The organism is Streptomyces sp. NPDC021749 (genome assembly GCF_040640655.1).
Taxonomy (GTDB): domain Bacteria; phylum Actinomycetota; class Actinomycetes; order Streptomycetales; family Streptomycetaceae; genus Streptomyces.
This window is the reverse complement of the sequence record NZ_JBFACE010000003.1, coordinates 57,672-112,070: the sequence shown is the minus strand read 5'-3', so window position 1 is coordinate 112,070 and position 54,399 is coordinate 57,672. Positions and strand designations below refer to the sequence as shown.

General features: G+C 71.7%; 54 protein-coding genes and 2 pseudogenes (2 of these 56 running past the window's edge). 28 read left to right on the top strand and 28 right to left on the bottom strand.

Going from position 1 to position 54,399, the window contains the following annotated elements; all coding sequences use genetic code 11:
* Positions 1–1,180, bottom strand: the 5' portion of a protein-coding gene (locus AB0G35_RS04170; protein WP_360943345.1) for a sensor histidine kinase. 38 nt of this gene lie to the left of the window's left edge; only the first 1,180 of its 1,218 coding nucleotides appear in the window; it begins with the start codon at positions 1,178–1,180; the stop codon falls past the left edge of the window.
* A gap of 152 nt (positions 1,181–1,332) precedes the next feature.
* Here AB0G35_RS04170 and AB0G35_RS04165 point away from each other — a divergent pair, with 152 nt between their 5' ends.
* A complete protein-coding gene (locus tag AB0G35_RS04165) occupies positions 1,333–1,812 on the top strand; it encodes a hypothetical protein (protein ID WP_360943343.1) in 480 nt (159 codons plus the stop codon).
* 579 nt (positions 1,813–2,391) lie between these two features.
* On the opposite strand, the gene AB0G35_RS04160 is transcribed toward AB0G35_RS04165, so the two are convergent.
* Positions 2,392–3,774 (bottom strand): glycine--tRNA ligase, encoded by a 1,383-nt coding sequence (locus AB0G35_RS04160; RefSeq protein WP_030413697.1) that lies wholly within the window; start codon positions 3,772–3,774, stop codon positions 2,392–2,394.
* Between the two features lie 211 nt (positions 3,775–3,985).
* On the opposite strand from AB0G35_RS04160, the gene AB0G35_RS04155 reads away from it, so the two are divergent.
* From AB0G35_RS04155 to AB0G35_RS04130, 6 genes are all read left to right on the top strand, one after another.
* Entirely contained in the window at positions 3,986–4,948 is a 963-nt protein-coding gene (locus tag AB0G35_RS04155; RefSeq protein ID WP_360943341.1) for a metal ABC transporter substrate-binding protein, read from the top strand.
* A gap of 41 nt (positions 4,949–4,989) precedes the next feature.
* Positions 4,990–5,769, top strand: a complete 780-nt coding sequence (locus AB0G35_RS04150) for a metal ABC transporter ATP-binding protein (protein WP_360943813.1) — start codon at positions 4,990–4,992, stop codon at positions 5,767–5,769.
* Positions 5,769–6,668 (top strand): metal ABC transporter permease, encoded by a 900-nt coding sequence (locus AB0G35_RS04145; protein ID WP_360943339.1) that lies wholly within the window; start codon positions 5,769–5,771, stop codon positions 6,666–6,668. The genes AB0G35_RS04150 and AB0G35_RS04145 overlap by 1 nt, the downstream gene beginning before the upstream one ends.
* A 100-nt stretch (positions 6,669–6,768) precedes the next feature.
* Positions 6,769–7,197, top strand: coding sequence for a transcriptional repressor (locus AB0G35_RS04140; protein ID WP_360943337.1), 429 nt, complete (start codon positions 6,769–6,771; stop codon positions 7,195–7,197).
* Positions 7,198–7,382: 185 nt separating this feature from the next.
* The gene (locus AB0G35_RS04135) at positions 7,383–7,736 is read left to right on the top strand and encodes a WXG100 family type VII secretion target (protein ID WP_360943334.1); all 354 of its coding nucleotides are present in this window, start codon (positions 7,383–7,385) and stop codon (positions 7,734–7,736) included.
* A 56-nt stretch (positions 7,737–7,792) separates the two neighbouring features.
* Positions 7,793–8,791 carry a hypothetical protein gene (locus tag AB0G35_RS04130; protein WP_360943331.1) on the top strand — a complete coding sequence of 333 codons (999 nt, stop codon included), beginning with the start codon at positions 7,793–7,795 and terminating at the stop codon, positions 8,789–8,791.
* Between the two features lie 163 nt (positions 8,792–8,954).
* Here the strand turns inward: AB0G35_RS04130 and AB0G35_RS04125 are convergent, their stop codons facing one another.
* The 3 genes from AB0G35_RS04125 to AB0G35_RS04115 form a co-directional block, all read right to left on the bottom strand.
* Positions 8,955–9,773, bottom strand: a complete 819-nt coding sequence (locus AB0G35_RS04125) for an isoprenyl transferase (protein ID WP_360943328.1) — start codon at positions 9,771–9,773, stop codon at positions 8,955–8,957.
* Between the two features lie 136 nt (positions 9,774–9,909).
* Entirely contained in the window at positions 9,910–10,656 is a 747-nt protein-coding gene (gene recO / locus AB0G35_RS04120) for a DNA repair protein RecO (RefSeq protein ID WP_261951561.1), read from the bottom strand.
* Between the two features lie 96 nt (positions 10,657–10,752).
* Positions 10,753–10,965, bottom strand: a complete 213-nt coding sequence (locus AB0G35_RS04115; RefSeq protein ID WP_360943810.1) for a hypothetical protein — start codon at positions 10,963–10,965, stop codon at positions 10,753–10,755.
* A 130-nt stretch (positions 10,966–11,095) separates the two neighbouring features.
* Here AB0G35_RS04115 and AB0G35_RS04110 point away from each other — a divergent pair, with 130 nt between their 5' ends.
* The 9 genes from AB0G35_RS04110 (at position 11,096) to AB0G35_RS04070 (ending at position 18,522) form a co-directional block, all read left to right on the top strand.
* On the top strand, positions 11,096–11,929 hold the full coding sequence (locus tag AB0G35_RS04110; RefSeq protein WP_360943324.1) for a helix-turn-helix transcriptional regulator: 834 nt from the start codon (positions 11,096–11,098) through the stop codon (positions 11,927–11,929).
* Positions 11,911–12,201 (top strand): DUF397 domain-containing protein, encoded by a 291-nt coding sequence (locus tag AB0G35_RS04105; protein WP_360943321.1) that lies wholly within the window; start codon positions 11,911–11,913, stop codon positions 12,199–12,201. Before AB0G35_RS04110 ends, AB0G35_RS04105 begins: the two co-directional genes overlap by 19 nt.
* A 244-nt stretch (positions 12,202–12,445) precedes the next feature.
* A complete protein-coding gene (locus AB0G35_RS04100; RefSeq protein WP_360943318.1) occupies positions 12,446–13,924 on the top strand; it encodes an ATP-binding protein in 1,479 nt (492 codons plus the stop codon).
* Positions 13,921–14,349 carry a roadblock/LC7 domain-containing protein gene (locus tag AB0G35_RS04095; protein ID WP_360943315.1) on the top strand — a complete coding sequence of 143 codons (429 nt, stop codon included), beginning with the start codon at positions 13,921–13,923 and terminating at the stop codon, positions 14,347–14,349. The genes AB0G35_RS04100 and AB0G35_RS04095 overlap by 4 nt, the downstream gene beginning before the upstream one ends.
* On the top strand, positions 14,346–14,708 hold the full coding sequence (locus tag AB0G35_RS04090) for a DUF742 domain-containing protein (protein WP_030413708.1): 363 nt from the start codon (positions 14,346–14,348) through the stop codon (positions 14,706–14,708). The genes AB0G35_RS04095 and AB0G35_RS04090 overlap by 4 nt, the downstream gene beginning before the upstream one ends.
* A 34-nt stretch (positions 14,709–14,742) precedes the next feature.
* Entirely contained in the window at positions 14,743–15,321 is a 579-nt protein-coding gene (locus AB0G35_RS04085; protein WP_360943807.1) for an ATP/GTP-binding protein, read from the top strand.
* Between the two features lie 98 nt (positions 15,322–15,419).
* Positions 15,420–16,736, top strand: coding sequence for a cytochrome P450 (locus tag AB0G35_RS04080; RefSeq protein WP_360943804.1), 1,317 nt, complete (start codon positions 15,420–15,422; stop codon positions 16,734–16,736).
* Entirely contained in the window at positions 16,652–17,896 is a 1,245-nt protein-coding gene (locus AB0G35_RS04075; RefSeq protein ID WP_360943312.1) for a cytochrome P450, read from the top strand. Before AB0G35_RS04080 ends, AB0G35_RS04075 begins: the two co-directional genes overlap by 85 nt.
* Positions 17,897–18,021: 125 nt before the next feature.
* A complete protein-coding gene (locus AB0G35_RS04070; RefSeq protein ID WP_360943309.1) occupies positions 18,022–18,522 on the top strand; it encodes a hypothetical protein in 501 nt (166 codons plus the stop codon).
* 22 nt (positions 18,523–18,544) lie between these two features.
* Here AB0G35_RS04070 and AB0G35_RS04065 read toward each other — a convergent pair whose 3' ends face one another.
* Both AB0G35_RS04065 and leuA read right to left on the bottom strand, forming a co-directional pair.
* Positions 18,545–19,255: a TerB family tellurite resistance protein gene (locus tag AB0G35_RS04065; RefSeq protein ID WP_360943306.1), complete on the bottom strand. Its 711-nt coding sequence runs from the start codon at positions 19,253–19,255 to the stop codon at positions 18,545–18,547.
* Positions 19,256–19,501: 246 nt separating this feature from the next.
* Positions 19,502–21,265, bottom strand: a complete 1,764-nt coding sequence (gene leuA / locus AB0G35_RS04060) for a 2-isopropylmalate synthase (protein ID WP_360943303.1) — start codon at positions 21,263–21,265, stop codon at positions 19,502–19,504.
* Positions 21,266–21,552: 287 nt separating this feature from the next.
* Here leuA and AB0G35_RS04055 point away from each other — a divergent pair, with 287 nt between their 5' ends.
* From AB0G35_RS04055 to AB0G35_RS04040, 4 genes are all read left to right on the top strand, one after another.
* Positions 21,553–22,662, top strand: coding sequence for a M4 family metallopeptidase (locus AB0G35_RS04055; protein WP_360943299.1), 1,110 nt, complete (start codon positions 21,553–21,555; stop codon positions 22,660–22,662).
* A 238-nt stretch (positions 22,663–22,900) separates the two neighbouring features.
* Entirely contained in the window at positions 22,901–23,167 is a 267-nt protein-coding gene (locus AB0G35_RS04050) for a protealysin inhibitor emfourin (protein WP_360943296.1), read from the top strand.
* Positions 23,168–23,291: 124 nt separating this feature from the next.
* A complete protein-coding gene (locus tag AB0G35_RS04045) occupies positions 23,292–24,659 on the top strand; it encodes a GH1 family beta-glucosidase (RefSeq protein ID WP_360943294.1) in 1,368 nt (455 codons plus the stop codon).
* A 206-nt stretch (positions 24,660–24,865) separates the two neighbouring features.
* A complete protein-coding gene (locus AB0G35_RS04040) occupies positions 24,866–26,092 on the top strand; it encodes an MFS transporter (protein WP_360943801.1) in 1,227 nt (408 codons plus the stop codon).
* A 204-nt stretch (positions 26,093–26,296) separates the two neighbouring features.
* Here AB0G35_RS04040 and era read toward each other — a convergent pair whose 3' ends face one another.
* The 8 genes and pseudogenes from era to AB0G35_RS04000 form a co-directional block, all read right to left on the bottom strand.
* A complete protein-coding gene (gene era, locus AB0G35_RS04035) occupies positions 26,297–27,235 on the bottom strand; it encodes a GTPase Era (protein ID WP_360943798.1) in 939 nt (312 codons plus the stop codon).
* 53 nt (positions 27,236–27,288) lie between these two features.
* Positions 27,289–27,507 (bottom strand): annotated as a pseudogene (locus AB0G35_RS04030) (aldo/keto reductase); the annotation flags it as partial.
* A 120-nt stretch (positions 27,508–27,627) separates the two neighbouring features.
* Positions 27,628–27,757, bottom strand: a pseudogene (locus tag AB0G35_RS04025) (aldo/keto reductase); the annotation flags it as partial.
* Between the two features lie 200 nt (positions 27,758–27,957).
* Positions 27,958–28,317, bottom strand: coding sequence for a cytidine deaminase (locus AB0G35_RS04020; RefSeq protein WP_360943292.1), 360 nt, complete (start codon positions 28,315–28,317; stop codon positions 27,958–27,960).
* 346 nt (positions 28,318–28,663) lie between these two features.
* On the bottom strand, positions 28,664–29,980 hold the full coding sequence (locus AB0G35_RS04015) for a hemolysin family protein (RefSeq protein WP_360943289.1): 1,317 nt from the start codon (positions 29,978–29,980) through the stop codon (positions 28,664–28,666).
* A 12-nt stretch (positions 29,981–29,992) separates the two neighbouring features.
* On the bottom strand, positions 29,993–30,490 hold the full coding sequence (gene ybeY, locus AB0G35_RS04010; RefSeq protein ID WP_360943286.1) for an rRNA maturation RNase YbeY: 498 nt from the start codon (positions 30,488–30,490) through the stop codon (positions 29,993–29,995).
* A gap of 42 nt (positions 30,491–30,532) precedes the next feature.
* Entirely contained in the window at positions 30,533–31,537 is a 1,005-nt protein-coding gene (locus tag AB0G35_RS04005; protein WP_360943283.1) for a PhoH family protein, read from the bottom strand.
* Between the two features lie 208 nt (positions 31,538–31,745).
* Positions 31,746–32,891, bottom strand: a complete 1,146-nt coding sequence (locus tag AB0G35_RS04000; RefSeq protein ID WP_360943280.1) for a PfkB family carbohydrate kinase — start codon at positions 32,889–32,891, stop codon at positions 31,746–31,748.
* Between the two features lie 66 nt (positions 32,892–32,957).
* Here AB0G35_RS04000 and AB0G35_RS03995 point away from each other — a divergent pair, with 66 nt between their 5' ends.
* Positions 32,958–34,295, top strand: a complete 1,338-nt coding sequence (locus AB0G35_RS03995) for a 6-phospho-beta-glucosidase (RefSeq protein WP_360943277.1) — start codon at positions 32,958–32,960, stop codon at positions 34,293–34,295.
* A gap of 219 nt (positions 34,296–34,514) precedes the next feature.
* On the opposite strand, the gene AB0G35_RS03990 is transcribed toward AB0G35_RS03995, so the two are convergent.
* The 3 genes from AB0G35_RS03990 to AB0G35_RS03980 all read right to left on the bottom strand — a co-directional run bounded on the left by AB0G35_RS03990 (position 34,515) and on the right by AB0G35_RS03980 (position 37,739).
* Complete coding sequence (locus tag AB0G35_RS03990; RefSeq protein ID WP_360943274.1) at positions 34,515–35,144, bottom strand: MBL fold metallo-hydrolase; 630 nt, start codon at positions 35,142–35,144, stop codon at positions 34,515–34,517.
* A complete protein-coding gene (locus AB0G35_RS03985) occupies positions 35,144–36,229 on the bottom strand; it encodes an S-(hydroxymethyl)mycothiol dehydrogenase (protein ID WP_360943271.1) in 1,086 nt (361 codons plus the stop codon). Before AB0G35_RS03985 ends, AB0G35_RS03990 begins: the two co-directional genes overlap by 1 nt.
* 202 nt (positions 36,230–36,431) lie before the next feature.
* Positions 36,432–37,739: an enolase C-terminal domain-like protein gene (locus AB0G35_RS03980; protein ID WP_360943268.1), complete on the bottom strand. Its 1,308-nt coding sequence runs from the start codon at positions 37,737–37,739 to the stop codon at positions 36,432–36,434.
* 281 nt (positions 37,740–38,020) lie between these two features.
* Here AB0G35_RS03980 and AB0G35_RS03975 point away from each other — a divergent pair, with 281 nt between their 5' ends.
* On the top strand, positions 38,021–38,851 hold the full coding sequence (locus tag AB0G35_RS03975) for an HAD family acid phosphatase (protein WP_360943265.1): 831 nt from the start codon (positions 38,021–38,023) through the stop codon (positions 38,849–38,851).
* 51 nt (positions 38,852–38,902) lie between these two features.
* Here AB0G35_RS03975 and AB0G35_RS03970 read toward each other — a convergent pair whose 3' ends face one another.
* On the bottom strand, positions 38,903–39,808 hold the full coding sequence (locus AB0G35_RS03970) for a ribonuclease Z (RefSeq protein WP_360943262.1): 906 nt from the start codon (positions 39,806–39,808) through the stop codon (positions 38,903–38,905).
* Between the two features lie 6 nt (positions 39,809–39,814).
* Positions 39,815–40,174 (bottom strand): histidine triad nucleotide-binding protein, encoded by a 360-nt coding sequence (locus AB0G35_RS03965; RefSeq protein ID WP_261951536.1) that lies wholly within the window; start codon positions 40,172–40,174, stop codon positions 39,815–39,817.
* 150 nt (positions 40,175–40,324) lie between these two features.
* Between AB0G35_RS03965 and AB0G35_RS03960 the strand changes: the two genes are divergently transcribed.
* Positions 40,325–40,756 (top strand): OsmC family protein, encoded by a 432-nt coding sequence (locus AB0G35_RS03960; protein ID WP_360943259.1) that lies wholly within the window; start codon positions 40,325–40,327, stop codon positions 40,754–40,756.
* Positions 40,757–40,844: 88 nt separating this feature from the next.
* Here the strand turns inward: AB0G35_RS03960 and AB0G35_RS03955 are convergent, their stop codons facing one another.
* Positions 40,845–41,486 carry a TetR/AcrR family transcriptional regulator gene (locus tag AB0G35_RS03955; RefSeq protein ID WP_360943256.1) on the bottom strand — a complete coding sequence of 214 codons (642 nt, stop codon included), beginning with the start codon at positions 41,484–41,486 and terminating at the stop codon, positions 40,845–40,847.
* Between the two features lie 140 nt (positions 41,487–41,626).
* Here AB0G35_RS03955 and AB0G35_RS03950 point away from each other — a divergent pair, with 140 nt between their 5' ends.
* The 3 genes from AB0G35_RS03950 to AB0G35_RS03940 are packed head-to-tail and all read left to right on the top strand — an operon-like array spanning position 41,627 to position 43,073.
* Positions 41,627–42,211 (top strand): dihydrofolate reductase family protein, encoded by a 585-nt coding sequence (locus tag AB0G35_RS03950; RefSeq protein WP_360943253.1) that lies wholly within the window; start codon positions 41,627–41,629, stop codon positions 42,209–42,211.
* A 26-nt stretch (positions 42,212–42,237) separates the two neighbouring features.
* The gene (locus AB0G35_RS03945) at positions 42,238–42,807 is read left to right on the top strand and encodes a dihydrofolate reductase family protein (RefSeq protein ID WP_360943250.1); all 570 of its coding nucleotides are present in this window, start codon (positions 42,238–42,240) and stop codon (positions 42,805–42,807) included.
* A gap of 53 nt (positions 42,808–42,860) precedes the next feature.
* On the top strand, positions 42,861–43,073 hold the full coding sequence (locus AB0G35_RS03940; protein WP_360943247.1) for a DUF4287 domain-containing protein: 213 nt from the start codon (positions 42,861–42,863) through the stop codon (positions 43,071–43,073).
* Positions 43,074–43,100: 27 nt separating this feature from the next.
* Here AB0G35_RS03940 and AB0G35_RS03935 read toward each other — a convergent pair whose 3' ends face one another.
* The 4 genes from AB0G35_RS03935 to hrcA all read right to left on the bottom strand — a co-directional run bounded on the left by AB0G35_RS03935 (position 43,101) and on the right by hrcA (position 47,423).
* Positions 43,101–43,844 (bottom strand): 16S rRNA (uracil(1498)-N(3))-methyltransferase, encoded by a 744-nt coding sequence (locus AB0G35_RS03935; protein ID WP_360943244.1) that lies wholly within the window; start codon positions 43,842–43,844, stop codon positions 43,101–43,103.
* Positions 43,841–45,010, bottom strand: a complete 1,170-nt coding sequence (locus AB0G35_RS03930; protein WP_360943241.1) for a nitronate monooxygenase — start codon at positions 45,008–45,010, stop codon at positions 43,841–43,843. Before AB0G35_RS03930 ends, AB0G35_RS03935 begins: the two co-directional genes overlap by 4 nt.
* A gap of 259 nt (positions 45,011–45,269) precedes the next feature.
* Complete coding sequence (gene dnaJ / locus AB0G35_RS03925; RefSeq protein ID WP_360943238.1) at positions 45,270–46,406, bottom strand: molecular chaperone DnaJ; 1,137 nt, start codon at positions 46,404–46,406, stop codon at positions 45,270–45,272.
* Positions 46,407–47,423, bottom strand: coding sequence for a heat-inducible transcriptional repressor HrcA (hrcA, locus tag AB0G35_RS03920; protein ID WP_360943235.1), 1,017 nt, complete (start codon positions 47,421–47,423; stop codon positions 46,407–46,409).
* Positions 47,424–47,617: 194 nt separating this feature from the next.
* Between hrcA and AB0G35_RS03915 the strand changes: the two genes are divergently transcribed.
* A complete protein-coding gene (locus AB0G35_RS03915) occupies positions 47,618–48,355 on the top strand; it encodes an MBL fold metallo-hydrolase (protein ID WP_360943232.1) in 738 nt (245 codons plus the stop codon).
* Between the two features lie 54 nt (positions 48,356–48,409).
* Positions 48,410–49,246 carry a DUF3097 domain-containing protein gene (locus AB0G35_RS03910; RefSeq protein ID WP_360943229.1) on the top strand — a complete coding sequence of 279 codons (837 nt, stop codon included), beginning with the start codon at positions 48,410–48,412 and terminating at the stop codon, positions 49,244–49,246.
* Between the two features lie 150 nt (positions 49,247–49,396).
* Here the strand turns inward: AB0G35_RS03910 and hemW are convergent, their stop codons facing one another.
* From hemW to AB0G35_RS03895, 3 genes are all read right to left on the bottom strand, one after another.
* Positions 49,397–50,629, bottom strand: a complete 1,233-nt coding sequence (gene hemW, locus AB0G35_RS03905) for a radical SAM family heme chaperone HemW (protein ID WP_360943226.1) — start codon at positions 50,627–50,629, stop codon at positions 49,397–49,399.
* Between the two features lie 77 nt (positions 50,630–50,706).
* A complete protein-coding gene (locus AB0G35_RS03900; RefSeq protein ID WP_360943223.1) occupies positions 50,707–52,899 on the bottom strand; it encodes an ATP-binding SpoIIE family protein phosphatase in 2,193 nt (730 codons plus the stop codon).
* A 199-nt stretch (positions 52,900–53,098) separates the two neighbouring features.
* Positions 53,099–54,399, bottom strand: the 3' portion of a protein-coding gene (locus AB0G35_RS03895; RefSeq protein WP_360943220.1) for an AMP-binding protein. Its footprint extends 589 nt past the window's final position; only the last 1,301 of its 1,890 coding nucleotides appear in the window; the start codon falls outside the window, past its right edge; its stop codon occupies positions 53,099–53,101.

Below are 54,399 nucleotides of genomic sequence, written 5' to 3'. Positions count from 1 at the left end.
GGCCCCCCACGGGGCTGCTCATCCGGAATGTTCCGTCCACGGACCGCACGCGCTGGGCGAGCCCGGTGAGACCACTCCCCTTGGACGGATCGGCCCCGCCCGCACCGTCGTCGGCGATCACCACCCGCAGTATCTCGCCCAGCCGGGTGACCGTCACATCCACCCGGGTCGCCTCCGGGGCGTGCTTGGCCACGTTCGTCAGCGCCTCGGAGACCACGAAGTACGCGACCGCCTCGATGGCCGGCACGGTGCGCTGCGGCACGTCCACCCGCAGCCGTACGGGCAGCGGCGCGCGGGCGGCGAGCCCGGACAGTGCGGCGTCCAGCCCCAGTTCGTCCAGGACGGCCGGGTGCAGGCCGCGCACCAGACTGCTGAGCTCCTCGATCGCCTCCTTCGCCTCCCGGTGCGCGGTGTCGATCACCTCGCGCACCTCGGGTGGCAGGTCCGTCAGCGTTGCCTTGGCCAGGCCCAGGTTCAACGCCAGCGACACCAGGCGCTGCTGGGCGCCGTCGTGCAGGTCCCGTTCGATGCGGCGCCGTTCGGCATCCGCGGCGTCGACCGCACCGGCCCGGCTCTCGGTGAGGTCGATCACCCGCCGCGCCAGGTCCTCGTTCCGGTCGGGCCCCAGCAGACCGGGCGCGAGGCGCGTCTCCAGGCGCACCAGGACCGCGGCGAGAGAGGGAACGGCGGCGAGCGCGGCGAGACCGGCGAGGGTGACGTAGAAGGCCTGCGTGTAGTACCCGGGGTGGCCGACGCGCCACCCCAGGGGGGCCGCCCATATCCACGCGTACACCGTGGCGGCGGCCAGCCCCGCCAACAACAGGCCGAGTACCAGCACTTCGAGCCCGCCGAGCAGTACCCCCACCATGCAGTGGTAGCCGAACCGGCGCTGCCACCGCCGCCACCACCCCTGTGCGGGGATGTCGATCCCGAGGAACTGCCGGAAGCGCCAGCGCTGGGCGACGGTCAGCGCGGGCACGGACGACGCGGCGAGCACCAGCGTGAGGCCCAGGACCACCGGCACGCTGTTGTCGTTCCCCTCGACGATCTCCCATACGAGACCGAAGGCCATGAACAGCAGGAACCCGATGAGGAGGTGCAACGGGGCCCCGAGGGCGAGGAAGTACGTGTCGCGGGTCAGCCGGGTGAGCGCGCGCCGCGTCCGGGGCGGAATCTTCATGATCCAACGTTATGCGGCGACCGCTGCGACCTGCCATGAAGCCCGTTGCCGGACGAAGGGTGTAGCTGGTGCCACCCCAAGTCGGACAGCCACATTACTGACCGTGACCGCCGAAAACCGGAGTCTTGATCACGAGCCCGAAGGCCGGGTTCGTGACCTTGAAAGAGACCTCCGCCATGGCCCTGATCGCCTTCAACCCCCCTGTCGACCAAGGACGTTGCACGGCGAACGGCACCGTGCGCGGAGGTCTGCGGCTGAGCCGCGCCCGTCGCTGGCAGGGCCGCGTCCTCGCGGGGGCCGGGCTCGCGCTGCTGCCCTGGCTCGGCTACCTCGCCGGCACCCTGCCGCCCACCGAGGCCACCGCCTGGGTCACCCTCGACGCCCTGGAAGCCGCCGCACTGCTCACCGCCGGCCTCCGCATCCTGCGCGCCGACCCCCGTCACCGCGCCCCGGCCGGCGCCGCGGCCGTCCTCCTGCTCGCCGACGCCTGTATCGACCTCGCCACCGCCGCTCCCGGCCCGGAACTGGCCACCGCAATAGCCATGGCCGTAGCCGCCGAACTCCCCCTCGCCGCCCTCTGCGCATGGCTCACCACCCGCCCGGTGCGAGCCGCCGAGCGCCCGAGCAGCTGAGAAACCGGGACGCCGAGCAGCCGGGCAGTTGAGAGGCGAGGCATCCCTCCCAGGCCGGGCAGCTGAGAGACGCGGCGCCCCTCCCAGGCCGGGCAGCTGAGAGACGCGGCGCCCCTCCCAGGCCGGGCAGCTGAGAGACGCGGCGCCCCTCCCAGGCCGGGCAGTTGAGAGGCTGGGCGTTCCCCCAGGCCGGGCAGCCGGCGGGCCACCTAAGGGCCATCGAACAGATCCCGTAGGGGACGCGAGGCCCCCCTGCGGGGCCACAACGAACGGGCGGGAGGCGGGTATTCCCGGTGACGCATGCCGAACGGGGCACCACCCACCCACCAGACCCGCGCATCCCACGAAACCCATGAGGCCCGCACAGCCCACGAACCCATGAGGCCCGCACAGCCCACGAACCCGCGCAGCCCACGTAACCCACGAAACCCACGCAGCCCGGGCGACCACAAAAGGACCAGGGCCGGTCCCCCCAAGGGAACCGGCCCCGGCACCTACCCGGTGGCTGGCTCAGCAACTAGCCGCTGACCGAACCGGCAATCACCCGCCGACCGATTCAGCGACCACCCGCCGGCCGACTCAGCAGCCCAGCAGGCGTGCGGCCAGGTACGGCTGGATCTGGTCCAGGCTGACGCGCTCCTGCTTCATGGTGTCGCGCTCGCGGACGGTGACCGCGTTGTCGTCGAGGGTGTCGAAGTCGACGGTGACGCAGAACGGGGTGCCGATCTCGTCCTGGCGGCGGTAGCGGCGGCCGATGGCGCCCGCGTCGTCGAACTCGATGTTCCAGTTCTTCCGCAGGTCCGCGGCGAGGCCCTTGGCCTTCGGGGAGAGCTGCGGGTTGCGGGACAGCGGCAGCACCGCGACCTTGACCGGCGCCAGGCGCGGGTCGAGCCGCATGACCGTGCGCTTCTCCATCTTGCCCTTGGCGTTGGGCGCCTCGTCCTCGACGTAGGCGTCGAGCATGAAGGCGAGCATCGCGCGGTTCACACCGGCCGCCGGCTCGATGACGTACGGGGTCCAGCGCTCGCCGGCCTCCTGGTCGAAGTACGACAGGTCCTGGCCGGACGCCTTGGAGTGCGCGCCCAGGTCGTAGTCGGTGCGGTTGGCCACGCCCTCCAGCTCGGAGAACTCGGTGCCGCCGAAGTTGAAGCGGTACTCGATGTCAGCGGTGCGCTTGGAGTAGTGGGAGAGCTTCTCCTTCGGGTGCTCGTACCACCGGATGTTCTCCTCGCGCAGGCCCAGGTCGCGGTACCAGTTCCAGCGCTGCTCCATCCAGTACTCGTGCCACTGCTCGTCCTCGCCCGGCTTGACGAAGAACTCCATCTCCATCTGCTCGAACTCGCGGGTGCGGAAGATGAAGTTGCCCGGAGTGATCTCGTTCCGGAAGGACTTGCCCATCTGCGCGATGCCGAACGGGGGCTTCTTGCGCGAGGTCTGCTGGACCTGGGCGAAGTTGGTGAAGATGCCCTGGGCGGTCTCGGGGCGCAGGTAGGCGACCGAGGCGGTGTCCTGGGACGGGCCGAGGTGGGTGGAGAGCAGACCGGAGAACTGCTTGGGCTCGGTGAAGCCGCCCTTGTTGCCGCAGTGCGGGCAGTTGATGTCCGCGAGGCCGTTCTCGGGCAGCTTGCCGTGCTTGGCCTCGTACGCCTCCTCCAGGTGGTCGGCGCGGAAGCGCTTGTGGCAGGAGGTGCACTCGGTAAGCGGGTCGGTGAAGGTGGCGACGTGGCCGGACGCCTGCCACACCTCGGGCGCCAGGATCACCGACGAGTCGAGACCGACGACGTCCTCGCGCGAGGTGACCATGGCGCGCCACCACTGCCGCTTGATGTTCTCCTTGAGCTCGACGCCCAGCGGACCGTAGTCCCAGGCAGCCCGGGAGCCGCCGTAGATCTCACTGCAGGGGTAAACGAAGCCACGGCGCTTGCTCAGGCTGACGATGGTATCGATCTTGTCGGCGGCCACGGTGCTCTCTTCATTACGACGACGAACGATGAAATGGGGCGGCGCCCTCGCCTCTCGTCGGGGGGTGCAGGTCGGAGACGGCTGGGCGAATAGTTCAGGGTACCGGCGGGCGCCGCCCCGGGACCAAATCGGTTCCCGGCCACTGTCGGCCCGCTCACACCGGCCCGAGGTTTATTGACAATCGTTTCCAGCTTTGTTGAAAATGAGTGTCATGAACATACGCCGTCACCTCGCCACCGCCGCGGTCGCCGGAGCCGCCGGGCTCGGCCTGCTGGCCCTCACCGGCTGCGCCCCCACCGCCAGCGGCAGGACGGCCGACGGCAAGCTGAGGGTGACAGCGTCCTTCTATCCCATGGAATTCCTCGCCGAACAGATCGGCGGGAAGCACGTCGAGGTGACCGACCTCACCAAGCCGGGCGTCGAGCCGCACGACCTGGAGCTCACCGCCAGGCAGACCGCCCAGCTCGGCGAGTCCGGCGCGGTCGTCTACCTCAAGGGCCTCCAGCCCGCCGTGGACGAGGCGATCGCCCAGTCCGGCGTCAAGAACGTCGCCGACGCCGCCGCCCTGACCTCCCTCGAAAAGCACGGCACCGAGGTCGGCGGCCACCACCACACCACCGGCGACAACCACTCGCACTCCGACGCCGAGGGCGGCAACGACCCGCACATCTGGCTCGACCCGGTGAAGTACGCCGAGGTCGCCGAGGGCGTCAACAAGACCCTCGCCCAGGCCGACCCGAAGCACAAGGCCGACTACCGGAAGAACACCGACGCCCTGGTGAAGAAGCTGACCGGGCTGGACGCGGAGTTCAAGGACGGCCTGAAGAACCGGGCGTCGGACACGTTCCTCACCACCCACGCGGCCTTCGGCTACCTCGCCGAGCGCTACGGCCTCACCGAGGAGGCCATCAGCGGCCTCGACCCCGAGTCCGAGCCCAGCGCGCACCGCATCAAGGCCCTGCACACCCTCGCCGCCGAGCACCACGTCTCCACGGTCTTCTTCGAGACGATCGCCAACCCGGCCACCGCCAAGGTCCTGGCCGGCGACCTCCACCTGAGGACCGACGTCCTGGACCCGCTCGAAGGGATCACCGCAAAGTCCCGCGGCAAGGACTACTTCGGCGTGCAGCGCGCCAACCTCGCGGCGCTGCAGAAGGCGCTCGGCAGCAAGTGAACCGCACCGACCAGCCCGCCCCGCACCCCACGGAGGTCACCGTGAAGGAACCGCTCCCCGAGCCGGTCATCGACCTGCGCGGCGCCACCGCATCGCTGGGCGCCCGCCCGGTGCTGCGCGGCGTCGACCTGACGGTGCGCACCGGCGAGGTCGTCGCGCTGCTCGGCGCGAACGGCTCCGGCAAGTCCACCGCCGTCCGCTCGGTGATCGGCCAGGTCCCGCTCACCGGCGGCGCGCTGTCCCTCTTCGGCACGGAGTTCCGCCGCTTCAAGGACTGGGCCCGCATCGGTTACGTCCCGCAGCGCACCACCGCGGCCGGCGGGGTGCCCGCCACCGTCCGCGAGGTCGTCACGGCCGGCCGGCTGGCCCGTACGAAGCTGGGCGTGCTGCGCAAGGCCGACCGGGCCGCGGTGCACCACGCGCTGGAGCTGGTCGGCATGGCCGACCGCGCCAAGGACTCGGTCAACGCGCTCTCCGGCGGACAGCACCAGCGGGTGCTGATAGCCCGGGCGCTGGCCGGCGAACCGGAACTGCTGATCATGGACGAGCCGATGGCCGGCGTCGACCTCGCCAGCCAGGAGGTGCTCGCCGCCGCACTGCGCGAGCAGGTCGCCCGCGGCACCACCGTCCTGCTGGTGCTGCACGAGCTCGGCCCGCTGGAGCCGCTGATCGACCGCGCGGTGGTGCTGCGCGACGGCTGCGTGGTCCACGACGGCCCGCCGCCCGAAGCCGTGGGCCAGCACGCCCTGCCCGGCCACGACCATGTCCACCCGCACGCCGACGCGGCCGCGGAACCGATCCGGACGGGACTGCTCACCTGATGGACATCCTGAACTACGCCTTCATGCAGCGGGCCCTGATCGCCGCCCTGATCGTCGGTGTCACCGCGCCCGCCATCGGCATCTACCTCGTCCAGCGCCGCCAGGCCCTGATGGGCGACGGAATCGGCCATGTCGCGCTCACCGGCGTCGGACTGGGCTTCCTGCTCAACCAGAGCCCGGTCTGGGTCGCCACCGCCGTCGCCGTCGTCGGCTCGGTCGTCATGGAGCTGATCCGCTGGTACGGCAAGACCCGCGGCGACCTCGCGCTGGCCATGCTGTTCTACGGCGGTATGGCGGGCGGCGTGATGCTGATGAACCTCTCCGACGCCGGCTCCAACGCCAACCTCGGCACGTACCTCTTCGGCTCGATCGCGACCGTCTCGCCGGAGGACATGACGACGATCTACGTGCTCGCCGCGCTGGTCCTGGCGGTCACCGTCGGGCTGCGCCGCCAGCTGTTCGCGGTCTGCCAGGACGAGGAGTTCGCGCGGGTGACCGGGCTGCCGGTCCGGCTGCTGAACCTGCTGATCGCGGTCACCGCCGCGGTCACCGTCACCGTCGCCATGCGGGTGGTCGGGCTGCTGCTGGTCAGCGCCCTGATGGTGATCCCGGTCGCGGCCGCCCAGCAGATCAGCCGCAGCTTCGCGGTCACCTTCTCGGTGGCCGTCGCGATCGGTGTCGCGGTCACTCTTACGGGCACGACCACCTCGTACTACGTGGACCTCCCGTCCGGCGCCACGATCGTGCTGTTCGCCATCGGCCTGTTCGTCGTGCTGACCCTGCTCGCCACGCCGCTCGCGAAAAAGCGCGCCAGGGCTGCCGCACAGCCGGGTGCGGGGTGCACCCTGGAGGTACCCACCGGACGCTCCGCCCCGGACGATGTGAGCGTGGCCGGATAGCCGCACGCAGGTAAGCGTTCCCCCAGGGCGCCGGTCATCACCTGGCACAATGGCGGGACGCATGCGCAGGGGGAAGACCTGACGTCCTAGGGAGGCAACGGTGGCGACGAGCGCGGGATCTCCGGTACGCGGCCGGTCGACGCGGCAGCGGACCGCGGTGTCCGCCGCACTCGACGAGGTGGACGAGTTCCGCAGTGCCCAGGAGCTGCACGACATGCTCAAGCACCGGGGCGACTCGGTCGGGCTGACCACCGTCTACCGGACGCTGCAGTCGCTCGCCGACGCCGGTGAGGTCGACGTGTTGCGCACCAGTGACGGCGAGGCGGTCTACCGCCGGTGCAGCACCGACGACCATCACCACCACCTCGTCTGCCGGACCTGCGGCAAGGCCGTCGAGGTCGAGGGCCCCGCGGTGGAGAAGTGGGCCGACCAGATCGCCGCCGAGCACGGCTTCCGGGACGTGGCGCACACGATCGAGATCTTCGGTACCTGCGGCGAGTGCGCGGAGCGCGCCGCCGAGGAGAAGTAGCAGCGGGAAGTAGCGGCTGGCAGAGCCGGTACGCAGGGGCCGCCGCCGAGTTGATCGGAGGCGGCCCCTGCGTATGGGCGACCGAGTGACCGGCGGCCACGCACTTAGATGACAGGTACACGCCGGTGGTAGCCTCCGTTGGCTATCGGCGCGGTGCCCGCGCGCCTACACGGGGGGGGGTACGGATGGGTCTCGGGGATCTCTGGGAAGACGGCAAGCAGCTCGTCGGTGACGTGGTCGAGGTCGGCAAGGACGTCATGATGGCGCCCGCCGAGATCGCGCACTGGGTGCTGACCCAGATGTTCGGCGGCGGCGACGCGGATCTGCAGAAGATCGCGGCCGAACTGGCCAAGCTCAGCAAGGAGCTGGACGGATTGACCAAGGAGGTCAACTCCGCGCTCGGAAAGCTGACCTGGCACGGCCCGGCCTCCGACGCCTTCGTCGCCGTGGCGCACGGCCGCGTCAAGGAGATGAACAAGATCTCCGACGACCTCACCACGCTGGGCCAGGCCGTCACCCGGCTGTCCCAGGTCTACTGACGAGCCACGACACCGCGGGGGTTGTACGGATGGCAGGCGACACGTTCGGTGTAGAGATGGCCGAGCTCAGCACCATCGAGAAGGACTGGCGCTCGGCCGCGAAGAAGATGCTGGAGCTGCACCGGCGGCTGTGCGAGGTCAAGGACACCATGGCCGAGGCGGCGAGCATCGACCTCGCGACCGCGCCGCTCGCGTCCCTTCCCGGCTTCGGCATCGCCTACCAGGTGCTCGCCGACGTCAAGGAGATCGCCGAGGTGAGCGCGCGGCTGGCGGCGGAGAAATCGCAGCTGCTCGAAGGGCTCGCGGCGGACGCCGAGAAGATCAAGAAGGTCAAGGCCGAGTACGAGGCCAACGAGAAGAAGATCGAGGACGACCTCAAGAAGATCAAGGACGGCAAGCATCACGACGCGCCCAAGTCTCCGCAGACCGGCTCGCACGGTGCCGGGTCCGGCTCCGGTGGCGGTGGCGGCGGCGCTGCCGGCGGCGGCCACGGTGGCGGCGGCACCGGCGGCCCGGCGCCCGCCCAGGGCCACGGCGACGGCAAGTGGGAGACGAAGGGCGACTGGGACGCCTGGTCGCCGGGCAAGCACCACACCACCACCGGCGCCGGCGTGCAGGACGCGCCCGACACCTCCGGGCTCCCCAAGGAGCGCAAGGACATCATCGACCGGGCCCTGGAGCGGGTGAACCACCGCATCGGCTACAGCCAGTCGGCCACCACCAACGGCTACCGCGACGACTGCTCCGGCTTCGTCTCCGCCGCCTGGGGCCTTGAGCCGCCGGGCCTGAACACCTACGGCCTGATGGGCAGCGGCACCGCCCACCAGATCACCAAGGACGACCTGCAGCCGGGCGACGCGCTGATCGCCGGCGACCACACCGTCCTCTTCGGCGGCTGGGCCGACGAGGCCCACACCAAGTACATCGCCCTGGAGGACAACGGCTCCCAGGGCACCGTCTCGCACGTCATCCCGTACCCGTACTACTCGGGCGACGCGGCGCACGAGAGGTCGATCGGCCAGCCGTACGTGCCCTACCGCCGCAACGGCCTCTGAGCGCCCCCGGACGCCCCGCGGACGCTGCTGAGGCGCACCGGGGCCCCGTACACGTACGGCCCGGCTTCCTGGAGCACAGGAAGCCGGGCCGCCGCGTCCCGGGCCGTCAGGCCCGTCTCAGGCCGTCACGCCCGTCTCAAGCCGTCAGGCCCGTCTCAGGCCGTCACGTCGCGGACTCGCCCTCCGCCACCGGCGCGGCACCGAACCGCCGGTCCCGCTTGGCGTACTCCAGGCACGCGTCCCACAGGTTCCGCCGGTCGAAGTCCGGCCACAGGATGTCCTGGAAAACCATCTCGGCGTACGCGCTCTGCCAGATCAGGTAATTCGAGGTCCGCTGCTCACCGGACGGCCGCACGAAGAGATCCACGTCCGGCATGTCCGGGTAATACATGTACTTCGCGACGGTCTTCTCGTTGACCTTCGACGGGTCCAGCTTCCCGGCCCGTACGTCGCGGGCGATCGCCGCGGCGGCGTCCGCGATCTCCGCCCGCCCGCCGTAATTCACGCAGAAATACAGCGTCATCGCGTCATTGTTCTTGGTCTGCTCCTGGGCGATCTGGAGCTCCTGCACCACGGACTTCCACAGCTTCGGCATCCGCCCGACCCACCGGATACGAATACCCAGCGCGTCCATTTCGTCGCGCCGCCGCCGGATGACATCGCGGTTGAAGTTCATCAGGAACTTCACCTCGTCCGGCGACCGCTTCCAGTTCTCGGTGGAAAAGGCGTAGAGCGAGAGGTTCTTCACGCCCATTTCGATGCAGCCCTTGAGGACGTCCAGCACGACGCCCTCGCCGACCTTGTGACCCTCGGTGCGCGGCAGGCCCCGCTCCTTCGCCCACCGGCCGTTGCCGTCCATGACCACGGCCACATGGTTCGGGATGAGCTCCCCGGGGATCTTCGGCGGCCGCGCGCCGGAAGGATGCGGCTCGGGCGTGACGTACTCGCGTCGGTTACGGCCCAGAATCCCGCGTCGTGCCATGCGGCCCACGTCTCCTATGTGTCGCTGTATCGCTGGTGTCGCTGTATCGCTGGTGTCGCTGTATCGCTGGTGTGGCTTCGAGGATTTTCATTGTGCGCTGGTGACCACCGCACCACGCACCCGGTGCCCGCTGCTCCTACTGCTCTACATACCGCAGCGAGCGCAGCCCCCGCTCCAGGTGCCAGTGCAAATAGGCCGTGACCAGCCCACTGCCCTCCCGCGCATGGCGGGCCTCGCAGGCGTCCGCGGTCTCCCAGTCGCCGGTCAGCAGCGCGCTCAGGAGCCCGATGGCCTCCGAGGAGGGTACGACGCTCCCGGGCACCCGGCACTCGCCGCAGATCACCCCGCCCGACGCGACCGAGAAGAACCGGTTGGGCCCCGGCATCCCGCACCGCGCGCAGCTGTCGAAACTCGGCGCGTAACCGTTCACGGCCAGTGAGCGCAGCAGGAACGCATCGAGCACGAGGTGCGGCGCGTGCTCCCCGCGCGCGAGCGTCCGCAGCCCGCCGACCAGCAGCAGGTACTGCTGGACGGCCGGCTCGCCCTCGTGGTCGGTGAACCGCTCGGCGGTCTCCAGCATGGCCGTACCGGCCGTGTAGCGGGCGTAGTCGGTGACGATGCCGCCACCGTACGCGGCGATCGTCTCGCTCTGCGTGCACAGCGGCAGCCCGCGCCCGACGAGCTCGCTGCCCCGCGCGTAGAACTGCACGTCCACATGCGAGAACGGCTCCAGCCGGGCGCCGAACTTCGACTTCGTCCGCCGCACGCCCCGGGCCACGGCCCGCACCCGCCCGTGTCCCCGGGTGAGCAGCGTGATGATCCGGTCCGCCTCACCCAGCTTCTGGGTGCGCAGCACGATGCCGTCGTCGCGGAACAGACTCATGGCGCCCATTCTCGCGCATCGCGGCGGGGCGCCGTTCCCCCGGCCCGGACCCGCGCACGGCCCGGGCGCGGCCCGGGCGCGTGGTCCCCGGCGATGTCAGGGCCGCTCCCCCCGGGAGGACTCGGCCAGCGCGTCGGTCAGCTGCCGGGCGACCTCCATCGAGCACCGCCCCAGCTCCACGAGCGGCGGCATGTACCGGTGCGCGATCGATACGGGGTCGGGCCGGAGGGAGGGCAGTACGACGCCGGCCCGGGCGAGCGCCTCCCGCAATTCCGTCGTCACGGTCTCCACTTCCTGGAACTGCTGCATCATCGTCCGCGCCTTCCGTGAGGGGTTTCACTGATTGCATGCAGAGCGTGACGCTGCGGAACTACGCTGAGCAAGGAGATCAGCACTACCTCGGCACTACAACTGCCGGGCAGCACAAGGAAGTTAGGTCATGGCCAACGCCTCGCGACAGGCAGCCTGGGAGTACTGGGGTGCGGAACTCAAGCGCCGGAGGGAAGTCGCCGGTCTGACCCAGGAGGCACTGGGGCGGCAGGTATTCGTCTCCGGCGGCTACATCGGCCAGTTCGAGCAGGCGATCCGCAAGCCACAGCTGGATGTGGCGATCCGGATTGACGAGGTACTGCAAACCGACGGCTTTTTCGAGCGCACGTGGCGAAAGCTGATCGACGACAAGCGATACGCGGATTACTTCGCGGCAGCGGCGGAACTGGAGCGGCTGGCGACGAAGATCTGTGAGTTCGAGTCATTGCTCGTGCCTGGGTTGCTACAGACAGCGGCCTACGCGCGGGCGGTCACCCTCGCGAACAATCCGTTCGCCTCAGACGACTACATCGAAGACACGGTCCGCGCCCGACTGGATCGCGCAGCCGTCCTCAATAACGCAACACGCCCCTCGTACTGGGCAGTGCTGCACGAGGCGGCCCTGCGGGTGCCGGTCGGCGGACCGGGCGTGATGGCTGAGGAACTGGAGCACATCGCCCGACTCATCCACGAGCGCAAGATCCTGGTGCAGGTGCTGCCGTTCGCGGTGGGGGCATACGCGCAGATGGGCAAGTCACTCAAGCTCATGGAGTTCGAGGACGCTCCACCAACCGCCTATACAGAAGCGGTGTATTCGGGGAATTTGCTGGACGATCCGGCCGTGGTGAAGCGCGTACAGCAGGACTACGATCTGCTCAGGGCCGCCGCGCTGTCGCCGGAGGCGTCCCTGGCCCTGATCGAATCGATGGCGGAGGACTACAAACGATGCGCGAGCTCGACCTGAGCACCGCCCAGTGGCGCAAGAGCAGCTACAGCGACGGTAACGGCGGCAACTGCGTCGAAGTCGCCCGAGACTTCCCCGGCGCCGCCACCTGGCGCAAGAGCAGCTACAGCAACGGCGAAGGCGGTAACTGCCTCGAAGTCGCCGACGGCCACCCCGGCGTCGTCCCCGTCCGCGACAGCAAGAACGCGCTCGGCCCCGCCCTGGTGATTCAGGCGCCCGCCTGGTCCGCTTTCGTCGACGCCGTCAAGAACGCACGGTTCGTCGACGCCTGACCGAGCTTCACCAAGTGCCTACAACAGGCACACACGGCCCCGCCATCTCGCCTGGATGACGGGGCCACATCACGTTATGGTCCGGTCATCGCGGGGGGAATACGACCTTCCGCACTTCTCAGTCGCCCCTTGGGATCGGCCCTCACGGCTCGTCAACTCCCCGGTAGCATCCCGTGATGCTCGGCAACACGTTCGTAGCCGTGGTGGCCGGCCGACGAAGTCAGTACCCCACATGAGGATCTCGATGACATCCATACCGGAGGCGCTGTTGTGGTGCCTCAGCGCAGGTACGGCCGCCGCCGTGGTCCTGGCGGCGTTCTCGGTCCGGGCCAGCGGACAGCGCAAGGCCCTCAGAGCGCGCCTGGCCGCCGCTGAGGAACAGAACAGCGCCACGCTCCACAGCAATACGGAGCTGTCGGCCCGGCTGCGCGCCACCGAGGCCGAGATCCGGCACCTGGCCGGTACCCGGCTCCCCGACCTGACGATGGCGCTGGCCCACCCGCACGTGCCGGTGCGCGGTCTGCTCGACGCCCGGTTCGCCGGGTCGGAGACCGACGAGGCGCTGAACGCCGTCCTGGAGCAGGTCAGCGAGGCCATCACCAAGGAGCGCACGCGGGTCGACGCGGCCGCGCAGGCGGCGCTGCGCGGGGCGACCACGACCATCCAGGCGCTGCTTTACCGGATCCAGACGGCCCTGCACGAGATGCAGCACCGCTACGACGACCCGGACGTCGCGCAGGACCTGCTGAACGCGGACTTCCTCAACGAGCAGGCGCTGCGGCGCGTGCAGGCCACCGGTGTCGTCTGCGGCGCCTGGCCGGGCCTGACCCGCGAGGACTCGTACCTGGCCGAGCTGGTCGTGGGCGCCATGTCCCGGCTGCGCGGCTATGAGCGGGTGCAGATCAGCAACCAGCTGCGGGACCCGGTCGCGGTCGTCGCGCGGGCCGTCGAGCCGATCGCGATCACCGTCACCGAGCTGCTGGCCAACGCGCTGCACCACTCGCACCGGGAGCTGCCGGTGACGATCACCCTGCAACAGGGCAACCGCGGCGCCTCGGTGATCATCGACGACTACGGCGTCGGCATGCACGACGACGAGATCAAGGCGGCGATGGAGCTGCTGGCGGGTGAGGGCGATCTGCTGCTCACCCAGCTCGGCGACCCGCCGCGGTCCGGTTTCGCGGCGGCCGGCCAGCTGGTGCGCCAGTACGGCTTCGGGGTGCACGTCGAGCCGTCGCCGTACGGCGGGGTGCGGGCCGTGGTGTACATCCCGGGTGACCCCCTCCTCACCGTCCTCGACGAGAGCGCCCAGCCCATGTCCGTGATGGCTCCGCTGCCGCACCGTTCCGGGATGACGGAACGATCCTCCGCCTCCCCCTCCCCCTCCGCCTCCGCCCTGCCGACCGGGGCGGCGGCGCCCTCCGCGGCACCGTCCTCCTCCGGTCAGCCGGCTCCCGCCCCGGCCGCACCGGCCGCCCCCGCGGCGCCCGCCGTGCACGCCTCGTACGACGCGCCGGCCCCCGCCGAGGGCGAACTGCCGCGCCGGCGCCGCCGCAAGCCCGTGTCGGAGGCCGAAGAGGCCCCGCGCTCCGAACCGATCCCCCCGCGCTCCCCGGAGGAGACCGGATCCCGGTGGGCCGCTCTCCAGCGGGGCACCGAATCCGGCCGGGCAGCCGCCCAGTCAGAACCCCCTCGCAGTCCCGAAGGGAACGCCCAGTCATGAACAGCCCCACCCGCCGCCGCGTCGCCGAGGACAAGTCCTGGGTGCTGGCGCCCCTTTTGGAGTTGCCGCATGTGATCCACGCAGCCGTGATCTCCGGTGACGGCTTCATCGAGGGTGCCTCGCCGGGCCTCACCCGGGAGGCCGGCGAGGGTGTCGCCGCGATGATGTCCGCGCTCCAGGGTGCCGCGCGCGCCGTCACCGCCGCCTTCGCCGAGAAGGACGACACCCGGCTGCGGCAGACCGTCATCGAGTCCGACGAGGGCTTCGTCTTCGCGATACCGGCCGGCGAGAACACCTGCCTGGCCGTCTTCGCCGGCCCGGAGGTGAACATGGGAGTCGTCGCACACCACATGCAGATCCAGGTGACGACGCTGGGCAACAAGGTGATGAACAGCCCGGCCCGGGACCTCGGTAACCCGGCATGACGCCCCGCCAGAGCAGCGGCAGGCGCCTCGTCCCGGCCTACCTGGCCACCGGCGGACGCGCCCGCCCCAGCCGCAACACGTTGGACCGGCTCACCCTGCTGCACAGCGTGGGGATGCCGATCACCAGTGAGGTACGCCCGGAAGAGCACCGCATCCTGGAGCTGCTGCAGCCCGGGGCGCTGTCTCTGGCCGAGGTCGCCGCCCACCTTCACCTGCCCGTCAGCGTGGTGAAGGTGCTGGTGGCCGACCTTGTCGATGCCGGGCGACTGCACGCCCGTGTCCCCATCCCCGAAGCCGAACAATTCGACCGGCAGATTCTGGAGAGGGTTCTCGATGGACTCCGCTCTCTCAAGTCCTAGCAGCGCGACCGGTACGGGTACCGGCACCGGCACCATGTACCTCTCCGGCGAGCACCAGACCCTGGTCAAGCTGCTGGTCGCGGGTCCGTTCGGGGTCGGCAAGACGACGCTCATCCGGGCGCTGTCGGAGACCCCGCCGCTGCACACCGAAGAGGTCATGACCCAGTCCGGCGCGATCGTCGACGATCTCGCCGGCGTACGGGAGAAGACCACCACCACCGTCGCGATCGACTTCGGACGGCTGACGCTGCCCGGGGACCTGGTGCTCTACCTGTTCGGCACGCCCGGGCAGAAGCGCTTCAGGCCCCTGTGGCAGGACATCGCCCGCGGCGCGCTGGGCGCCCTGGTCCTCGCGGACACCCGCCGGCTGGCGGACTCCTTCGAGGTGATGGACATCGTCGAGGAGGCCGGGCTGCGCTACGCGGTCGCGGTCAACACCTTCCCCGACGCGCCCCAGTACTCCGTCGAGAAGCTCCGCGAGGCCCTCGACCTGCACCCCGACACACCGCTGGTGCTGTGCGACGCCCGCGACCGCGACCAGTCCGTCGACGCGCTGATCGCGCTCGTCGGCCACGTCCTGGCCCACACCCCCGAGGAGACCCCGAACCCGTGACTTCCCCGTACCAGCCGGACGGTGGACTGCCGCAGCAGCAGGGCGCCACGCCGCCGCCGGGCTGCCCGGCGCACTCCGCGGCCCCGCCGCAGCAGGCCATGGCGTACGCCCAGGCCCGGCCCGACGCGCAGGGCCCGGTGAAGCTCTACGGCCCGGAGTTCGCCGCCGACCCGGACCGCATCTACGCCCGGCTGCGGCAGTACGGCGCGCTGGCGCCGGTCGAGATCGCGCCCGATGTGACCGCGATGCTGGTCACCGACTACCGCGCGGCGCTCGACCTGCTGCACGACGACTCGACCTGGTCGAAGGACTCCCGGGAGTGGATGCAGACCATCCCGGCGGACTCCCCGATCCTGCCGATGCTGGGCTGGCGGCCGAACGTCTTCTACAGCGACGGGCCGGCGCACGTCCGCTACCGGGACGTCATCGTGGACAGCTTCAAGCTGGTGGAACCGCACGAGCTGCGGGCCCGGGTGCACCACGCCGCGGACACCCTGATCCAGCGGTTCGGCGCCCGCGGTGAGGTCGATCTGATCGCCGACTACGCGCGGCTGATCCCGCTGCTGATGTTCAACAACCTCTTCGGACTGCCCGACTCCTACAGCGAGCGGCTCATCGAGGCCCTCGCCGGGATGATCGAGGGCACCTCGCCCGAGGAGGCGGCGGCCGCCAACGAGGCGTACACCGCGTACATCATGGAGCTGGTCGGCTCGAAGAAGGCGCAGCGCGGCGCGGACCTGACCTCGTGGTTCATGGACCACCCCAACGGGCTGTCCGACGAGGAACTGATCCACAACATCATCCTGGTGATGGGCGCGGGCAACGAACCGCTCGCCAACCTCATTGGCAACGCGCTGTCCCGGATGCTCTCCGACGACCGCTACTACCACACCCTCACCGGTGGCGCCCTGACCGCGCAGGACGCCATCAACGAGGTGCTGTGGAACGACCCGCCGCTGACCAACTACTCCGCCCACTTCCCGGTGCGGGACGTCTTCTTCCACGGCACCTGGGTGCGCCGGGGACAGCTGGTGATGGTGTCGTACGCGGCCGCCAACAGCCAGTTCGACACCACCTCGCTGGACGTGCCGGGCTCGGGCGGCGGTTCGCACCTGGCCTGGGCGGCCGGGCCGCACGCCTGCCCGGTGAAGCGGCACGCGCTGCTGATCGCCACCACCGCGATCGAGCGGCTCACCGCCTGGCTCTCCGACATCGAACTCGCCGTGGACGCCCGGGAGTTGGAGTGGCGGCACGGCGCGTTCCACCGGGCCCTGGTCGCGCTGCCGGCCCGCTTCTCCCCCATCACCCCCGACCAGGCAGGAGCCACTCCATGGCACAACAGGGACAGCAGCCCTACGTCATCGACCCGGTCGGAAGCGACATCCACGGAGAGGCAGCCCGCCTCCGCGCGATAGGCCCGGCGGCGCGGATCGAACTGCCCGGCGGCATCGAGGCCTGGGCGGTCACCGGCCACACCCTGCTGAAGTCGCTGCTGACCGACGACCGGGTCTCGAAGAACCCCCGGGAGCACTGGCCGGCCTGGCAGCGCGAGGAGGTCCGCAGCAGCTGGCTGCAGTCGTGGATCGGCGTCAGCAACATGTTCACCGCGTACGGCCCGGACCACCGGCGGCTGCGCAAGCTGATCGCGCCGGCGTTCACCGCCCGCCGTACCGATGCCATGCTGCCGCGCGTCGAGCGGATCACCCAGGCCCTGCTGGACGATCTCGCCGCCCGCCCGGCCGGCGCGGTCGTGGACCTGCGCAAGGCGTTCAACCACCCGCTGCCCATGCAGGTCATCTGCGAACTCTTCGGCTTCCCGGACGGCGCACCGCGCGCCGAACTGGCCCGGCTGGTCGAGGCGATCATGGACACCACCGCCACGCCGGAACAGGCCGGTGCCACCGCCGCGTCCGTGCACACCCTGCTGACCGGCCTGGTCACCGCCAAGCGCGAGGCACCGGCGGACGACCTCACCAGCCTGATGGTCTCCGCACGGGACGACCACGGCGAGCGGATGACCGAGCAGGAACTGCTGGACACCCTGCTGCTGGTCATCGGCGCCGGTCACGAGACCACCGTCGACCTCCTCGGCAACGCGGTGACGGCCCTGCTCACCCACCCCGACCAGCTGAAGCTGGTGCTGTCGGGCCAGGTGTCGTGGAACGACGTGATCGAGGAGACGCTGCGCTGGGCCCCCAGCATCGCGAGCCTGCCGCTGCGGTTCGCCGTGGAGGACATCGAGCTGCCGGACGGGATCACCATCCGCAAGGGCGAGGCGATCCTGCCCGGGTACGCCGGCGCCGGCCGTGACCCGGAGTTCCACGGCCCCGGGGCGGACACGTTCGACATCCGGCGCGGCGTCCAGGAGCACCTGGCCTTCGGCCACGGCGCGCACCACTGCCTGGGCGCCCCGCTGGCCCGCATGGAGGCCCGGATCGCCCTGCCGGCCCTCTTCGCCCGCTTCCCGGACCTCCAACTGGCCGTCCCGGCCGAGGAGTTGCAGCCCGCGGGCGGGTTCATCTCGGGCGGTCTGCGCGGCCTGCCGGTACGCCTGACGCCGCCGGCGGGGGCGTAACGGCCCCTGGCGTCCAGGGAGTTCACGGCCCCCGTCCCCGCCCCGGCGGCGACGGGGGCCGCAACCTTCCGGCTCCCTCGCCGGTCAGTAACGGCAACCAGCCTCCGGACCGAGAGGGAATCCACGTGAAGCTCCGCCGCGCCCTGACGGCCGTCCTCGCCACGGCCCTGACGGCCCCCGCCGCCCTGCTGACCACCCCGGCCGCCGCCGCGGCCGGAAGACCGGGCGTCAGCACCGAACTCCTTTACTTCCCCCGCACCGTGGCCGTCGGCTCTGGCTGGCACGGCTTCACCCACTCCGTCCGCAACACCACGGACGGCACGCTGCCGGCCGTGACGCTCTCGCTCACCGGTACCGCGCCGGTCACCGTCCAGTTCTTCGACAACGCGGCGGGCGGCAAGTGGCACACCGTCGACCTGCGCAAGGGGCGCTTCCTCACCTACGCCGACCTGATGCCGGGCGAGCGCCTGAGCAAGCCGATGCGCCTGAAGCTCAGGGCGGGCGCCCGTCCGGGCAGCCGCGCCACGCTCACCGCCCTGGCCACCTTCTGCGACGCACACGGCGCCTGCGGCGTCTCGGCACCGAAGTCCTACGCGATCAGGATCACCGCGAAGCCCGCCCGCTAGAAGTGGCGGGAAACCCCCTGCCCTACGAGGGCGTGCCCGCCGCCGCGGCGAGCAGCCGCTCGGTGTCCGCCGGGCGGAGGGTCAGCGCACCGCCGACCGTGCTGAGCACCTCGCGCTCCGCGGGCGAGTAGGCGCCGTCCGCGAGGGCGATCCGGGCGCCCGTCAGGAGCAGCGACTCCCGGCCGGCCGGGGCGAGGTGCGGGGCGAGCGGCTCCAGGGCCTCGTGGAGCTCTATGGCCAGCGCGGTGCCGCAGGGGTCGAGGCCGGCGTGACCGCAGTGGCCGCCGGTCACCGCGTCGTAGGTGCCGGTGAGCCGCCCGGTGTCGGCGGCGAGGGCGGCGAGGAGGGTCAGCAGCTGGTCCTCGGAGCAGTCCGGGAAGCCGGCCGCGCGGACGGCGTCCACGGCGGCCTCGCGGACCGCGCGGGAGGACGTCCCGCCGGCGGCCAGCAGGGCGAGCGTGACGGTGTGCACGGCGTCCCGCAGCATCGCGGAGAAGCGGACGGTGGTGGGGTGGTCGAGGGCGTCCAGGCCGAAGCGTCCGTGGCAGGCCGAGCACTCCAGCACCGGGCCGGTGTGTCCGCGGGAGAGGAGCGGGACGCCGAGGACGGTGAGGCGGCGGTGGCCGGTGCGTCGGAGGTAGTTGCGGTCGCCGCCGCAGTCCGGACAGAAGAACTCGCCGTCGGCGACGGTACGCCAGGACGTGCGCACTCCCATCACACACACCTTGTGCATTCCGTCAGCCTCCGTAACTCCCCGTTGCCGTCAAGGCACGAGAGATACCCCCACGCCCCCATCGCCGTGTTGGACGTGATGTTAGCCACATGATTGATGCGCCGTCAGCACCTCGTATCGGACAACCGGCCGAATGCCGTCGCCCCGCGGACGACCGCGCCCCCGCAACTCGCGGTGAGCTGCGGGGGCGGTCATGATCCTGCGGCGGATCAGCGGAGGTCAGGGCCGGTCACACGAAGGTCCGGTTCAGCGGCCCGCGCGGTTGACGGCGGAGACCACGGCCTTCAGCGAGGCGCGGGTGGTGTTCGCGTCGATGCCGATGCCCCACAGGACCTTGTCGCCGATCGCGCACTCGATGTACGAGGCGGCCTGCGCGGAGGCGCCCTCGCTCATCGTGTGCTCCTGGTAGTCCAGCAGCCGTACGTCCACGCCGATGCCCTGCAGGGCGTCGAAGAACGCGGAGATCGGGCCGTTGCCGGATCCGGTCAGCACGGTGTCCTGGCCGTCGACGACCGCCTCGACGGTGAGCGCGTCGATGCCGTCGCGGTCCGTCGTGGTCTGGCCGTTCTTGACCTGGATGCGGCCCCACGGGTTCTCGGGGTTGGGCAGGTACTCGTCCTGGAAGACGGACCAGATGGCGGCCGGCGTGACCTCACCGCCCTCGGTGTCGGTCTTCTCCTGGATGATCCGGGAGAACTCGATCTGCATCCGGCGCGGCAGGTCCAGCTTGTGGTCGTTCTTCAGGACATAGGCGATACCGCCCTTGCCGGACTGCGAGTTGACGCGGATGACGGCCTCGTAGGAGCGGCCGACGTCCTTGGGGTCGATGGGCAGGTACGGCACCGCCCACTCGATGTCGTCCACGGTCTTGCCGGCGGCGGCCGCCTCGGCCTCCATGGCGTCGAAGCCCTTCTTGATGGCGTCCTGGTGGGAGCCGGAGAAGGCGGTGTAGACCAGGTCGCCCGCGTAGGGGTGGCGCGGGTGGACCTCCATCTGGTTGCAGTACTCGCTGGTGCGGCGGATCTCGTCGATCTGCGAGAAGTCGATCTGCGGGTCGACGCCCTGGCTGAAGAGGTTCATCCCCAGGGTCACCAGGTCGACGTTGCCGGTGCGCTCGCCCTGTCCGAACAGGCAGCCCTCGATGCGGTCGGCGCCGGCCATGATCGCCAGCTCTGCCGCCGCCACCGCCGTCCCCCGGTCGTTGTGCGGGTGGACGCTCAGGCACACGTACTCGCGCCGGGTCAGGTGGCGGGACATCCACTCGAACCGGTCCGCGTGCGTGGACGGCGTCGAACGCTCCACGGTGGCGGGCAGGTTGAGGATGATCTCGCGGCCCTCCTCGGGCTGCCAGACGTCGCAGACCGCCTCGCAGACCTCCAGGGCGAAGTCCAGCTCGGTGTCCGTGAAGATCTCGGGGCTGTACTGGTAGCCGAAGACCGTCTCGTCGCCGAGGATCTTCTCCGCGTACTCCATCACCAGCCGGGTGCCGTCCACGGCGATCTGCTTGATGTCGTCCTTGGAACCGCGGAAGACCACCCGGCGGAAGGTCGGGGCGGTCGCGTTGTACAGGTGGACGGTGGCGCGCTTGGCACCGCGCAGCGACTCGACGGTCCGCTCGATCAGGTCCTCGCGGGCCTGGGTCAGCACGGAGATCGTGACGTCGTCGGGGATCGCGCCCTCTTCGATGATCGACCGTACGAAGTGGAAGTCGGTCTCACCGGACGACGGGAACCCGACCTCGATCTCCTTGTAGCCCATGCGCACCAGCAGGTCGAACATCTCCCGCTTGCGGGCCGGCGACATCGGGTCGATCAGCGCCTGGTTGCCGTCCCGCAGGTCGGTGGAGAGCCAGCGCGGCGCCTTGGTGATCCGGTTGTCCGGCCAGGTGCGGTCCGGCAGGTCCACGGCCTCGTACGGGCGGTACTTGTGGATCGGCATCCCGGAGGGCCGCTGGGTGACGGTCGCGGCGGTGATGGGCGTGCGGCGACCGACGGAGATTTCGGAGGTCATTGCGCGGGGCTCCTGTCGAAGGATTTCGACGGCCGACGGTGGGCAACACCGGACTCCGCGGGGAGGGGGTCGGCCTCGACTACAGGCCCTCGCCGCGGCAGCTAAGGAGAAGCAGCCCGTAACGCATGATGCACAGCACCCTAGCCGAGGTACGCCCTGAGTGGCGGTCGCGTATCAGTATGCGGGACCGGGCCGGACGTTACGCCCTAAATGCGACGAACCACACATATTCAGGAATCTCCACCGCAGGCAGTGACACCCGCACTACAGAGTGCCACCGTTTGTGCATGGACCTCAACACGGACCTCAGCAACGACCGGACCCGCAAGGCCTCCGGTCCGACGGCCCCCGACCACCCCGTCTTCTGCACGATCATCCCGCCGCACATCCTCGACAACCTCGCCCGGTCCGACGACCCGGCCCGGCACGAGCCGGCCCGCCGCACCCTGGAACACGACCACCTGCGCCGCACCCGGCGCCGCGAGGTGGCCGCCCGCGCGGCGACCCCCGGTGAGCCCGGCGCCGACGCCGACAAGCCGAACCGCACCATCTACGACGCCGGCCACCAGGAGAACCTCCCCGGCACCAAGGTCCGCTCCGAGTCCGACGGCCCCTCCCAGGACGCCTCGGTCAACCGCGCCCACGCGGGCCTGGGGGCGACCTTCGACTTCTACCTGAAGACGTACCACCGCAAGTCCATCGACGGCGCCGGCCTGGCGCTCGACGCGACCGTCCACTACGGCGAGAAGTACGACAACGCCTTCTGGGACGGCGAGCGGATGGTCTTCGGCGACGGCGACAACGACCTCTTCAAGGACTTCACCATCCCCGTCGACGTCATCGGCCACGAGCTCACCCACGGCGTCACCCAGTACACCGCCAACCTCGACTACCAGGGCCAGCCCGGCGCCCTCAACGAGTCCGTCTCCGACGTCTTCGGCTCCCTGATCAAGCAGTACGCCCTGGGCCAGACCGCCGACCAGGCCGACTGGCTGATCGGCGCCGACCTGCTCGGCCCCAACGTCACCGGCAAGGCCCTGCGCTCCATGAAGGCGCCCGGCACCGCCTACGACGACGACGTCCTGGGCAAGGACCCGCAGCCGGCCACGATGGCGGGCTTCGTCCACACCACCGACGACAACGGCGGCGTCCACATCAACTCCGGCATCCCCAACCACGCCTTCTACCTCTTCGCCAGCAAGCTCGGCGGCAAGGCGTGGGAGCGCGCCGGCCAGGTCTGGTACGACGTCCTGACCGGCGGCGAACTGCCGAAGAACGCCACCTTCGCCGACTTCGCCAAGCTCACGATCAAGGCCGCCCAGGCCCGCTTCGGGACCGGCGACGAACACGAGGCCGCGGTCAAGGCCTGGTCGCAGGTCGGCATCTCGGCGAAGTAGCGAAGCAGCGGAAGGAACGGAAGGAACAGCAGGAGCGACGCGAGACGTCGCATCTCGGCCAGGCGGGAAACGACCGGCGTACCTCGGGGGTGTGCCGGTTACCCGAAAGAACGGGGGTGGTGGACGGGCGCCGGCGACCAGCAGGCGCCCACCCCCCGCCCCCGGCTACCGTGGCCATGTGGCCATATGACCCCCTAACGGGGACGGAGTCCGTCGCAGGACGTCGGAGGAGCCCGTTATGCGCATTCACGTTCACCGCACCGGCGGCTTCGCGGCCATCGACCGCCGGGCCGAGATCGACACCGCGGGGCGCGACGACTCCGCCGAGTGGCAGTCCCTCGCCGAACGCGCCCTCGCCACCGCCCGCACCGAACCCCCCGTCGGCGTCCCCGACGGCTTCAGCTACCAGATCACCGTCGACGGCCGCACGGTGTACCTCTCGGACCCGCGCCTCACGGACGACCAGCGGACCTTGATCACCAGGGTGATGAAGGAAGGGGCGTAGCGGCAGGGCGTCGCCGGCCGGCCCGATCCGTGGGGCGTCGGACGGCGCCGCGCACCCGCGGCCGCCAACTCCCTTGGCCGCACGGCCTCTTGACACTGTTACCGCCGGTTACAAGGATCCCGGCATGACTGCCGTGCCGGAGTTCCCCAAGCCCCTGCCGCGCTTCCCGAAGGACTTTCTGTGGGGGGTATCGACATCCGCCGCCCAGATCGAAGGCGCGGTGGAGGAAGGCGGGCGGGGCCCGTCGACATGGGACGTGTTCGCCGGGGAGAGCGGGCGCATCAAGGACGGGTCGGACGCGCGGGTGACCACCGACCACTACCACCGGTACCCGGAGGACGTGGCGCTCCTCAAGGCACTCGGAATCGGGGCGTACCGGTTTTCGGTGGCCTGGCCTCGGGTGGTCCCGGACGGGCACGGGGCGGTGAACGCGGCCGGACTGGATTTCTACGACCGGCTGGTCGACGCCTTGCTGGCGGCCGGGGTCGCGCCGGTGCCGACGCTCTTCCATTGGGACACCCCGCAGCTCGTGGAGGAGCGCGGGGGCTGGCTCGTACGGGAAACGGCGGAGCGGTTCGCCGCGTACGTGGACGCCGTGGCGGCCCGGCTCGGAGACCGGGTGGAGCGGTGGATCACGCTCAACGAGCCCGCGGAACTGACGCTGCTGGGCTACGGGCTCGGACAGCACGCACCGGGGCGGGAACTGCTCTTCGGGGCATTGCCCGCAGCACATCACCAACTGCTCGGGCACGGCCTGGCGGTGCAGGCATTACGGGCCAGGGGCGCCCGGTCCATCGGGATCGCGAACTCCCACGGGCCGACCTGGGCCGCGTCCGACGCGGCGGAGGACCGTACCGCCGCCGATCTCTACGACCTGCTGCTGAACCGGCTGTTCGCCGAGCCGGTCCTGCTGGGCCGGTATCCGGACGAGGAGGTCGCGGAGCTGCTGCCGGGAAGCGTCGACGACGACCTGAAGGTGATCTCCCAGCCGCTGGACTGGTACGGGATCAATTACTACCAGCCCTCGCTCGTGGGACGACCGGTGGGCGAGCCGACCGAAGTCGGGGGGACCCGAATCCCCGCGGGCCTGCCCTTCACCCCCCGCGACATCGAGGGATATCCGCGGACCGATTTCGGGTGGCCGGTCGTTCCGGAAGGACTGACCGAATTGCTGATCGGCTTCCGGGAGCGATACGGAAACCGGCTCCCACCGATCGTGATCACCGAGAACGGCTGCTCGTACGAGGGCATCGACGACCGGGAGCGGATCACCTATCTGGACGGGCATCTGCGGGCCCTGCACACCGCCATGGCGGCGGGGGTGGACGTCCGGGGGTATTTCGTCTGGTCGCTGCTGGACAACTTCGAATGGGCGGAGGGGCACGCGCGGCGCTTCGGCCTCGTCCACGTCGACTACGCCACGCTGACGCGGACGCCGAAGTCCTCGTACCACTGGTTCCGCGAGGTGCTCCGGGAGCAGGCGGCCGGGTGAGCCGGGCCACGGGGGCGGGCGACCGGGAAGACCGCGCGGGCCGGACGGGCCGGACGGGCCGCGCAGACCCGGCGAGGGCGGGCGACCGGGGCCGGGTGGGCCGGAGGGCCCGAACGCGCCGGACTGCCGGAGCGGACCGGACTGCCGAAGCGGGCCGGACTGCCGGAGCGGGCCGGTGGAGCGGCCGGGGCGCGGCGCCGGACCCGCTGGCGGAGCCGTCCACGCCGGTCGGGCCCGGGTGGGCCGCGTCCCTGGCGGTGGCCAACGGTGCGATCTGGGCGGGCTGGTACGGGCCGCTCCAGGTACTGCTCGCCTGGCAGGCGACCGAGGTGGCCACGCCGGTGACCGGGATGGCCAAGGAGTCCGTGCTGGCCTGGGTGACCGGCGTGGGGGCCGCCGTCTCCCTGGTGGCCAACCCCCTCTTCGGCGCGCTGTCGGACCGTACGACCTCCCGCTACGGACGGCGAACTCCCTGGATCGCGGCGGGAGTTGCGGGTGGCGCTGCCGCGCTGGCAGCGCTGGCGGCAGCCCGGACGGTGGTGGCGATGGCGCTGGCGTGGGGTGCCGTACAGCTCGCCCTCAACGCGGCGTTCGCGGCGATCACCGCGGCGGTGCCGGACCGGGTGCCGCACCGGCAGCGGGGAGCGGTGGGCGGCTGGCTGGGCGCCGCGCAGATCCTGGGGGTGGTGGCCGGTACGGGACTGGCGACCGCGGCCGGCGGGCTGGCGGCCGGATATCTGGCCTGCGCCGGGTTCGTGGTGCTGGGCACCCTCCCGTACGTCCTGGGGCACCGGGACGCGGTGCTGCCGGCCGGGCGGCGGCCGGAACTCTCCTTGCGGGCCCTGCTCAGCGGCTTCTGGCTCAGCCCACGCCGCCATCCCGACCTGGGCTGGGCCTGGCTCACCCGGTTCCTGATCAACCTCGGCAATGCGCTGGTGCTGCTGTACCTGCTCTACTACCTGCGCGATGTGCTGCGGCGGCCGGACCCGGACGGCGGGGTGCTGGTGCTCACCGCCGTGAACGGCGTGACGCTGCTGACCACGGTCGTCGTCGGCGGGATCTGGTCGGACCGGGCCGGGCGGCGGCAGCCGTTCGTGCTGGGCGCGGGGGCGATCATGGCGGTGGCCACCGCACTGCTCGCCGTCTGGCAGACCTGGCCGGGCGCCCTGTGCGCCGCGGCGCTGCTCGGCGTCGGATTCGGCGTCTTCACGTCCGTCGACCTCGCGCTGATGATGGACGTCCTGCCGGCCGCGTCCCACCGCGGCAAGGACCTCGGCCTCATCAACATCGCCAATTCACTGCCCCAGGTGGCCGCTCCGGCGCTGGCCGCCCCCCTCGTACACCTCGGCGGCTACCGGACCCTGTACGCCGCGGCCGCGGCCATCGGCCTCCTGGGGGCCCTACTGGTGCGGCGCATTCGGGGGGTGGCTTGAGGGGGCGGGGCGAGGACGCGGGGAACGAGCGGGGGCGGGGGCGGGTGCCTGGCCCCTAGGGGCGGTCGAACGGAGCCCGTAAGGGTCGCAAGCGCCCCCTCGGGGGCCACAACGGGGCGGGGCCGAGGGATATTCCCGGCGGGAAGACCGCTGGAAGCCCAGCTGCCCGCCCCGCGGAAGACCCGAAGACCCGCGGAAGCCCCGCTAGAAGCCCAGCTTCCGCAGTTGCTTCGGGTCGCGCTGCCAGTCCTTGGCGACCTTGACGTGCAGGTCGAGGAAGACCGGCGTGCCGAGCAGTGCCTCAATGTGCTTGCGGGACTTGGTGCCGACCTCCTTCAGACGCTTGCCCTTGGGGCCGATGATGATGCCCTTCTGGCTGGGCCGCTCGATGTAGACGTTGGCGTGCACGTCCAGGAGCGGCTTGTCGGCGGGGCGGTCCGCGCGCGGGAGCATCTCCTCGACGACGACGGCGATGGAGTGCGGCAGCTCGTCGCGGACGCCCTCCAGCGCGGCCTCGCGGATCAGCTCGGCGACCATGACCTGCTCGGGCTCGTCGGTGAGATCGCCCTCCGGGTAGAGCGCCGGGCCCTCCGGGAGCAGCGGGACGAGCAGATCGGCGAGCAGGGAGACCTGGGTGTCGCCCACGGCCGAGACCGGGATGATCTCGGCCCACTCGATGCCCAGTTCCTTGCCCAGCCGGTCGATGGCAATCAGCTGCGCGGCCAGCGTCTTGGAGTCGACCAGGTCGGTCTTGGTGACGATGGCGACCTTGGGCGTCTTCTTGATCTCGGCCAGCTCACCGGCGATGTAGCGATCGCCGGGGCCGATCTTCTGGTCCGCGGGCAGGCAGAAGCCGATCACGTCGACCTCGGACCAGGTGGTGCGGACCACGTCGTTGAGCCGCTCGCCGAGCAGGGTGCGCGGCTTGTGCAGACCGGGGGTGTCGACCAGCACCAGCTGGGCGTCGGGGCGGTGCACGATGCCGCGGACCGTGTGGCGGGTGGTCTGCGGGCGGTTGGAGGTGATCGCCACCTTCGTACCCACGAGAGCGTTCGTGAGGGTCGACTTGCCCGCGTTGGGGCGGCCGACGAAGCAGGCGAAGCCGGCCCGGTGGGCGGCGGAGGACTCTGTACGAACGCTCATGGCGCCCATTCTCCCCGATCCCGGACGCCACTCCGACCATCCGGGCCGCATGCTCAGTCGACGACCGCCGCCGTGCCCTCGAAGGTGGTGCCCTTCAGCGCGGCGTCGATCCGGGCGAGGTCGTCGGCGGACAGCGTGATCCGGGCGGCGGCGAGGTTCTCCGCGATATGGGCCGGGGTGCGGCTGCCGGGGATCGGCACGACGTGCTCGTCCTGGTGCAGCAGCCAGGCGAGCGCCAGTTGGCCCGAGGAGACGCCGAGGTCCTCGGCGAGGGCCCGGACCGGCGCGAAACGGTCCTGGTTGGCCGACGCCGTCGGGGAGGCGGAAGCCGAATTTCGTGGCGAGCACGACCTCGTCGCGGCGGCCGCGCAGCGCCCGGCCGATCAGCTGCTCGTTGTGGCCGTCGGGGCCGTAGCCGTCCGCGGTGTCGATGAGGGTGGCGCCCTCGTCGACGGCGGAGAGCAGGGCGGTGGTGCCGCGCTGCTCGTCGGTCTCGCCGTAGATGCCGGGTGAGAGGACCATCGCGCCGAAGCCGATGGCGGAACTGGTGAGGCCGCCCAGGGCGCGGGCGGGGAGGGCGGTTGCGGCGGTCACGGCGGGCTCCTGGGGGCGCGGGCCGGCTGGCGAGGCCGGCGACGGCTGCTGACACCCATGATCTTTGCCGGGGGGCCGTGGCGGGGAGCCCCCCCTGGGGAGCCCCGCCCGTGTTCCGTGCCCTTGCTCTACGCCTCGCCGGCCGCGACGGTGCTGCGCAGGGTGCCGTCGAGGCCCGCGAGCAACACCGGCGTCCCGGGGCCGCCGAGGTCCCGTACGGCCGCGCGGTCCGCGTCCGTGGCACGCTCGGCGTCGGTGACCACGGCTGCCGCCTCCAGGGACGTGGCGCCGCTGGCGACGGCCATGGCGACGGCCGTCTGGAGGGCGCTGAGCTGCAGCGACTCCAGGGCGACGGTGCCGGCGACATAGGTGCGCCCGGTCTCGTCGCGTACGGCGGCGCCCTCGGGCACGCCGTTGCGGGCCCGCGCCGAGCGCGCGAGCGTGATGATCTTGCGGTCTTCGGGGTCCAGCGGTGCGGCTTCGGTCATACCGGCGAGCATATGCGCCGCCCCCGCGACGTGAGGAAGAAGGTGGCTGCCCCGGTCCCCCGTGGCCGGGGCAACCTGCGCGGCAAGATTTCTCGGACGATTTCTCTCCCGCAGGGCGGCCGCCTTTCGGCGACCGCCCGAAGATCTTTCCATGGCATGCCGGGAAGAATCCAGCCCCACCGGAAATGGCTTCCAGAACATTTCCGGTGCACTGGAGATCAGTAGCACCCGGGATACGTCGCGCGGAAGACAGACAGCTTCGGAGACAGGAACGCCGAAAAAGCGAAGCGCCGAAGCACTCGATGTTTCGGATTTCCCCTGTTACGGATTTCCCCGGGCGCCCGGATTATGCGGAGAGCTCTCCGGCTTCCGTGGCCCGCACCGGCTCGCAGAGCACCGTGACGATCTTGTTGCGGCGGCCCGCCGGGGATTCGGCGGTCAGCCGCAGCGCCTTCAGCTGGGGGTCGGCTGCCGTGCCGGAGAGGTCGACGTCGGCCGTGGCGCCGGCGATCGGGACCCGGCCGAGCAGCTTGGCGAGCAGACCGCCGACCGTCTCGACGTCCTCGTCGTCCAGCTCCGCCAGGCCGTAGAGCTCGCCGAGGTCGCCGATGTCGAGGCGGGCGGTGACGCGGTAGCGGCCGTCCCCGAGGTCCTCGACCGGCGGCAATTCCCGGTCGTATTCGTCGGTGATCTCGCCGACGATCTCTTCGAGAATGTCCTCGATGGTGACGATTCCGGCGGTGCCGCCGTATTCGTCGATGACCACCGCGACATGATTGCGGTCCTGCTGCATTTCGCGCAGCAGATCACCGGCGTTCTTGGTGTCGGGCACGAAGACCGCGGGCCGCATGGCCGTGGAGACCAGCTCGGTCTCCGCATCGCGGCTGATGTGGACCTTGCGGGCGAGGTCCTTCAGATAGACCACGCCGACGATGTCGTCCTCGTTCTCGCCGGTCACCGGGATGCGGGAGAAACCGGAGCGCAGGGCGAGGGTCAGCGCCTGCCGGATGGTCTTGAACCGCTCGACGGACACCAGGTCCGTGCGCGGCACCATCACCTCGCGGACGAGGGTGTCGCCGAGCTGGAAGACGGAGTGCACCATCCGGCGCTCCTCGTCCTCGATCAGCGACTCCTTCTCGGCGAGGTCGACCAGCGAGCGCAGCTCGGCCTCGGACGCGAACGGGCCCTTGCGGAAGCCCTTGCCCGGGGTGAGGGCGTTGCCGATGAGGATCAGCAGCTGCGGGATCGGGCCCATGACGCGGGCCAGCGGCAGCAGGACGTAGGCGGCCGCGGTGGCGGTGTTCAGCGGGTGCTGGCGGCCGATCGTCCGCGGCGAGACGCCGACCGCGACATAGCTGACCAGCACCATCACGGCGATGGCGACGGTCAGCGCCTGCCAGGTCTCGTCGAACGAGCGCAGGCAGGCGTAGGTGACCAGGGCACCGGCGGCCATCTCGCAGCCGACCCGCACCAGCAGGGCGACGTTGAGGTAGCGGGTGGGGTCGGCGGCGACCTGGGCGAGCTTGGCGCTGCCGCGGCGGCCGGAGCGGACGGCCTCCTCGGCGCGGAAGCTCGTCGTGCGGGCCAGACCGGCCTCCGCGCAGGCGGCGAGCCAGGCGATCACGACGAGCAGGACCGCGACCGCGATCAGCTGGGTGGTCATCGCGGGCGCCCGTCAGGTCACGGTGGGCGCCGGGGAGGGGCCGGTCAGCCCCCGCTCGGTGCGCCACCCGTCGACGATCGCCGCCTGCAGGCCGAACATCTCGGCCTTCTCGTCGGGCTCCTCGTGGTCGTAGCCGAGGAGGTGGAGGACGCCGTGCACGGTCAGCAGCTGGAGCTCCTCGTCCATGCTGTGCGCGGTCGGCGCCTCCTCGCCCTGCTTCTTGGCGACCTCCGGGCAGAGCACGATGTCACCGAGCAGGCCCTGCGGGGGCTCCTCGTCGTCCTTGGCCGGCGGACGCAGCTCGTCCATCGGGAAGGACATGACATCGGTCGGTCCGGGCAGGTCCATCCACTGGAGATGGAGCTGCTCCATGGCCTCGGCGTCCACGACGATCACGGACAGCTCGGAGAGCGGGTGGATGCGCATCCGGCCGAGGGCGTAGCGGGCGACGTCCAGGATCGCCTGCTCGTCGACCTCCGTACCGGATTCGTTGTTGACGTCGATGGACATGGGGCGTTGCGTCTCGCTTCTCGTTCGCGCGGTGCGTCCGGCTCACTGGCCGTTGCGGCTGTCGTACTTCTCGTAGGCGTCGACGATACGGCCGACGAGCTTGTGCCGGACCACGTCCTGGCTGGTGAGCAGGGAGAAGTGCACGTCGTCGACGCCCTCCAGGATCTCCCTGACCTGGCGCAGACCGCTCTTGGTGCCGCCGGGGAGGTCGATCTGGGTGACGTCGCCGGTGACGACGATCTTCGAGTCGAACCCGAGGCGGGTGAGGAACATCTTCATCTGCTCGGGGTTCGTGTTCTGCGCCTCGTCGAGGATGATGAACGCGTCGTTCAGCGTCCGGCCGCGCATGTACGCCAGCGGCGCGACCTCGATCGTGCCCGCGGCCATCAGGCGCGGGATGGAGTCGGGGTCGAGCATGTCGTGCAGCGCGTCGTAGAGCGGGCGCAGATACGGGTCGATCTTCTCGTAGAGGGTGCCGGGCAGGAAGCCCAGCCGCTCGCCGGCCTCGACCGCGGGGCGGGTCAGGATGATGCGGTTGACCTGCTTGGCCTGGAGCGCCTGGACGGCCTTGGCCATGGCCAGGTACGTCTTGCCGGTACCGGCCGGGCCGATGCCGAAGACGACGGTGTGCCTGTCGATGGCGTCGACGTAGCGCTTCTGGTTGAGGGTCTTGGGACGGATCGTCCGGCCGCGGTTGGAGAGGATGTTCTGGGTGAGCACCTCGGCGGGCGTCTCGCTCACCACGCCCCCGCCGTCCTCCGCCGCGCGCAGCATGGCGATCGAACGTTCCACCGCGTCCTCCGTCATCGGTTGTCCGGTGCGGAGCACCAGCATCATCTCGTCGAAAAGGCGCTGGACGAGGGCCACTTCCCGGGCGTCGCCGACCGCGCTGACTTCGTTGCCCCGGACGTGGATGTCGGTCGCCGGGAAGGCTTTTTCGATCACTCGCAGCAGCGAGTCTCCGGACCCCAGGACCGTCACCATCGGGTGCTTGGCCGGGACGGTGAACTGGGCGCTCGCCTGCGGTTCCATGGGTCTCTGCGTCATAGGGCGGCCCGGTGGCCTGCTCAACCCCCATCCTTTGCTCATGAAGACGTGCCGAGGAGGTGCCTGCCGGCACGGCCTCCTTGCGATACAAGAGTACGACGGGGCACCGACAGGCCCGAGAGCTTTTCCCGGCGGCCGGCCCGACCTGGGCTTTCGACGGGGGACGGCGGTCGGCGCGGCGGCGCTTCGGGGGGGGCGGAGCGGCGGCTCAGGCCGGGCGGCGGAAGCCGATCGTGGGGACCGCGCGGGCCAGCGGCGACGGGCGGTAGGCCGGGGGCAGCACTTCGTCGAGGAAGGCGTACTGCCGGCGCAGCGCGCCCGGGGCACCCGCCTCGCACAGCCGCACCCGCTGCCACCAAGTGGCGATCTCCGCCCAGCCCGGTGCGGACAGCGACCCGCCGAATTCCTGCACGGACAGTGCGGCGCTCAGCCCCGCGAACGCCAGCCGGTCGGCCAGCGGCCAGTCGGCCAGGGTGCCGGTGACGAAGCCCGCGACGAAGACGTCGCCGGCGCCGGTCGGGTCCAGCGCCTCCACGGCGATCGCGGGCACCTCGGCGGTCTCGCCGGTCCGCCCGTCCACCGCGTACGCGCCCTCCGAGCCCAGCGTGACGACGGCCAGCGGCACCCGGTCGGCCAGCTTGCGGGCGGCCGCGCGCGGGCAGGTCGTGCGGGTGTAGCGCATCGCCTCCTCGGCGTTCGGCAGGAACGCCTCGCAGTGTTCGAGGTCGGCGAGGTCGGCCGGGTCCCAGCGGCCGCTGTCGTCCCAGCCGACGTCCGCGAAGATCCGGCTGCCGCGGCCGGCCGCGCACTCCAGCCAGGCCTCCCGCCGGCCGGGCACGAGGGAGGCGACGCAGGCCCGGGACGGCGGCGGGCAGCCCGGTGCGTGCCGGCCGTCGAAGGTGAAGTCCGGGGGCGGCGCCTGATGGCCGTGCGACACCATCGTGCGCTCGCCCTCGTACGCCATGGAGACGGTGACCGGGGAGTGCCAGCCGGGGACGGTGCGTGACAGCGACAGGTCGATGCCCTCGCCCCGTTCGAGCGCCTCCCAGCAGTACTCGCCGTACATGTCGTCGCCGAAGGCCGCCGCCAGGGAGGTGCGCAGCCCGAGCCGGGCCAGGGCGGTGGCCATGTTGGCGACGCCGCCGGGGCTGGAGCCCATACCGCGGGCCCAGGATTCGGTGCCGCGGACCGGGGCGGAGTCCAGGCCGGTGAAGATGATGTCGAGGAAGACCGTGCCGGTGAGGTAGACGTCGGTGCGCGGATCGCCGTCCGCCCGCAGGTCGGCCAGCGGGTCGAGGCCCGGTGCCACTTCGGCCGGGCCGGTGGGCGGATGGACATCACGTCGGCTGGTCACCGTGCACGCCCCTCTCGTATCGGCACGTGCCGCCAGTGTGCCTGATGCTGCGGTACGTTCCGCCCCATGAGGCTCACGATTCTCGGCGGTGGCGGCTTCCGGGTGCCGCTGGTCTACCGCGCGCTCCTGGCCGACCCGGCGGACTCGGTCTCCGAGGTGGTGCTGCACGACACCGACGCCCGGCGGGTCGCGGTCATCGCCGAGGTGTTGACGCGGCTGGCCGAGGGGCATCCGGCGCCGGTGCCGGTCCGGGTCGCGCAGAGCCTGGACGAGGCGCTGGCCGGGGCGGACTTCGTGTTCTCGGCGATCCGGGTGGGCGGCACGGCCGGCCGGATACGCGACGAACGCATCCCGCTGGCCGAGGGCGTGCTGGGCCAGGAGACGGTGGGCGCGGGCGGGGTCCTGTACGGCCTGCGGACGATCCCGGTGGCGCTGCACATCGCCGAGCGGGTCGCCCAGCTCGCCCCCGCGGCCTGGGTCATCAACTTCACCAACCCCGCGGGCATGGTGACCGAGGCGATGTCCCGGGTGCTCGGCGACCGCGTCATCGGGATCTGCGACTCCCCCGTCGGGCTGGTGCGCCGGGCCGCGCGGGCGGCGGGGCTGGACCCGGCGGCCTTCGAGAGCGGCCGGGTCGGCTACGACTACGTCGGCCTCAACCACCTCGGCTGGCTGCGGTCGTTGACGTTCGAGGGCAGCGAACTGCTGCCGCGCCTGCTGGGCGACGAGGCCGCCCTGGCGTCCTTCGAGGAGGGCCGGCTGTTCGGCGCGGAATGGCTGCAGACCCTGGGCGCGCTCCCCAACGAGTACCTGCACTACTACTACTTCCGCCGCGAGACCCTCGACTCCCTCCGGGACACCCGGGAGACCCGCGGCGAGTTCCTCGACCGGCAGCAGGGCGGCTTCTTCGAGCGGGCCGCGGCGGCCGGCGGCCCGGACGCGGTGTACGCGCTGTGGGAGCGGACCCGGCTGGAGCGCGAGGAGACGTACATGGCGCACAGCCGGGAGGCCAGCGGCGGCTGGCAGCGCGACAGCCACGACCTGGAGGGCGGCGGCTACGACCGGGTGGCGCTGGCGCTGATGCACGCCATCGTGCACGACAGCGGCACCCGGCTGATCCTGAACGTCCGCAACGGCACGACGGTGCCGCAGCTGGCGCCGGACGCGATCGTGGAGACGGTGTGCGAGGTGACCGCGCACGGCGCCCGGCCGCTGCCCTGCGCACCGCTGCGGGAGGACCAGTTGGGGCTGATGCTCCAGGTCAAGGCGGTCGAACGGGCAGCGGTGACGGCCGCCGTCCGCAAGGACCGCAGCGCGGCTCTGCGGGCCCTGGCACTGCATCCCCTGGTGGACTCCCCCGCGGTGGCCGCCCGCATCCTCGAACGGGCGGCCAAGGAGGACTGAGGGCCACCGGCCGTCTACGCGGGGCGCCTTACGGCCTCGGAGTGTCCTCCGCCCGCCGGCCCCGGAATACCCTCCGCCCCCGCCGCGTTGTGGCCCCGTAGGGGGCCCTCGCGTCCCCTACGGGATCCGTTCGACCGCCCCCTACGGGACACCTGCGCCCCGCCCACACCTCGGTGGCCCGCCGGCCCCACTGGTCGGCCGCCTCAACGGCCCGCCCCCTCAATGCCCCCGCTTGAGCCACTCCTCCAAGTGGGGCGCCTCCTCCCCGATCGTCGTGGGGTCGCCGTGGCCGGTGCGTACGACCGTCTCCGGTGGCAGGGTCAGCAGCCGGTCCCGGACCGAGGCGACGATCGTCGGGAAGTCCGAGAAGGACCGGCCGGTGGCGCCGGGGCCGCCCTGGAAGAGGGTGTCGCCGGTGAAGACGGTGCGCAGGTCGGGGGCGTACAGGCAGACCGCGCCGGGGGCGTGACCGGGGGTGTGCAGCACGGTCAGGTCCGTTCCGGCGATGGTCAGGACCTGCCCGTCGGCCAGGTCCGCGTCCGGGACCGTGCCGGGGTGGGTCATCTTCCACAGCGGCAGGTCGGCCGGGTGCAGATGGATCCGGGCGCCGGTACGGGCGGCCAGCGCCGGGGCGGCGTCGATGTGGTCGTTGTGCGCGTGGGTGCAGATGATCGCGCGCAGCGTCCGGCCGGCCAGCGCCTCGAAGATGGCGTCGGCGTCGTGCGCGGCGTCGATGACGATCGCCTCGTCGTCGTTCCCGACGATCCACACGTTGTTGTCGACGTCCCAGGTGCCGCCGTCGAGCGAGAACGTCCCCGAGGTGACGAGGTGGTCGATCCGCGCCGCCATCAGAGCGTCACCACCGAACGCAGCACGTCGCCCGCGTGCATCCGGTCGAAGGCCTGCTCGACGTCGTCGATGCCGATGGTCTCGGTGACGAACGCGGAGAGGTCGATCCGGCCCTGCTGGTGCAGGTCGATCAGCATCGGGAAGTCGCGGGACGGCAGACAGTCGCCGTACCAGGAGGACTTGAGCGCGCCGCCGCGGCCGAAGACGTCCAGCAGGGGAAGTTCCAGGGTCATGTCCGGGGTGGGCACGCCGACCAGGACGACCGTGCCGGCCAGATCGCGGGCGTAGAAGGCCTGTTTGTACGTCTCGGGGCGGCCGACCGCCTCGATGACGACGTCCGCGCCGAAGCCGCCGGTGAGGTCGCGGATCGCCTCGACGGGGTCGGTGGTACGGGAGTTGACGGTGTGGGTGGCGCCCATGGTGCGCGCGAGGTCCAGCTTGCGGTCGTCGATGTCGACGGCGATGATACGGGCCGCGCCGGCCAGCCGGGCGCCGGCCACGGCCGCGTCGCCGACCCCGCCGCAGCCGATGACCGCGACCGAGTCGCCGCGGGTGACCCCGCCGGTGTTGATCGCGGCACCGATGCCGGCCATCACCCCGCAGCCCAGCAGCCCGGCCACCGCGGGCGACACTTCCGGGTCGACCTTGGTGCACTGCCCCGCCGCGACCAGCGTCTTGTCGGCGAAGGCGCCGATGCCGAGCGCCGGGGTCAGCTCCGTGCCGTCCTTCAGCGTCATCTTCTGGCGGGCGTTGTGGGTGTCGAAACAGTACTGGGGGCGGCCGCGCAGACAGGCCCGGCACTGGCCGCACACCGCCCGCCAGTTGAGGATGACGAAGTCGCCCGGCGCGACGTCGGTGACTCCGGCGCCGACCGACTCCACGACCCCGGACGCCTCGTGGCCGAGCAGGAACGGGAACTCGTCGGTGATGCCGCCTTGTTTGTAGTGCAGATCGGTGTGGCACACCCCGCACGCCTGGATCTTCACCACGGCCTCGCCGGGACCCGGGTCCGGCACCAGGATCGTCTCCAGCCTGACCGGTTCGTTCTTCCCCGGCGCGATCACGCCGCGCACTTCCTGTGCCATCGGAACAGCCCCTTTCAAAGATCGCTACGGGACCACTGTGGCGCGCTGCCACTGAGCCGTGCCTCACCGTACGCGTGCCGGGCGACCGCGCACAGGACCACGGCCGGGTTCATGATCCTCCGGCGGGCGGGACCCCGTCCGGCACCCGTGCGTACGGCCCCCGCGCGGCCCGCGGCCACCCGCGCCCCGCCGGCCGGCACGGTCACCACCGCGGAACGGCCGGAACGACCCAGTCCGGGTCGGCGTAGCGCATCGCGGCGGCGTCGTCGCGGTCGCGCAGGCCGCCGTCGTCGGCCAGCCAGCGGCGGTGCAGCGCGGCGAGCCGGTCCCGGTCGAGGGTGATGCCGAGGCCGGGGGCGTCGCCGACGGGCACCGCGCCGTCGCGGATCGCGAGCCGCTCGGTGAGCACGTCCTCGGTCTGCCAGGGGTAGTGGGTGTCGCAGGCGTGGTGGAGGTTCGGCACGGTGGCCGCCACCTGGGTCATCGCGGCCAGGCTGATGCCGAGGTGGGTGTTGGAGTGCATGGCCAGCCCGACGCCGAAGGTGCGGCAGACGGCGGCGAGTTCGCGGGTGGCGCGCAGCCCGCCCCAGTAGTGGTGGTCGCAGAGCACCACCTGGACGGCGCGGCGGCGGAACGCTTCGGGGATCTCGTCGAAGGTCGTCACGCACATGTTGGTGGCCAGCGGGACGCGGGTGCCGGCCGCCACCTCCGCCATCCGCGCGGTCCCGCCGGCCGGGTCCTCCAGGTACTCCAGCACGTCCGCCAGCTCGTCCGCGACCTTCAGCGAAGTGGCCACGCTCCAGGCGCCGTTGGGGTCGAGCCGCAGCGGCCGCCCGGGGAACGCGGCGGCCAGCGCGCGGACCGCGGCGACCTCCTGTGCGGGCTCGAAGACGCCGCCCTTGAGCTTGAAGGAGGTGAAGCCGTAGGTGTCGGCGAAGCGGCGGGCCTGGGCCACCACCCCGGCCGGGTCGAGCGCCGCGCCCCAGTCGTCCGGCTCGCCGCGGCCGCCGGGGTGCTCGGCCCACCGGTAGAAGAGGTACGCGCCGTACTCCACGCGGTCCCGGACCTTGCCGCCGAGCAGCGCGTGGACCGGCAGACCGGCGGCCTTGCCCCAGGCGTCCAGGCAGGCGACCTCAAAGCCGGAGAGGACCGACAGCCGGAGCTTTTCGGCGGTCCGGGCGCCGCGCAGGCCGCCGGCGTCCACCGCGTCGGCGCCGGTGGCGGCCGGTGAGTCCGCGCACACCTCCGCGGCGAGCGCGGGCAGTCCGTTCAGGTCCGTGACCCGTCGGCCGATCAGCGCCGCGGCCAGCGGCCGGGCCAGGTCCCGGTAGACGGTGTCCCCGTAGGTCTCGCCGAGCCCGGTGACCCCGCTCTCGGTGATCAGCTCGATGATCAGCCGCGGGGTGTACGGCTGGTGCACGCCCTGGGTGTTGAGCAGCGGCGGGTCGGCCACCAGGAGGGGGGTGAGCCGGACCTCGGCGATGGCGAGGGGGTGCGGGGCGTCGGTCATCCGGGGCTCCTACGGGGTACGGGCCGGGCCGTGCCCGGGTCGGCGACACCACCGGCGGCGGAGCCGGTGGCGCGGTCGGCAGCGACACGGATATTCAGAGATCTAAACAGTGTTCAGACATGCAGGTGGAGGCTACGAAGGCCCCTTCGGGCCGTCAACGACCCACCCCTTGCGGGAACCTCTCGCCAACGGTTGAATCTGCGCGCGTAGACCAGGGAATGAGGGGCCGTCAGCCCCTCCGAGCCCTGGGACCCACCCCCCTTCTCCAAGAGGAGCCGCGCATGCCCCGTCCCGACCGCCTCCGCTCCGGTCGCCTCCGCCCCGCCCTGTCGCGCCGCGCCCGCCTCGGTGCCGCGACGGTGGCCGCGCTCGTCGCCGGCACCGCCGTGTTCGGCATCGGCCAGGCCACCGCCGAGCACTCCGTCCCGCGGACCGACAAGGAGATCCCCAACCTCACGCAGGTCCAGGACAAGATCAAGGCGTACTACGGCGACACGGTCACGGCCGACGGCGAGCACTACGCGTCCCCGCACAGCAACTACGCCCGCCAGGTCCACGGCATCGAGGCCAAGGCCCGCACCTACCTGGACAAGGCGCTCGCCCGCCAGGCCCAAGCCGGCAAGAAGGCCAAGCCCGCCATCGTCCTCGACATGGACGACACCACCCTGCTCACGTACAACTACGAGCTCCAGGTCGGCTTCGCCTTCACCCCGCAGAGCCAGGACAAGTACCTGGAGCACACCGACATGGACCCGGTCTTCGGCATGAACCGGCTGGTCAACTGGGCCCGCGACAAGGGCGCCGAGGTCTTCTTCATCACCGGCCGCAAGGAGGCCCAGCGCGACTGGAGCGTGCGCAACCTGAAGAACGTGGGCTACGGCGTCCCGCTGGACCGGACGCACGTCTACCTGAAGGACAAGGAGCACCCGCCCGCCTACCTGCCCTGCGGCAGCACCTGCACCACCGTCGAGTACAAGTCGGGAACCCGCAAGCACATCGAGTCCCTGGGCTACGACATCGTCGCCAACTTCGGCGACCAGTACAGCGATCTGCAGGGCGGCTACGCCAACCGGACGTTCAAGATGCCGAACCCGATGTACTACCTGCCGTAACGGCGGCCCCGGGGCCTGCCGTCACCACAGGCCGGGGCCTGGTGCCCGTGCTCAGCGTCGCTTGGGCACGGGCACGCGCATGAGGTCCTTGGCGATCGTCAACTCGCCGTCGTAGCCGGCCGCGCGGGCCTGCCGGGCGAACTCCGCGGGGTCGTCGTACCGCTGCGAGAAGTGCGTCAGCACCAGATGCCGCACCCCGGCCCGCGCGGCCACCGCGCCGGCCTGCCCGGCCGTCAAGTGCCCGTGATCGGCGGCCAGTTGGACATCGTCGTCCAGGAACGTGGACTCGATGACGAGCATGTCCACGCCCTCCGCGAGCGCCTCCACGCCCGCGCACATCCGGGTGTCCATCACGAACGCGAACCGCTGGCCGGGGCGGTGCTCGCTCACCTCGTCGAGGGTGACGCCGTTCAGCTCGCCCTCCCGCTGGAGGCGCCCGACGTCCGGCCCGGCGATGCCGCGCTCCGCCAGCCGCTCCGGCAGCATCCGACGGGAGTCCGGCTCCACGAGCCGGTAGCCGTACGACTCGACCGGATGCGACAGCCGCCGCGCCTGAAGGACGTACGCGGCGCAGCGGTCCAGCTCCCCGTCGGCGGCGACCGGCCGCTCGACCAGCCGGACGGTCTCGCGGTAGGCGGTCGCGTAGCGCAGCCGCTCGAAGAAGTGCTGGCCACTGGCCGGGAAGTGGGCGGTGACCGGGTGGGGCACCCGGTCGAGGTTGATCCGCTGGATCACCCCGGCGAGCCCGAGCGAGTGGTCGCCGTGGAAGTGGGTGATGCAGATCCGGTTGAGGTCGTGGGCCGCGACCCCGGCGCGCAGCATCTGGCGCTGCGTCCCCTCGCCGGGGTCGAAGAGCAGCCCCTGGCCGTCCCACCGCAGCAGATAGCCGTTGTGGTTGCGGTGCCGGGTGGGGACCTGGCTGGCGGTACCGAGGACGACCAGTTCACGTACGGACATGGCTGGTTACCCGGGGGGCCACTGGAGGCCGCGGCCGCCGAGGACGTGCAGATGGGCGTGGAAGACGGTCTGGCCGGCGCCGGACCCGGTGTTGAAGACCACCCGGTAGCCGGTGTCCTCGACCCCGTCCCCGGCGGCGACCTCCCGGGCCTCGCGCATTATGTCGGCGACGACCTGCGGTTCGGCGGCGGCGAGGGCCGCGGCGTCCGGGTGGTGCACCTTGGGGATGATCAGGACGTGCGTCGGGGCCTGGGGGTTGATGTCGCGGAACGCGACGGTGGTCTCGGTCTCGCGGACGATGGTCGCCGGCACCTCCCCGGCCACGATCTTGCAGAACAGGCAATCGGCCTGCGGTTCTCCCGCCACCGTTGGCTCCTCCCAGCTCATCCCTCGTACGCACGGTGCGCACGGCCTCGGATGCTACCGGGCGAGCCGTGTGGGGCGTCGCAGCGACGGGGGACCGGGATCACTAAGCTGGCCTTGATCGCTTTCGCCCACAACCGGGAGTTATGCACCATGGCAACCACGCGCACCGCCAAGACCCACTGGGAAGGCAACCTCCTGGAGGGCAAGGGCACCGTCGCCCTGGAGTCCTCCAAGGTCGGTACGTACGACGTGAACTGGCCCGCCCGCGCGGAGCAGCCGAACGGCGTGACCAGCCCCGAGGAGCTGATCGCGGCGGCGCACTCGTCCTGCTACTCCATGGCCTTCTCGCACGGCCTGGCGGGCAAGGGCTTCACCGTCGAGGCCCTGGACACCCAGGCCGACGTCACCTTCCAGCCCGGCGAGGGCATCACCGCCATCGCACTGACCGTCAAGGCCCGGGTCCCCGGCCTGTCCGAGGAGGACTTCCAGGCCGCGGCCGAGGACGCCAAGAAGAACTGCCCGGTGAGCCAGGCGCTGGCCGGCGTCAAGAACATCACGCTGGCGGCCGAGCTGCTGAGCTGACGGGGGCACCCTCCTCGTGAACCGCGGTGCGCCGACGGGCCGTTGAGGCCGGTCGGCGCACCGTTGTGCGGTGGGCTGCCGCCGGGCCTCAGATGCCCCGCTCGATCATGTCGATGACGTGCTGTCCCGCATCGTGGGCCTGGGAGGGCAGGAGGCCGCGCAGGGGCCCGTCGATGAGGAGTGCGGCGAGGCCGTGGACGGCCGACCAGGCGAGGAACTCCGCCCCGGGGCGCCGCTCCTCGGGCAGCAGGCCGTTCTCCAGGAGGTCGTCGAGGGCCGCGCCCAGGAGCTCGAAGGGGGTCTTGCCGCTGCCGCCCGCGGCGGTGTTGTCGGCGGCGTACGTCATGTCGCCGGGGACGTGGAAGGCGGTGCGGAACAGGCCCGGTTCCTCCTGGGCGAAGCGCAGATAGCCGGTGCCCACCGCCCGGAAGCGGGCCCGTGCGGCGGCCGCGGGGTCCGGGGCCGGCGGCAGTGCGGCCTGCTCGGCCTCCATGGTGCGGGCGAGCCGGGCCATGGCGGCCTGCGAGACGGCGTGCAGCAGGGCGCCGCGGTCGGCGAAGTGCCGGTAGGCGGCGTTGGGCACGACGCCCGCCTGGCGGGTCGCGGCGCGCAGCACCACCGCCTCGGGGCCGCCCTCCCGGGCCAGTTCGAGCCCGGCCTCGATCAGGGCGTTGCGGAGATCGCCGTGGCGGTAGGTGGTCCGCCTCGCCCTGCCGCTCTCCGCCGTCATCACCCCTCCAATGGGGACGCCCCCTCCCATAGGGACATCCAATGTGGACAGCATCCACTTAACTCGTCTAGGCTTCCGCTTGATCGAACGGGGGCTGCGGATCACCGCGTTCCCCATTTGTGGACATCGTACACATGGGCATGTCCGTGCCCACAACCAAGGGGGAGACCGGGATGCGCAAGGTCATCGCATCGATCTACATCACGCTCGACGGAGTCGTGGAGAACCCGGCCTGGACGGCGCCGTTCTTCGACGAGGAAGCCGCCGCCTTCGCCCGCGGCCAGCTCTTCGCCGCCGACGCCCTCCTGCTGGGCCGGGTGACCTACCAGGGATTCGCCGCCGCCTGGCCGTCGATGACCGACGAGGACGGCTTCGCCGAGCGGATGAACGCCCTGCCCAAGTACGTCGCCACCACGACGCTCGACACACCGGAGTGGAACGCCACCTTCCTCACCGGCGACATCCCCGCCGCCGTCGCCGGACTGAAGCAGCAGGACGGCCAGGACCTGCTCGTCTACGGCAGCGGCGGGCTCGTCAACACCCTCCTGGCGCACGATCTGATCGACGAACTCCGGCTGTGGACCCACCCGGTCGTCGAAGGCACCGGCACGCGCCTGTTCACCGAGAACTCACCGAAGAAGACCCTCCGGCCGCTCGGTAACACCACCTTCCGCAGCGGCGCGCAGGTCCTCACGTACGCTCCCGCCACCGCTTCGGCCCGTTGACGGCCCGTCACCACCGGGAGGACCCCATGGGCAAGATCACCCACTTCGTGCACCAGTCGCTGGACGGCTACATCGAAGGCCCCGACGGCGCCTTCGACTGGCCCCTCATGGGCCCCGAACTCTCCGCCTACTCACTCCAACTCACCACCGAGGCCGACCAGTTCCTCTACGGCCGCAAGGTCTGGGACATGATGTCCGGCTTCTGGCCCCACGCGGAGGAGTACTCCACCGACCCGCACGACCTGGCCTTCGCCCCGGTATGGCGCAGCGCACCGAAGATCGTCGTCTCCTCCACCCTGGAGAAGGCCGACTGGAACACCCGGGTGATCGGCACGAACGTCGTCGAGGAGCTCACCGCCCTCAAGCGGAGCGGTGCCCGCCTGCTGCTGTTCGGCGGCTCGGAGCTGGCCGGTTTCCTCACCCGGCACGGACTGATCGACGAGTACCGGATCTTCGTCCACCCGGTCGTACTGGGCGGCGGCCGGACCGTCTTCAGCACGCCGCAGGAACGGCTGGACCTGACCCTCGTCGAGTCCCGGACCTTCGACTCCCAGGTGGTCCTGCTGCGCCACCGGCCGGAAAACGTGCAGCCCTGAACACCCGCGACCGAGGACCTGCCCCACCTCCACACAAGGACGGAGACCGCGACATGACCGACGCCGTCAAGGGCCCCGCCAGCTACTTCCCCTCCATCGAGAAGAAGTACGGCCGCCCGATCGCCGAATGGAAGGAGCTCATCCGCACCTCGCCCCTGGCCAAGCACGGGGAACTCGTCACCTGGCTCAAGACCGAGCACGGCCTCGGCCACGGCCACGCCAACGCCCTCGTGGCCCACACCCTCGCCGAGGACGGCGGCAGGTGAGCCGCTGAGGGCGAGCGGGCGGGCGGCTCAGCTCCAGCGTCCCGTGCGGCCCAGCAGGAGCGCGGTGGCCGCGGTGCCGGCCGTGGAGGTGCGCAGGACGGTCCGGCCCAGGCGGTACGGCTTGGCGCCGGCCTCGGCGAAGAGCACCAGTTCCTCCGGGGAGACACCGCCCTCCGGCCCGACGACCAGCACGATCCGGCCGGTGGCCGGGAGTTCCGCGGTGGCGAGCGGGGCGCTGCCCTCCTCGTGGAGCACGGCCGCGAAGTCGGCGTCGGCGAGCAGGGCGGCCACCTGCTTGGTGGAGAGCGGGTCCGCGACCTCCGGGAAGGTCAGCCGGCGGGACTGCTTGCCCGCCTCACGGGCCGTGGCCCGCCATTTGCCGAGCGCCTTGGCGGCCCGCTCGCCCTTCCACTGGGTGACGCAACGCGCCGCCGGCCAGGGCACGATGGCGTCCACCCCGGTCTCGGTCATGGTCTCGACGGCCAGCTCGCCCCGGTCGCCCTTGGGGAGCGCCTGGACGACCGTGATGGTCGGGTCCGGCGTCTCCTCGGTGCGCAGTTCGGCGATCGCGACGGTCAGCCGGTCCTTGCCCTCGGCGGCGGCCACCGTGCCGTATGCGCCGGTGCCCTGACCGTCCGTCAGTACGACCTCCTCGCCGGCCCGCAGCCGGCGCACCGACACCGCGTGCCGGCCCTCCGGCCCGTCGACGGTGACCGTGCCGCCCGCCCGTACGTGCGCGAGCGACTCGACGAGGAAGACGGGCGCGGTCATACGGCGCCCCCGGCAGCTGCGGAGCCACCGGTTGCGGTGTCTCCGGTTCCGGTTTCCGTCGTCGCGTCGCCCGGGCCCGGGACACCGTTCCCGGCCCCCGTGAGGGTCGCCCCGGCCCGTGCCGCGTCGAGTTCGGCCACGAGGACCTCCACCAGCCGGGCGGCCGGCAACTCCCGGGCCAGCCGGTGCCCCTGGCCCGCCCACAGGTTCAGGCCCTGGACGTCGCCGGCCTTGGCCGCGGCCTTGCGCACCGTGGACGTCAGGTAGTGGACGGCGGGGTAGGCGGCCGGCGCGTAGGGGCCGTGCTCCCGCATGAAACGGTTCACCAGGCCGCGGGCCGGCCGCCCGGAGAACGCCCGGGTCAGCTCCGTATGAGTGAAGAGGGGGTTGGTCAGCGCCTGCTTGTGCAGCGGGTTGGCGCCCGACTCCGGGGTGGCGAGGAAGGCGGTGCCGAGCTGGGCCATGGTCGCCCCGGCGGCCAGCACCGCCGCGATCTGCGCCCCGCGCATCAGCCCGCCGGCGGCGATCACCGGGATCTGCACGGCCTCCCGGACCTGCCCGAGCAGCGCCAGCAGGCCCAGCCCCGCGCCGGTCCCGTCGGCGTGCGGATCGTCGCGGTGGGTGCTCTGGTGGCCGCCCGCCTCCACGCCCTGCACACAGACGGCGTCCGCACCCGACCACTGCGCGGCCTGGGCCTCGGCCGCCGTGGTGGCCGTGACGACGGTGTACGTGCCGACCCGGGCGAAGGAGTCGAGGACCGCACGCGAGGGGCAGCCGAAGGTGAAGGACACCACCGGCACCGGGTCCTCGCGCAGGATCGCGAGCTTGGCCTCGTAGCCGTCGTCGGTGGGCCCGTCGGTGTCGCCGAGCTCGGTCTCGTACCACGCGGCCTCACCGGCGAGCTGCTCGCGGTACGCCTCGATGGCGGAGTGGTCGGCGAGCGACGGCTGCGGCATGAAGAGGTTGACGCCGAAGGGCCGGTCGGTCAGCGACCGCAGCTGTTTGATCTCCTGGTACATGCCGTCGGCGGTCTTGTAGCCGGCGGCGAGGAAGCCGAGACCACCGGCGCCACAGACGGCGGCGGCCAGTTCGGGACCCGAACCGCCGCCCGCCATGGGGGCCTGCACGATCGGGTAGCGGCAGAGATCGGTCAGTGCGCTGGGCATGACCACATCGTGTCACGGCATGCCCCCGCGCCCCGCATCAGGGGCCGGGCGGGGGGACGGGGCGGCCGGCGGGCCTGGGGCGGGCTTGGGTGGGCCTAGTAGGGGTTGGTCGAACAGATCCCGTAGGGGTCACGAACGCCCCCTGCGGGGCCACAACGACGGGGTGCCGGGCGGATATTCCGCATTCCGCCCGGCACCCGCGATCTGGCGCGCTCCGACTCACCCGCGGCCCTGCCGACCGCTCACGCGCGGCCTGCCGCTACCGCCCGTTGAACGCGTCCTTCAGGCGCGAGAACAGTCCCTGCTGGCCCGGCTGGAACTGGCCCGTGGGGCGTTCCTCGCCGCGCAGCTTGGCGAGCCGCCGCAGCAGCTCCTCCTGCTCCGGGTCGAGCTTGGTCGGGGTCTGGACCTCGACGTGGACGATCAGGTCGCCCCGGCCGTTGCCGCGCAGATGGGTCACGCCGCGCTGGTGCAGCGGGATCGACTGGCCGGACTGCGTGCCGGGCCGGACGTCGATCTCCTCCACCCCGTCCAGCGTCTCCAGCGGGCACTTCGTCCCCAGCGCCGCCGCCGTCATCGGGATGGTGACCGTGCAGTGCAGATCGTCGCCGCGCCGCTGGAAGACCGGGTGCGGCAGCTCGTGGATCTCGACGTAGAGGTCGCCGGCCGGGCCGCCGCCGGGGCCGACCTCGCCCTCGCCGGCGAGCTGGATCCGGGTGCCGTTGTCGACACCGGCCGGGATCTTGACGGTCAGCGTACGGCGGGAGCGGATCCGGCCGTCGCCCGCGCACTCCGGGCACGGCGTCGGCACGACCGTGCCGAAGCCCTGGCACTGCGGGCAGGGGCGGGAGGTCATGACCTGGCCCAGGAAGGACCGGGTGACCTGCGAGACCTCACCGCGGCCGCGGCACATGTCACAGGTCTGCGCCGAGGTGCCGGGGGCAGCGCCCTCGCCGCTGCAGGTCGTGCACACCACGGCGGTGTCGACCTGGAGGTCCTTGGTCGTGCCGAAGGCCGCCTCGTTCAGCTCGACGTCGAGCCGGATCATGGCGTCCTGGCCACGGCGGGTGCGCGAGCGCGGACCGCGCTGCGAGGCCGTGCCGAAGAACGCGTCCATGATGTCGGAGAAGTTGCCGAAGCCGGCGCCGAAGCCGCCCGCGCCACCGCCGCCACCGGACTGCGACAGCGGGTCGCCGCCGAGGTCGTAGACCTGCTTCTTCTGCGGATCCGACAGGACCTCGTAAGCGGCGTTGATCTCCTTGAACCGCTCCTGGGTCTTCGGGTCCGGGTTCACGTCCGGGTGCAGCTCGCGCGCCAGCCGACGGAAGGCCTTCTTGATCTGGTCCTGCGAGGCGTCACGGCTGATGCCGAGGACCGAGTAGTAATCCGTGGCCACTTACGACTCCGCGAGGATTTGTCCGACGTAACGTGCCACTGCGCGTACCGCTCCCATCGTTCCGGGGTAGTCCATGCGGGTCGGTCCGACCACGCCGAGTTTGGCGACTGCCTCGTCGCCCGAACCGTAGCCGACCGTGACGACCGATGTGGACGTCAGGCCTTCATGGGCATTCTCATGCCCGATACGTACGGTCATGCCCGAGTCCTTGGCTTCGCCGAGGAGCTTGAGCAGCACCACGTGCTCCTCAAGCGCCTCCAGCACCGGACGGATGGTCAGGGGGAAGTCGTGCCCGAAGCGCGTGAGATTGGCGGTGCCGCCGATCATCAGCCGCTCTTCGGTCTCTTCCACCAGAGTTTCCAGCAACACCGACAGCACTGTCGAGACCGTGCCGCGGTCGTCCTGCTCGAAGGACTCCGGGAGATCCTGCACCAACTGGGGCACATCCGTGAAACGGCGGCCCACGACCCGGCTGTTCAGCCGCGCCCGCAGGTCCGCCAGCGAGGTCTCGGAGAACGGCGTCTGGCAGTCGATGAGCCGCTGCTCGACCCGGCCGGTGTCGGTGATCAGGACGAGCATCAGCCGGGCCGGGGCCAGCGCCAGCAGCTCGACGTGCCGCACCGTCGACCGGGTCAGGGACGGGTACTGCACGACCGCGACCTGCCGGGTCAGCTGCGCCAGCAGCCGGACCGTGCGCCCCACCACGTCGTCGAGGTCGACCGCGCCGTCGAGGAAGTTCTGGATCGCCCGCCGCTCGGGGCTGGACAGCGGCTTCACACCGGCCAGCTTGTCGACGAAGAGGCGGTACCCCTTGTCGGTCGGAATCCGCCCGGCACTGGTGTGCGGCTGGGCGATGTAGCCCTCTTCCTCCAGGGCCGCCATGTCGTTGCGGACGGTCGCCGGGGAGACCCCGAGCCGATGGCGCTCTGTGAGGGCCTTGGAGCCGACCGGCTCCTCCGTCCCGACGTAGTCCTGGACGATGGCGCGCAGTACTTCGAGCCTGCGTTCACTGAGCATCCCGCGCACCTCCAGCCGGCCGTCGCCGTCTCGTCTTTCTCCTGGCACTCACCCTGGCCGAGTGCCAGACCTTGAGCCAGTGTACGGCCGGGTAGCACGACCACGGCAAGGGTGGCCGCGCGGAGCACTCACCTGATGACCGGGTTCGGGCGTTCTGCCGGGCAACGCTACCGCGAGGGAGCTAGCGTCTCGGTATGCGCACGACTTGGGAAGAGGCCGGGTGGGAACGGCTCGGTGACGGGGTCGCCAGGCGCCGTATGCCGGGCTGGGACGCGACCGCGGGGGTGATCGCCGGGTCGTCCGGGGTCATGATCGTCGACACCGGCGCGACCCTGCGCGAGGGCGCGGACCTGCGCCGGTCGATCCGCGGGGTGCTGGGCCGGGAAGTGACGCATGTCGCGCTCACCCACCCGCATTTCGATCATGTGCTGGGCACCGCCGCCTTCGCGGGTGTGGCGGTGTTCGGCGCGGCCGGTCTGGCGGAGCTGTTCCGGCGCGACAAGGACGCGCTGCGGCACGACGCGGTCCGGCACGGCGTGGACCGGGACGCGGCCGCGGAGGCCGCCGATCTGCTGGTCGTGCCGCACCATCACGTCCACGGCCAGCTGACCGTCGAGCTCGGCGACCGGCAGGTGCTGCTCGCCAACGTCGGGCCCGGGCACACCGCCCACGACCTGGCCGTCCTGGTGCCGGGCCGGCACGGCGACCCGGAGATCGTCTTCTGCGGCGACCTGGTCGAGGAGTCCGGCGAGCCGAGCGCCGGACCCGACGCGCTGCCCCGGCAGTGGCCCGCCGCGCTGGACCGGCTGCTGGCGCTCGGCGGCGACGAGGCGCGGTACGTACCCGGCCACGGCGCCGTGGTGGACGCCGCCTTCGTCCGCGCCCAGCGCGACGCCCTGGCGGCCCGCTTCGGCGTCCCGCCGTCCGCCTGACCGGCTCGCGCCGTTCTTCCCGGACCGCACGCGTCTTCCCGGTAGAAAGGGCCCATGCAGAGCAAGCGCTACAGCCCCGACCTCACCCCGCCCTGGAAGAAGCAGCGGCCGGCGCCCGAGGTCCCGGCCGATCCCGGTCTCGTCGTCGAGGAGGTCGGCTCGGGCTTCTGCGGTGCGGTGATCCGCTGTGAGAAGACCGCCGAGGGGACGACGGTCACGCTGGAGGACCGCTTCGGCAAGCACCGGGCGTTCCCGATGCCCCCGCGCGGCTTCCTCCTGGAGGGGCGGGTCGTCACCCTCGTCCGGCCGCAGCAGCGGCCCGCGGCACCGAGCGGCCCGGCCCGTACAGCATCGGGTTCACTCGCCGTGCCCGGCGCCCGCGCCCGGGTCGCACGCGCCGGGCGCATCTACGTGGAGGGCCGGCACGACGCCGAGCTGGTCGAGCGGGTGTGGGGCGACGATCTGCGCATCGAGGGCGTCGTCGTGGAGTATCTGGAGGGCGTCGACGACCTCCCGGCGATCGTCCGCGGCTTCTCCCCCGGTCCGGACGCCCGGCTGGGCGTGCTGGTGGACCATCTGGTGCCGGGTTCGAAGGAGTCGCGGATCGCGGCCGGGGTGACGGGCGAGCACGTGCTCGTGGTCGGCCATCCGTACATCGACGTGTGGGAGGCGGTGAAGCCGGCGTCCGTGGGGATCGCGGAGTGGCCGTCCGTCCCTCATGGCCAGGACTGGAAGACGGGCGTGTGCCGGGCGCTGGGCTGGCCGGAGAACACCGGGGCGGCCTGGCAGCGGATCCTGTCGTGTGTGCGGTCCTACAAGGATCTGGAGCCGGAACTCCTCGGGCGGGTCGAGGAGTTGATCGACTTCGTCACGGTCGGTGGGGCCGCCTGACGCCCGGGAGGAACCCGAACGCGCCGGTGTCCGGCTCCGGGCCGGGCGGGGGCGGCGGAAGGGGTGCGCCGAACTCCGTGAGCTGCTGGGTCCGGTAGTCCGCTCCCCCACCCACGCCGGCCGGCTGGGTGAGCCGGACGCAGTGGGCCGTCAGTCCACCAGATCCCGCACCATCGCGTCAGCCAGCAGCCGTCCCCGGAGGGTCAGCACGGCCCGCCCGGCCGCGTACGGGGCGGGTTCCAGCAGCCCGTCGGCGAGGGCCCGCTGCGCCGCCCGGGCGCCCGCCGGGGCGAGGATGTCCAGCGGGCAGCCGTCGGCCAGGCGCAGTTCCAGCAGGATGCGTTCCACCCGGCGGTCCTCGTCGGCCAGGAGCTCGCGGCCGGCGCCCGGGGAGCGGCCCTCGGCCAGGGCCTGGGCGTAGGCGCCGGGGTGCTTCACGTTCCACCAGCGGACGCCGCCGACGTGGCTGTGCGCCCCGGGTCCGGCACCCCACCAGTCGGCGCCGGTCCAGTACAGCTCGTTGTGGCGGCAGCGGGCGGCTTCGGTGGTGGCCCAGTTGGAGACCTCGTACCAGGAGAAGCCGGCCGCGGTGAGCCGCTCCTCGGCGATGAGGTAGCGGTCGGCGTGCACGTCGTCGTCGGTCATCGGGACCTCGCCGCGACGGATCCGGCGGGCGAGCTGGGTGCCCTCCTCGACGATCAGGGCGTAGGCGGAGATGTGGTCGGGGCCGGCGCCGAGCGCGGCGTCGAGCGAGGCCCGCCAGTCGTCGTCGGACTCGCCGGGGGTGCCGTAGATCAGGTCGAGGTTGACGTGCTCGAAACCGGCGGCGCGGGCCTCGCCAACGCAGGCCTCGGGGCGGCCGGGGGTGTGCGTACGGTCGAGGATCTTCAGGACGTGCTGCCGGGCGCTCTGCATGCCGAAGGAGACCCGGTTGTAGCCGGCCGCGCGCAGCTCGGAGAGGTAGCGGGGGTCGACGGAGTCGGGGTTGGCCTCGGTGGTGATCTCGGCGCCGGGCGCGAGGCCGAACTCCTCCCGGACGGCGGCCAGCATGCGGCCCAGGTCGGCGGCCGGGAGGAGGGTCGGGGTGCCGCCGCCGACGAAGACCGTCTCGACCGGGCGCGGGTCGTCGCCGAGCACCTTGCGGGCCAGCCGGATCTCCTCGACGACGGTGTCGGCGTAGTTGTCGCGGGAGGCCAGCGTGCCGCCGGAGCCGCGCAGCTCGCTCGCGGTGTAGGTGTTGAAGTCGCAGTAGCCGCAGCGGGTGGCGCAGTACGGCACATGCAGATAGAAGCCGAGGGGCCGGCCGGCCGCCGCCGCCAGCGCATGACCGGGCAGCGCCCCGTCGTCGGGCATCGGCTCACCGTCAGGCAGTGCGGAAGGCATGGGAACCATTGTCCGTCATCACACGGACATCGCGGTTCGCGCGCGGGCGGTGGCCCTCCCGCAGGGCCCGGTGGTGGCTATGCCGGGCCGCTTGCCGCCTGGAGGACGAGCAGGGCCAAGTCGTCGTCGGGCGGCTCCGGGGCGAAGGCGTGCACGGTGCTGCGGAGGTGTTCGGCGAGGGCGGTGGCGCCCAGGCCGGCGCCGGCGGCGAGGGCGGCGGCCAGGCCGTCCTCGTCGTCGAAGAGCCGCCGGCCCGAGCGCCGCTCGGTGACCCCGTCGGTGACGCACAGCAGCGTCTCCCCCGGCCGCAGGTCGAACGTTTCGCTCACGTACGCCGCGTCCTCGACGACCCCCAGCAGCATCTGCGGTGCCGCGACCGTGCGGACCGTGCCGTCCGTGCCCAGCACCAGCGGGAGCGGGTGACCGGCGCTGGCGAGGGTGCACCGGGCGCCGCCGGCCCCGCCCGGGTACGGGACGATCTCGCCGTAGAGGAGGGAGAGGAAGCGGGCCTGTTCGCCCTCCTCGCGGATCTCCACCGGTGCCTCGGCCCCGGCGCCGGCCGCCGCCACCGCCGCGGCGACCGCCGCGACCGAGTCCGCGGCCTCCCGGGCCATGGTCTTGTTGAGCCGGTCGAGCACCTCGGCGACGCCGAAGCCGTCCCGGGCCAGCAGCCGCAGCACCGGCCGGGCCAGCCCGGTCACCGCGGCCGCCTCCGGGCCGCTGCCGCAGACGTCGCCGAGCGCGAAGCACCAGCGGCCGTCGCCGGCGTCGAAGAGGTCCCAGAAGTCGCCGCCCGCCCAGGCGCCCTCGCGCGGCTCGTAGACCACCGCGGACGCCACGCCGGGCACCTGGGCCCGGCCCCGGGGCAGCAGCCGGCGCTGCAGGACCTGGCTGATGCGCTCCTGGCGGCTGTACGCCCGGGCGGTGGCCACCGCCCGGGCGACCCGGCGGCCCAGGTCCTCGATCAGCCCGACGACCTCGTCCGGGAAGCGCGGCAGTCCGCCCCGGCCGAGCAGCAAGGTGCCCAGCCGGCGGTTGCCGGCAACCAGGGGGCAGGCGAGCGCGGCGCCGCCCGGCCCGTCGCCGTCGGAGCCGGCACCGCCCGGGAGGACGTAGTCCGGCAGGACGTGCCCCGGCGTGCCCGGCAGCACCTGCCCCGGCAGCTCCGGCAGGTCGTGGCCGCCCAGGTCCGGGTGGTCGGGGTCCTGGCCCTCGCCGTCCGGGTCGTGCGGCCAGGGCCAGGGAACGGCGGCGGGGGCGGCGCCCGGCGGGACATCGCCCCGGAAGTCCGGCGGCTGTTTCTCCAGTGCGGCGCGCAGGGTGTCGATCCGGCTCTCCGAGCTGTGCCAGACGCGGGCCAGCCGCTGCTCCTCGCCGCCGGTCGCGATGCCCCGGCCGGGGGCGCCGCCGTCGCCGTCGTGGAGCCACACCGCGCACCAGTCGGCGAGCCGCGGCACGATCAGCTGGGCGGCGAGCGCGGCGACCTGATCGGCGTCGAGCTGGCCGGAGAGCAGGTCGGAGGCCTCGGCGAGGAAGGACAGCGCGCCGTTGTCGACCCGGTCGGTGTCGCGTTCCCGGCGGTCGGCCCGGCGCGGGGCCGGGGCGAGGAGTTCGGCGGCCCGCAGTCCGCACTGGAGCACCTCGTCGGCGTATGCGGCCGCGGCGTCGTCGTACGGGACCGGGCCGGCGGCGGCGTAGGCGGTCTCCGGCAGCGGACGGGCGGCCGGCTCCGGGACGGGCAGCGGTAGCCGGAACCACACGGTCTTCAGGTCACGGCGGTAGGTGATGCCCCAGGATTCGGCGACCGCGCTGATCAGCTGGAGGCCGTGGCCGCCGCTCTCGTTCCGGGCGGTCTCGTCGCGGGCGCGGACCGGCTGGGTGGGGTGGCGGTCGGAGACCTCGATGACGACGGCGGGCGCGGGGGCGTCGCCCGGGTCCGGCTCGGGGCCTGGCTCCGGTCCGGGGGCGGGGTCCAGCCGGCAGAGCAGCTCGATGGTGGTGCCCGCGTGCACCACCGCGTTCGTCACCAACTCGCTGACCAGCAGCACCGCTTCGTCCACGAGCCGGTCGGTGAACCGTTCGGTGCCGGACAGCCGCTGCGCCGCCCACTCGGCGAAGGCGGACCGTACGAACCGCCGGGCGGCGGCCGCGGCCTGCGGGTCGCCGGGCAGACCGGCCCGCCGGGTGCGGGCGGCGGGGAGCCCGGGACCGGTCGTCGTGGTGCGCGTCGCCGTGACGTCGTCCCGTGGAGACGAAGTTGTCGTCCTCATTGAGCAACTCCCGAACAGCTCCGCTGCAGCGCCGGATGCGCCAACGACAGAGTGACAGAAAGAGCGCACCCATAAGCAGTGAGTCACGGAAGTCGGGCGTCAGAGAGGTCAATTCGGCTGACACGCCGGAGGAGTTGGCCGGGCGGGGCGGGCCCGGTGGCCCACCCCGCCCGCGAGCCGAGGCCGGTACGGTGAGCGGTTACGACTCCCGCGTCCCCGCGTACATCTCGTCCAGCAGGTCCTTGAACGCCCGCTCCACCACCGGCCGCTTGATCTTGAGGCTCGGGGTCACCTCGCCGTGCTCGATGTCCAGGTCGCGCGGCAGCAGCCGGAACTTGCGGATCTGCTGCCAGCGCTGCAGCCCCTCGTTGACCCGTTCGACGTAGCCGTCGATCAGCTCGCGGACCTGGTCGGTCGCGACGACCTCGGCGTACGTCTTGCCCGCCAGGTGGTGTTCCGCGGCCCAGCCCATGATCGTCGGCTCGTCGAGGGCGATCAGCGCGGTGCAGAAGTTCCGGTTGGCGCCGTGCACCAGCACGTTGGAGACGAACGGACAGACCGCCTTGAACTGGCCCTCCACCTCGGCCGGGGCGATGTACTTGCCGCCCGAGGTCTTGATCAGGTCCTTCTTGCGGTCGGTGATCCGCAGATAGCCGTCCGGGGACAGCTCGCCGATGTCGCCGGTGTGGAACCAGCCGTCCTCCTCCAGGACCTCGGCGGTCTTCTCGGGCAGGCCGTGGTAGCCCTGCATGATGCCGGGGCCGCGCAGCAGGATCTCGCCGTCCTCGGCGATCCGGACCTCGGTGCCGGGCAGCGGCTTGCCGACCGTGCCGGTGCGGTACGCCTCGCCGGGGTTGACGAAGCTGGCCGCGCTGGACTCCGTCAGGCCGTAGCCCTCCAGGATGTGGATGCCGGCGCCGGAGAAGAAGTAGCCGATCTCCGGGGAGAGCGCGGCCGAGCCGGAGACCGCGGCCCGCAGCCGGCCGCCGAACGCCTCGCGGAGCTTGGCGTAGACGAGGGCGTCGGCGATCTTGTGTTTGGCGCCGAGCGCGAACGGCACGGAGGCGTTGCCGGTGCGCCGGAAGTTGTCCTGCGAGGTCTTGGCGTACTCACGGGCCACCCCGGCCGCCCACTGGAAGATCTTGTACTTGGCGCCGCCGCCCTCGCGCGCCTTGGCGGCGACGCCGTTGTAGACCTTCTCGAAGATCCGCGGGACGGCGGCCATGTACGTGGGCCGGACGACCGGCAGATTCTCGATGATCTTGTCGACCCGGCCGTCCACCGCGATCACATGGCCGACCGAGATCTGCCCGGCGGTCAGCACCTTCCCGAAGACGTGCGCCAGCGGCAGCCAGAGGTACTGCACGTCCTCCTCGGCGACCATCCCGGTGGCCTGGATCGCCCGGGCCATGTACGACCAGCAGTCGTGCGGCAGCCGTACGCCCTTGGGCCGGCCGGTGGTGCCGGAGGTGTAGATCAGCGTCGCCAGCTGGTCGGCGC

What these genes read in the sequence shown, in the direction of transcription:
- AB0G35_RS03980 (WP_360943268.1), bottom strand. Translation starts at nt 37,739, where the DNA reads ATGACCGACGCCCCGCACCCCCTCGCCATCGCCGAGGTCCGGCTCACC.
- AB0G35_RS04110 (WP_360943324.1), top strand. Translation starts at nt 11,096, where the DNA reads ATGGCCAACGCCTCGCGACAGGCAGCCTGGGAGTACTGGGGTGCGGAA.
- AB0G35_RS03960 (WP_360943259.1), top strand. Translation starts at nt 40,325, where the DNA reads ATGGCAACCACGCGCACCGCCAAGACCCACTGGGAAGGCAACCTCCTG.
- leuA (WP_360943303.1), bottom strand. Translation starts at nt 21,265, where the DNA reads ATGACCTCCGAAATCTCCGTCGGTCGCCGCACGCCCATCACCGCCGCG.
- AB0G35_RS04095 (WP_360943315.1), top strand. Translation starts at nt 13,921, where the DNA reads ATGAACAGCCCCACCCGCCGCCGCGTCGCCGAGGACAAGTCCTGGGTG.
- AB0G35_RS04005 (WP_360943283.1), bottom strand. Translation starts at nt 31,537, where the DNA reads ATGACGCAGAGACCCATGGAACCGCAGGCGAGCGCCCAGTTCACCGTC.
- AB0G35_RS03990 (WP_360943274.1), bottom strand. Translation starts at nt 35,144, where the DNA reads ATGGCGGCGCGGATCGACCACCTCGTCACCTCGGGGACGTTCTCGCTC.
- AB0G35_RS04085 (WP_360943807.1), top strand. Translation starts at nt 14,743, where the DNA reads ATGTACCTCTCCGGCGAGCACCAGACCCTGGTCAAGCTGCTGGTCGCG.
- AB0G35_RS04075 (WP_360943312.1), top strand. Translation starts at nt 16,652, where the DNA reads ATGGCACAACAGGGACAGCAGCCCTACGTCATCGACCCGGTCGGAAGC.
- AB0G35_RS04015 (WP_360943289.1), bottom strand. Translation starts at nt 29,980, where the DNA reads ATGACCACCCAGCTGATCGCGGTCGCGGTCCTGCTCGTCGTGATCGCC.
- AB0G35_RS04130 (WP_360943331.1), top strand. Translation starts at nt 7,793, where the DNA reads ATGGCCGAGCTCAGCACCATCGAGAAGGACTGGCGCTCGGCCGCGAAG.
- AB0G35_RS04115 (WP_360943810.1), bottom strand. Translation starts at nt 10,965, where the DNA reads ATGCAGCAGTTCCAGGAAGTGGAGACCGTGACGACGGAATTGCGGGAG.
- AB0G35_RS04065 (WP_360943306.1), bottom strand. Translation starts at nt 19,255, where the DNA reads ATGCACAAGGTGTGTGTGATGGGAGTGCGCACGTCCTGGCGTACCGTC.
- AB0G35_RS03995 (WP_360943277.1), top strand. Translation starts at nt 32,958, where the DNA reads ATGAGGCTCACGATTCTCGGCGGTGGCGGCTTCCGGGTGCCGCTGGTC.
- AB0G35_RS04080 (WP_360943804.1), top strand. Translation starts at nt 15,420, where the DNA reads ATGGCGTACGCCCAGGCCCGGCCCGACGCGCAGGGCCCGGTGAAGCTC.
- AB0G35_RS04090 (WP_030413708.1), top strand. Translation starts at nt 14,346, where the DNA reads ATGACGCCCCGCCAGAGCAGCGGCAGGCGCCTCGTCCCGGCCTACCTG.
- era (WP_360943798.1), bottom strand. Translation starts at nt 27,235, where the DNA reads ATGAGCGTTCGTACAGAGTCCTCCGCCGCCCACCGGGCCGGCTTCGCC.
- AB0G35_RS04045 (WP_360943294.1), top strand. Translation starts at nt 23,292, where the DNA reads ATGACTGCCGTGCCGGAGTTCCCCAAGCCCCTGCCGCGCTTCCCGAAG.
- recO (WP_261951561.1), bottom strand. Translation starts at nt 10,656, where the DNA reads ATGAGTCTGTTCCGCGACGACGGCATCGTGCTGCGCACCCAGAAGCTG.
- AB0G35_RS04100 (WP_360943318.1), top strand. Translation starts at nt 12,446, where the DNA reads ATGACATCCATACCGGAGGCGCTGTTGTGGTGCCTCAGCGCAGGTACG.
- AB0G35_RS03940 (WP_360943247.1), top strand. Translation starts at nt 42,861, where the DNA reads ATGACCGACGCCGTCAAGGGCCCCGCCAGCTACTTCCCCTCCATCGAG.
- AB0G35_RS03935 (WP_360943244.1), bottom strand. Translation starts at nt 43,844, where the DNA reads ATGACCGCGCCCGTCTTCCTCGTCGAGTCGCTCGCGCACGTACGGGCG.
- AB0G35_RS03915 (WP_360943232.1), top strand. Translation starts at nt 47,618, where the DNA reads ATGCGCACGACTTGGGAAGAGGCCGGGTGGGAACGGCTCGGTGACGGG.
- AB0G35_RS03975 (WP_360943265.1), top strand. Translation starts at nt 38,021, where the DNA reads ATGCCCCGTCCCGACCGCCTCCGCTCCGGTCGCCTCCGCCCCGCCCTG.
- ybeY (WP_360943286.1), bottom strand. Translation starts at nt 30,490, where the DNA reads ATGTCCATCGACGTCAACAACGAATCCGGTACGGAGGTCGACGAGCAG.
- AB0G35_RS03945 (WP_360943250.1), top strand. Translation starts at nt 42,238, where the DNA reads ATGGGCAAGATCACCCACTTCGTGCACCAGTCGCTGGACGGCTACATC.
- AB0G35_RS03930 (WP_360943241.1), bottom strand. Translation starts at nt 45,010, where the DNA reads ATGCCCAGCGCACTGACCGATCTCTGCCGCTACCCGATCGTGCAGGCC.
- AB0G35_RS04050 (WP_360943296.1), top strand. Translation starts at nt 22,901, where the DNA reads ATGCGCATTCACGTTCACCGCACCGGCGGCTTCGCGGCCATCGACCGC.
- AB0G35_RS04125 (WP_360943328.1), bottom strand. Translation starts at nt 9,773, where the DNA reads ATGGCACGACGCGGGATTCTGGGCCGTAACCGACGCGAGTACGTCACG.
- AB0G35_RS04105 (WP_360943321.1), top strand. Translation starts at nt 11,911, where the DNA reads ATGCGCGAGCTCGACCTGAGCACCGCCCAGTGGCGCAAGAGCAGCTAC.
- AB0G35_RS04145 (WP_360943339.1), top strand. Translation starts at nt 5,769, where the DNA reads ATGGACATCCTGAACTACGCCTTCATGCAGCGGGCCCTGATCGCCGCC.
- AB0G35_RS03950 (WP_360943253.1), top strand. Translation starts at nt 41,627, where the DNA reads ATGTCCGTGCCCACAACCAAGGGGGAGACCGGGATGCGCAAGGTCATC.
- AB0G35_RS03900 (WP_360943223.1), bottom strand. Translation starts at nt 52,899, where the DNA reads ATGAGGACGACAACTTCGTCTCCACGGGACGACGTCACGGCGACGCGC.
- AB0G35_RS04135 (WP_360943334.1), top strand. Translation starts at nt 7,383, where the DNA reads ATGGGTCTCGGGGATCTCTGGGAAGACGGCAAGCAGCTCGTCGGTGAC.
- AB0G35_RS03910 (WP_360943229.1), top strand. Translation starts at nt 48,410, where the DNA reads ATGCAGAGCAAGCGCTACAGCCCCGACCTCACCCCGCCCTGGAAGAAG.
- AB0G35_RS03970 (WP_360943262.1), bottom strand. Translation starts at nt 39,808, where the DNA reads ATGTCCGTACGTGAACTGGTCGTCCTCGGTACCGCCAGCCAGGTCCCC.
- AB0G35_RS04055 (WP_360943299.1), top strand. Translation starts at nt 21,553, where the DNA reads ATGGACCTCAACACGGACCTCAGCAACGACCGGACCCGCAAGGCCTCC.
- AB0G35_RS03955 (WP_360943256.1), bottom strand. Translation starts at nt 41,486, where the DNA reads ATGACGGCGGAGAGCGGCAGGGCGAGGCGGACCACCTACCGCCACGGC.
- AB0G35_RS04155 (WP_360943341.1), top strand. Translation starts at nt 3,986, where the DNA reads ATGAACATACGCCGTCACCTCGCCACCGCCGCGGTCGCCGGAGCCGCC.
- hemW (WP_360943226.1), bottom strand. Translation starts at nt 50,629, where the DNA reads ATGCCTTCCGCACTGCCTGACGGTGAGCCGATGCCCGACGACGGGGCG.
- AB0G35_RS03985 (WP_360943271.1), bottom strand. Translation starts at nt 36,229, where the DNA reads ATGGCACAGGAAGTGCGCGGCGTGATCGCGCCGGGGAAGAACGAACCG.
- hrcA (WP_360943235.1), bottom strand. Translation starts at nt 47,423, where the DNA reads ATGCTCAGTGAACGCAGGCTCGAAGTACTGCGCGCCATCGTCCAGGAC.
- AB0G35_RS04020 (WP_360943292.1), bottom strand. Translation starts at nt 28,317, where the DNA reads ATGACCGAAGCCGCACCGCTGGACCCCGAAGACCGCAAGATCATCACG.